Source organism: Hirschia litorea (genome assembly GCF_042665075.1).
Taxonomy (GTDB): domain Bacteria; phylum Pseudomonadota; class Alphaproteobacteria; order Caulobacterales; family Hyphomonadaceae; genus Hirschia; species Hirschia litorea.
The window spans coordinates 58,333-116,003 of sequence record NZ_JBHTBR010000004.1; the positions used below are offsets into that span (position 1 = coordinate 58,333).

The 57,671-nt window shown below is 47.1% G+C and carries 53 protein-coding genes (1 of these 53 running past the window's edge); 29 read left to right on the forward strand and 24 right to left on the reverse strand.

Features of this window, described 5'->3' with window-relative positions:
* Positions 1-266 precede the first annotated feature (266 nt).
* A complete protein-coding gene (locus ACFQS8_RS07495; RefSeq protein ID WP_382166682.1) occupies positions 267-773 on the forward strand; it encodes an Lrp/AsnC family transcriptional regulator in 507 nt (168 codons plus the stop codon).
* A 109-nt stretch (positions 774-882) separates the two neighbouring features.
* On the opposite strand, the gene ACFQS8_RS07500 is transcribed toward ACFQS8_RS07495, so the two are convergent.
* Complete coding sequence (locus ACFQS8_RS07500) at positions 883-2,058, reverse strand: thiolase family protein (protein ID WP_382166683.1); 1,176 nt, start codon at positions 2,056-2,058, stop codon at positions 883-885.
* Positions 2,059-2,270: 212 nt separating this feature from the next.
* On the opposite strand from ACFQS8_RS07500, the gene ACFQS8_RS07505 reads away from it, so the two are divergent.
* Complete coding sequence (locus tag ACFQS8_RS07505; RefSeq protein WP_382166684.1) at positions 2,271-2,912, forward strand: YitT family protein; 642 nt, start codon at positions 2,271-2,273, stop codon at positions 2,910-2,912.
* 54 nt (positions 2,913-2,966) lie between these two features.
* The gene (locus ACFQS8_RS07510) at positions 2,967-3,419 is read left to right on the forward strand and encodes a hypothetical protein (RefSeq protein WP_382166685.1); all 453 of its coding nucleotides are present in this window, start codon (positions 2,967-2,969) and stop codon (positions 3,417-3,419) included.
* On the opposite strand, the gene mnmA is transcribed toward ACFQS8_RS07510, so the two are convergent.
* Positions 3,416-4,630, reverse strand: a complete 1,215-nt coding sequence (gene mnmA / locus ACFQS8_RS07515; RefSeq protein ID WP_382166686.1) for a tRNA 2-thiouridine(34) synthase MnmA — start codon at positions 4,628-4,630, stop codon at positions 3,416-3,418. The genes ACFQS8_RS07510 and mnmA overlap by 4 nt on opposite strands.
* A gap of 216 nt (positions 4,631-4,846) precedes the next feature.
* Between mnmA and ACFQS8_RS07520 the strand changes: the two genes are divergently transcribed.
* Positions 4,847-5,398, forward strand: coding sequence for a hypothetical protein (locus ACFQS8_RS07520; RefSeq protein ID WP_382166687.1), 552 nt, complete (start codon positions 4,847-4,849; stop codon positions 5,396-5,398).
* A 9-nt stretch (positions 5,399-5,407) separates the two neighbouring features.
* Here the strand turns inward: ACFQS8_RS07520 and ACFQS8_RS07525 are convergent, their stop codons facing one another.
* Both ACFQS8_RS07525 and flgK read right to left on the reverse strand, forming a co-directional pair.
* A complete protein-coding gene (locus ACFQS8_RS07525) occupies positions 5,408-6,313 on the reverse strand; it encodes a flagellin (protein WP_382166688.1) in 906 nt (301 codons plus the stop codon).
* A 20-nt stretch (positions 6,314-6,333) separates the two neighbouring features.
* A complete protein-coding gene (flgK, locus tag ACFQS8_RS07530; RefSeq protein ID WP_382166689.1) occupies positions 6,334-8,457 on the reverse strand; it encodes a flagellar hook-associated protein FlgK in 2,124 nt (707 codons plus the stop codon).
* A gap of 499 nt (positions 8,458-8,956) precedes the next feature.
* On the opposite strand from flgK, the gene ACFQS8_RS07535 reads away from it, so the two are divergent.
* From ACFQS8_RS07535 to ACFQS8_RS07595, 13 genes are all read left to right on the forward strand, one after another.
* A complete protein-coding gene (locus ACFQS8_RS07535) occupies positions 8,957-10,528 on the forward strand; it encodes a flagellar hook-length control protein FliK (protein ID WP_382166690.1) in 1,572 nt (523 codons plus the stop codon).
* Positions 10,529-10,546: 18 nt separating this feature from the next.
* Entirely contained in the window at positions 10,547-11,215 is a 669-nt protein-coding gene (locus ACFQS8_RS07540) for a flagellar hook assembly protein FlgD (RefSeq protein ID WP_382166691.1), read from the forward strand.
* Between the two features lie 142 nt (positions 11,216-11,357).
* On the forward strand, positions 11,358-12,734 hold the full coding sequence (locus ACFQS8_RS07545) for a flagellar hook-basal body complex protein (RefSeq protein WP_382166692.1): 1,377 nt from the start codon (positions 11,358-11,360) through the stop codon (positions 12,732-12,734).
* A gap of 200 nt (positions 12,735-12,934) precedes the next feature.
* Positions 12,935-13,207 carry a CtrA inhibitor SciP gene (gene sciP, locus ACFQS8_RS07550; protein ID WP_382166693.1) on the forward strand — a complete coding sequence of 91 codons (273 nt, stop codon included), beginning with the start codon at positions 12,935-12,937 and terminating at the stop codon, positions 13,205-13,207.
* A gap of 250 nt (positions 13,208-13,457) precedes the next feature.
* Entirely contained in the window at positions 13,458-15,179 is a 1,722-nt protein-coding gene (fliF, locus tag ACFQS8_RS07555) for a flagellar basal-body MS-ring/collar protein FliF (RefSeq protein ID WP_382166694.1), read from the forward strand.
* A 38-nt stretch (positions 15,180-15,217) separates the two neighbouring features.
* Positions 15,218-16,252 carry a flagellar motor switch protein FliG gene (gene fliG / locus ACFQS8_RS07560; protein ID WP_382166927.1) on the forward strand — a complete coding sequence of 345 codons (1,035 nt, stop codon included), beginning with the start codon at positions 15,218-15,220 and terminating at the stop codon, positions 16,250-16,252.
* Between the two features lie 2 nt (positions 16,253-16,254).
* On the forward strand, positions 16,255-16,878 hold the full coding sequence (locus ACFQS8_RS07565) for a FliH/SctL family protein (RefSeq protein ID WP_382166695.1): 624 nt from the start codon (positions 16,255-16,257) through the stop codon (positions 16,876-16,878).
* 22 nt (positions 16,879-16,900) lie between these two features.
* Complete coding sequence (gene fliN / locus ACFQS8_RS07570; RefSeq protein WP_382166696.1) at positions 16,901-17,248, forward strand: flagellar motor switch protein FliN; 348 nt, start codon at positions 16,901-16,903, stop codon at positions 17,246-17,248.
* 79 nt (positions 17,249-17,327) lie between these two features.
* A complete protein-coding gene (gene flbD, locus ACFQS8_RS07575; RefSeq protein WP_382166697.1) occupies positions 17,328-18,731 on the forward strand; it encodes a sigma-54-dependent transcriptional regulator FlbD in 1,404 nt (467 codons plus the stop codon).
* A gap of 6 nt (positions 18,732-18,737) precedes the next feature.
* Complete coding sequence (gene flhA, locus ACFQS8_RS07580) at positions 18,738-20,858, forward strand: flagellar biosynthesis protein FlhA (RefSeq protein WP_382166698.1); 2,121 nt, start codon at positions 18,738-18,740, stop codon at positions 20,856-20,858.
* A gap of 75 nt (positions 20,859-20,933) precedes the next feature.
* Entirely contained in the window at positions 20,934-21,926 is a 993-nt protein-coding gene (locus tag ACFQS8_RS07585) for a flagellar biosynthesis protein FlhF (RefSeq protein WP_382166699.1), read from the forward strand.
* On the forward strand, positions 21,926-22,762 hold the full coding sequence (locus ACFQS8_RS07590) for a nucleotide-binding protein (protein WP_382166700.1): 837 nt from the start codon (positions 21,926-21,928) through the stop codon (positions 22,760-22,762). Before ACFQS8_RS07585 ends, ACFQS8_RS07590 begins: the two co-directional genes overlap by 1 nt.
* Before the next feature lie 196 nt (positions 22,763-22,958).
* On the forward strand, positions 22,959-24,938 hold the full coding sequence (locus ACFQS8_RS07595) for a putative bifunctional diguanylate cyclase/phosphodiesterase (protein ID WP_382166701.1): 1,980 nt from the start codon (positions 22,959-22,961) through the stop codon (positions 24,936-24,938).
* 46 nt (positions 24,939-24,984) lie between these two features.
* Here the strand turns inward: ACFQS8_RS07595 and ACFQS8_RS07600 are convergent, their stop codons facing one another.
* Both ACFQS8_RS07600 and fliI read right to left on the reverse strand, forming a co-directional pair.
* Entirely contained in the window at positions 24,985-25,398 is a 414-nt protein-coding gene (locus ACFQS8_RS07600; protein ID WP_382166702.1) for a flagellar FliJ family protein, read from the reverse strand.
* Positions 25,399-25,467: 69 nt separating this feature from the next.
* Positions 25,468-26,913, reverse strand: a complete 1,446-nt coding sequence (gene fliI / locus ACFQS8_RS07605) for a flagellar protein export ATPase FliI (RefSeq protein ID WP_417461787.1) — start codon at positions 26,911-26,913, stop codon at positions 25,468-25,470.
* A gap of 302 nt (positions 26,914-27,215) precedes the next feature.
* On the opposite strand from fliI, the gene ctrA reads away from it, so the two are divergent.
* Positions 27,216-27,920 carry a response regulator transcription factor CtrA gene (ctrA, locus tag ACFQS8_RS07610; RefSeq protein ID WP_382166705.1) on the forward strand — a complete coding sequence of 235 codons (705 nt, stop codon included), beginning with the start codon at positions 27,216-27,218 and terminating at the stop codon, positions 27,918-27,920.
* Positions 27,921-28,053: 133 nt separating this feature from the next.
* Here the strand turns inward: ctrA and ACFQS8_RS07615 are convergent, their stop codons facing one another.
* From ACFQS8_RS07615 to ACFQS8_RS07625, 3 genes are all read right to left on the reverse strand, one after another.
* Complete coding sequence (locus tag ACFQS8_RS07615; RefSeq protein WP_382166706.1) at positions 28,054-28,512, reverse strand: hypothetical protein; 459 nt, start codon at positions 28,510-28,512, stop codon at positions 28,054-28,056.
* A 99-nt stretch (positions 28,513-28,611) separates the two neighbouring features.
* Positions 28,612-29,421 (reverse strand): alpha/beta fold hydrolase, encoded by an 810-nt coding sequence (locus ACFQS8_RS07620; RefSeq protein ID WP_382166708.1) that lies wholly within the window; start codon positions 29,419-29,421, stop codon positions 28,612-28,614.
* Between the two features lie 79 nt (positions 29,422-29,500).
* Complete coding sequence (locus ACFQS8_RS07625) at positions 29,501-31,705, reverse strand: primosomal protein N' (RefSeq protein ID WP_382166928.1); 2,205 nt, start codon at positions 31,703-31,705, stop codon at positions 29,501-29,503.
* A 132-nt stretch (positions 31,706-31,837) separates the two neighbouring features.
* On the opposite strand from ACFQS8_RS07625, the gene ACFQS8_RS07630 reads away from it, so the two are divergent.
* Positions 31,838-32,794 (forward strand): tyrosine recombinase XerC, encoded by a 957-nt coding sequence (locus ACFQS8_RS07630; RefSeq protein WP_382166709.1) that lies wholly within the window; start codon positions 31,838-31,840, stop codon positions 32,792-32,794.
* 87 nt (positions 32,795-32,881) lie between these two features.
* Here the strand turns inward: ACFQS8_RS07630 and ACFQS8_RS07635 are convergent, their stop codons facing one another.
* The 7 genes from ACFQS8_RS07635 to ACFQS8_RS07665 form a co-directional block, all read right to left on the reverse strand.
* The gene (locus tag ACFQS8_RS07635; RefSeq protein ID WP_382166710.1) at positions 32,882-33,715 is read right to left on the reverse strand and encodes a hypothetical protein; all 834 of its coding nucleotides are present in this window, start codon (positions 33,713-33,715) and stop codon (positions 32,882-32,884) included.
* A gap of 190 nt (positions 33,716-33,905) precedes the next feature.
* A complete protein-coding gene (locus ACFQS8_RS07640; protein ID WP_382166711.1) occupies positions 33,906-34,463 on the reverse strand; it encodes a hypothetical protein in 558 nt (185 codons plus the stop codon).
* 262 nt (positions 34,464-34,725) lie between these two features.
* Positions 34,726-35,094 (reverse strand): DUF6768 family protein, encoded by a 369-nt coding sequence (locus tag ACFQS8_RS07645; RefSeq protein WP_382166712.1) that lies wholly within the window; start codon positions 35,092-35,094, stop codon positions 34,726-34,728.
* Positions 35,094-35,660, reverse strand: coding sequence for an RNA polymerase sigma factor (locus ACFQS8_RS07650; RefSeq protein WP_382166713.1), 567 nt, complete (start codon positions 35,658-35,660; stop codon positions 35,094-35,096). Before ACFQS8_RS07650 ends, ACFQS8_RS07645 begins: the two co-directional genes overlap by 1 nt.
* Positions 35,661-35,824: 164 nt before the next feature.
* On the reverse strand, positions 35,825-38,167 hold the full coding sequence (locus tag ACFQS8_RS07655; RefSeq protein WP_382166714.1) for a DEAD/DEAH box helicase: 2,343 nt from the start codon (positions 38,165-38,167) through the stop codon (positions 35,825-35,827).
* Between the two features lie 309 nt (positions 38,168-38,476).
* On the reverse strand, positions 38,477-39,820 hold the full coding sequence (locus ACFQS8_RS07660; protein ID WP_382166716.1) for an alkaline phosphatase family protein: 1,344 nt from the start codon (positions 39,818-39,820) through the stop codon (positions 38,477-38,479).
* A gap of 83 nt (positions 39,821-39,903) precedes the next feature.
* A complete protein-coding gene (locus ACFQS8_RS07665) occupies positions 39,904-40,275 on the reverse strand; it encodes a VOC family protein (RefSeq protein ID WP_382166717.1) in 372 nt (123 codons plus the stop codon).
* A 98-nt stretch (positions 40,276-40,373) separates the two neighbouring features.
* Here ACFQS8_RS07665 and ACFQS8_RS07670 point away from each other — a divergent pair, with 98 nt between their 5' ends.
* From ACFQS8_RS07670 to ACFQS8_RS07690, 5 genes are all read left to right on the forward strand, one after another.
* A complete protein-coding gene (locus ACFQS8_RS07670) occupies positions 40,374-41,480 on the forward strand; it encodes a DMT family transporter (protein WP_382166718.1) in 1,107 nt (368 codons plus the stop codon).
* Between the two features lie 36 nt (positions 41,481-41,516).
* The gene (locus ACFQS8_RS07675) at positions 41,517-41,867 is read left to right on the forward strand and encodes a HopJ type III effector protein (protein ID WP_382166719.1); all 351 of its coding nucleotides are present in this window, start codon (positions 41,517-41,519) and stop codon (positions 41,865-41,867) included.
* Positions 41,868-41,915: 48 nt separating this feature from the next.
* Entirely contained in the window at positions 41,916-42,428 is a 513-nt protein-coding gene (locus ACFQS8_RS07680) for a SixA phosphatase family protein (RefSeq protein WP_382166720.1), read from the forward strand.
* A gap of 111 nt (positions 42,429-42,539) precedes the next feature.
* Positions 42,540-43,160, forward strand: coding sequence for a hypothetical protein (locus tag ACFQS8_RS07685; RefSeq protein WP_382166721.1), 621 nt, complete (start codon positions 42,540-42,542; stop codon positions 43,158-43,160).
* A 6-nt stretch (positions 43,161-43,166) separates the two neighbouring features.
* Positions 43,167-43,475 carry a winged helix-turn-helix domain-containing protein gene (locus ACFQS8_RS07690; protein WP_382166722.1) on the forward strand — a complete coding sequence of 103 codons (309 nt, stop codon included), beginning with the start codon at positions 43,167-43,169 and terminating at the stop codon, positions 43,473-43,475.
* A gap of 61 nt (positions 43,476-43,536) precedes the next feature.
* Here ACFQS8_RS07690 and lpdA read toward each other — a convergent pair whose 3' ends face one another.
* Together lpdA and ACFQS8_RS07700 are read right to left on the reverse strand one after the other, a co-directional pair.
* Entirely contained in the window at positions 43,537-44,934 is a 1,398-nt protein-coding gene (gene lpdA / locus ACFQS8_RS07695) for a dihydrolipoyl dehydrogenase (RefSeq protein WP_382166723.1), read from the reverse strand.
* Between the two features lie 231 nt (positions 44,935-45,165).
* Positions 45,166-45,522, reverse strand: a complete 357-nt coding sequence (locus tag ACFQS8_RS07700; protein WP_382166724.1) for a hypothetical protein — start codon at positions 45,520-45,522, stop codon at positions 45,166-45,168.
* Positions 45,523-45,705: 183 nt separating this feature from the next.
* Here ACFQS8_RS07700 and ACFQS8_RS07705 point away from each other — a divergent pair, with 183 nt between their 5' ends.
* Positions 45,706-46,446, forward strand: a complete 741-nt coding sequence (locus tag ACFQS8_RS07705; protein WP_382166725.1) for a helix-turn-helix domain-containing protein — start codon at positions 45,706-45,708, stop codon at positions 46,444-46,446.
* Between the two features lie 69 nt (positions 46,447-46,515).
* Entirely contained in the window at positions 46,516-46,896 is a 381-nt protein-coding gene (locus ACFQS8_RS07710) for a VOC family protein (protein WP_382166726.1), read from the forward strand.
* 74 nt (positions 46,897-46,970) lie between these two features.
* Here the strand turns inward: ACFQS8_RS07710 and ACFQS8_RS07715 are convergent, their stop codons facing one another.
* Positions 46,971-47,438, reverse strand: a complete 468-nt coding sequence (locus ACFQS8_RS07715) for a DMT family transporter (protein WP_382166727.1) — start codon at positions 47,436-47,438, stop codon at positions 46,971-46,973.
* A 233-nt stretch (positions 47,439-47,671) separates the two neighbouring features.
* Between ACFQS8_RS07715 and ACFQS8_RS07720 the strand changes: the two genes are divergently transcribed.
* The 3 genes from ACFQS8_RS07720 (at position 47,672) to ACFQS8_RS07730 (ending at position 49,933) form a co-directional block, all read left to right on the forward strand.
* Positions 47,672-48,907 (forward strand): acyltransferase family protein, encoded by a 1,236-nt coding sequence (locus ACFQS8_RS07720; RefSeq protein ID WP_382166729.1) that lies wholly within the window; start codon positions 47,672-47,674, stop codon positions 48,905-48,907.
* 112 nt (positions 48,908-49,019) lie between these two features.
* On the forward strand, positions 49,020-49,334 hold the full coding sequence (locus ACFQS8_RS07725; protein ID WP_382166730.1) for an autorepressor SdpR family transcription factor: 315 nt from the start codon (positions 49,020-49,022) through the stop codon (positions 49,332-49,334).
* On the forward strand, positions 49,331-49,933 hold the full coding sequence (locus tag ACFQS8_RS07730) for a hypothetical protein (RefSeq protein ID WP_382166731.1): 603 nt from the start codon (positions 49,331-49,333) through the stop codon (positions 49,931-49,933). Before ACFQS8_RS07725 ends, ACFQS8_RS07730 begins: the two co-directional genes overlap by 4 nt.
* 73 nt (positions 49,934-50,006) lie before the next feature.
* On the opposite strand, the gene odhB is transcribed toward ACFQS8_RS07730, so the two are convergent.
* The 5 genes from odhB to ACFQS8_RS07755 all read right to left on the reverse strand — a co-directional run.
* A complete protein-coding gene (gene odhB / locus ACFQS8_RS07735) occupies positions 50,007-51,491 on the reverse strand; it encodes a 2-oxoglutarate dehydrogenase complex dihydrolipoyllysine-residue succinyltransferase (RefSeq protein ID WP_382166733.1) in 1,485 nt (494 codons plus the stop codon).
* 33 nt (positions 51,492-51,524) lie between these two features.
* A complete protein-coding gene (locus tag ACFQS8_RS07740) occupies positions 51,525-54,536 on the reverse strand; it encodes a 2-oxoglutarate dehydrogenase E1 component (protein WP_382166734.1) in 3,012 nt (1,003 codons plus the stop codon).
* A gap of 78 nt (positions 54,537-54,614) precedes the next feature.
* Positions 54,615-55,517 carry a succinate--CoA ligase subunit alpha gene (gene sucD, locus ACFQS8_RS07745; protein WP_382166735.1) on the reverse strand — a complete coding sequence of 301 codons (903 nt, stop codon included), beginning with the start codon at positions 55,515-55,517 and terminating at the stop codon, positions 54,615-54,617.
* Between the two features lie 5 nt (positions 55,518-55,522).
* A complete protein-coding gene (gene sucC, locus ACFQS8_RS07750) occupies positions 55,523-56,719 on the reverse strand; it encodes an ADP-forming succinate--CoA ligase subunit beta (protein WP_382166736.1) in 1,197 nt (398 codons plus the stop codon).
* Between the two features lie 379 nt (positions 56,720-57,098).
* Positions 57,099-57,671 carry the end of a TAXI family TRAP transporter solute-binding subunit gene (locus ACFQS8_RS07755; protein WP_382166737.1) on the reverse strand. 720 nt of this gene lie beyond the right edge of the window, so 573 of the gene's 1,293 nt are visible here — the last part of the coding sequence; the start codon falls outside the window, past its right edge — the gene reads right to left on this strand; its stop codon occupies positions 57,099-57,101.

The following is a 57,671-nucleotide window of genomic DNA, read 5'->3' on the forward strand; positions in this document are numbered from 1 at the left end:
AATTCACCATAAAACTTCCACACCTAGAAGATGTAATGTATTCCCACTTTGATAAAACAAGACTTGATCTTATCTGAAAAACACATAATTTATGTCTGCACACGGAAGCAAAAAGCAAAACAATTTGCCCTTCCGTCACCTCATTTTCAACCAACCTCAAAACATGACCAATTTGTCATAATGGGCATTTTTGTTTGACTTTACCCTGTTTTTAATGCAGCATTTGGCAAATTAATGCACAATAAATAGGGTTTGTTGGAATACTCATGTCGCTAGAACTAGACTCAATTGATGCCAAAATCCTTGACTTGATCCAAAGAGATGCAGGCATGTCCGTAGCTGATATTGCGGATGCCGTTGGCCTCTCTTCTTCTCCATGTTGGAGGCGCATTAAGCGCATGGAAGAGCAAGGTCTTATAGAACGTCGTGTTACACTTCTTAACCACCAAAAACTTGGTCTTGGCTTTGAAGTCATTGCAAACGTGAAATTAACGCTCCCATCTCGCGAAAATTTAGATCTGTTTGAACGTGCTGTCGCTGACTGGCCTGAAGTTATCGAATGCATGACTGTCACTGGCGCTGTAGATTATTTTATCCGCATCATCACAACCGACATTCACGCCTATGATAATTTCTTGCGTGATAAACTTCTGGGTCTTGGTCTTGTTTCCGACATCCAGTCGCGCATTGTTGTTAATGTAGCAAAACGCACAACTGCTGCGCCGCTGGGCTTGATCTCCCCCTTCATCACAGAACCAACAACTGTCGAATAAAGCCCTGCCGATAACGCGACATCGGGGTTTTCGATTTTATACAAACACAAAAAAAGGGCCGCACCTGATATGGGTGCGGCTCTTTTTTATTCATCTAATTTAGGCCAACCTAGATCCGCTCAACAGCAAGGGCGATCCCCTCACCACCACCAATACAAAGTGACGCAACACCTTTCTTAGCGCCTTTTTGCTCCATCGCATTCAGCAATGTAACAACAACACGTGCACCAGAAGCACCGATTGGGTGACCCATTGCACATGCACCACCATTGACGTTCACTTTATCATGCGAAATGCCAAGCTCTTTCATGGCAATCATCGGCACGACAGCGAATGCTTCATTGATTTCCCAAACATCAACGTCAGCTACATTCCAGCCTGCTTTATCCAAAGCTTTTTGAATCGCCGGCACTGGCGCAGTCGTAAAATATTTTGGCTCGTGAGCATGTGCAGCACTGCTTACGACACGCGCAAGCGGCTTCAAGCCACGCTTCTTAGCTTCTGATTCTAGCATCATCACCAAAGCTGCTGCACCATCAGAAATCGCAGACGCATTCGCAGCTGTCACAGTACCATCTTTTGTAAATGCTGGACGTAAGCTCGGAATTTTTTCCGGACGCGCTTCACGTGGCAATTGGTCTTCATCAACGGTCACTTCACCCTTACGCGTTTTAATCGTAACGGGCACAATCTCGCGCTTAAAGCGACCCTCTTTTGTTGCAGCCTGCGCACGAGACAATGTCTCTAGTGCATAAGCATCTTGTTGCTCTCGTGTGAATTGATACTCAACAGCCACTTGATCAGCGAACACACCCATTGGGTTGCCTTCATACGCATCCTCAAGACCATCTTTCGCCATGTGGTCAATCGTTTGGCCAGCCCCATATTTAAGGCCTGCACGCATATTAATCATGTGCGGTGCATTCGTCATGCTTTCCATACCGCCCACAACAACGATTTGTGCTTCACCTGCCATAAGAGCATTGCGGCCCATAACGGCAGCCTGCATTCCAGATCCACACATTTTGTTGATTGTCGTTGCTTCAACAGACTGAGGCATATCAGCTTTAAGTACGGATTGACGCGCTGGCGCTTGTCCCTGTCCGCCCGGCAAACAGTTTCCCATGATCACTTCTTGAACATCAGAACCTGCCACGCCTGCGTCTTTCAACGCGCCTTTTATAGCAACAGCTCCAAGCTCGTTTGCGGACATTCCAGCAAGATCACCAAGAAGCCCGCCCATTGGGGTGCGTGCCATTCCAACGATTACAACTGAATCACTCATAAAGTCCCTCCACAGCCTTGTACTGCTTTCATTATATTGATGTGCTGCAACGCAACAAACTCTTGAATTGATTTAATGTCAACTAATCCGCTATTCAATACCAAGCAGCCAATAACATTATTTTTCAAACTATAAGCTTATCGTGGTTCAAATTGCTAAGCACTTCTGTTCTAATAGCAAATAACCCCATTTCAACAATTGATGAAACAATTATGACCTCACACAAAAAATCGCCAGAGCAACACAGCTGGTATGAAGACATCTTCGCCATGCTTCTAGGCTTGTCCCTCATCAGTTTTGGGGTGGTCATGTATCTGGAAACGCAAGTTTTCACAGGCGGCATGGCCGGTTTCTCTCTTCTCTTGCAATATGCAACAGGATGGGAGTTCAGCACGATATTCTTTATTGCCAACCTGCCCTTCTATATTCTCGCTTTTTTGCGCATGGGCCTATTATTCACGTTCAAAACATTCCTGATCGTGACCCTTATCTCAGTCTTTTCCAAAATACTGCCAATCTGGGTTCAGTTTTCAGAGCTCGACCCGCTTTTCGCATCCGTCTTTGGCGGATTGCTCATTGGTAGCGGCATACTCTTCCTTTTCCGTCACCGTGCAGGTGTGGGCGGCATGAGTATTTTTGCACAATTTTTACAAGACAAAAACCTCGTCAATGCAGGATATTTCATGTTGGGGTTTGATGTTCTTGTTCTGGTATCTGGCTTTTTCGTCCTGCCGTGGGAAAGCGTGTTGATCTCCATAGCCGGTGCCGTCGCCACCAATCTCGTTATCGCGGTCAATCACAGACCCGGACGTTATACAGGTATGAGCATTGAAAAACACGTTTTAGGGCGATAAATCATCTCCTTTACGTCTATCCCCTCAAGGCGTTCACACATAAAGGTTCAGCCCGTGAAATCTCTACTCTTGTCTACCTGTATCGCCTTATCTGCCCTCGCACCCGCTTATGCAGATACAACGATCCGCAGCAACTGGTCCGCCGCAAACGCGACTGAAACCCATGTCGTCAACGCGGCAGGCACGCCTGATAAGCCGAATAAAAACTATAAGCCCCGCGCTTTCGTAACTGAATTTTGCTATGATCGTGGCAAGCCAGACAGTATCATTGTGCATGTTGACGGCAAATCTGCCACGTCACATTTAACCAAAAATGCGTGTGTTATTTTGCAAGGCCAATACAGCATCACCGTAGAGACAGACCAAAGCTATAGCGATGCTGAAGCACCGGCTGGGCATTTGCAATTCATCTTGCCAACGCAAGTTACCACCCAAAAGACGACGCAAACCATTACGCGCCGCCTTTTGGATGCCACTAAAGTTCCAGAGCTTAATTCTAAAGACTAAGCGTCCACACGTGGGGCTGGATCAGCATCATATGCCGATACAGTCCCCGTAATGAAACCGCCGCCCAATACGCGCGACGCATCGCCCGTGGAATACAAAACACATGCTTGCCCGGGCGCAACACCCTCTTCAGCGTCATCAAAGCGAAAACCAGGCTGACCATTCACAAGCGTCATAACACCTGATTTTGGTGGCCGTGTTGACCGCACACGCGCAAGTGCAGGCGTATTTGATGCACACGCCTCTTCCAAAGATTGTGCGCCAAGCCAATTGCTCTCGCCCATGCTAAGCGCACGTGTCTCCAGCGCCTCACGTGGTCCCACAATCACCTGACGTTTGCCAGCATCAATCTTCACCACATAAATCGGCTCACCTGTCGCCACACCCAATCCACGGCGTTGGCCGACAGTGTATTTAATCACACCATCATGCTCACCCAACACGCGCCCATCCATGTGTACAATCTCGCCTTTACGCCCAGACCCCGGACGTAGTTTCTCAACAATAGCGGTGTATTTTCCATCCGGCACAAAACAAATATCTTGACTGTCAGGCTTTGCCGCAACCTCAAGGCCAAGCGCAGATGCTGCCTTACGCGTACTTTCCTTATTCATACCTCCCAAAGGAAAGCGCAAATAATCCAATTGCTCATGCGTGGTCGCAAACAAGAAGTACGATTGATCCTTGTCAGGATCAGCCGCACGCGCCAACTCTGGTCCGTCCGCCCCCATCACGCGCCGAATATAATGGCCCGTCGCCATACAATCAGCACCAAGGTCTTTGGAAGTTTCTAGTAGGTCTCTAAACTTCACAGTCTGATTGCAGCGCACACATGGAATAGGTGTTGAACCTGCCAAATAAGTGTCTGCAAAATCTTCCATCACTTGCTCTTTAAAGCGGCTCTCATAATCGAGCACATAGTGAGGAATACCCAATGCATCACACGCCCGCCGCGCATCGTGAATATCTTGCCCAGCACAACATGCTCCCTGTTTTTTCAAGGCAGCACCGTGATCATACAGCTGCAAAGTCACCCCCACCACATCATAGCCAGCATGATGCAACAACGCAGCCACTACAGTGGAATCCACGCCGCCAGACATTGCCGCGACAACGCGCGTTTCGCTACGGGGTTTATCAAAGCCAAGATCAAGATCAGCGCCAGCCAGAATCTCTTTCATTCCGGGCGCATTCAAAGCGTCAGTAATCATTTTTTCCTCTCCAATGGCTTCAAGGGCCAGAGCAGCAGCATATTAAAATTCATAACCCTGTTTGGGCAGCCGCCTACATAACGCAAATCACGTAAAAAACATAGCCTCTCCAAAATGCAGGCTGATTTGCTGATATTAACGTTTGAGAAACCATGTTGCACCGTTTTTGCAACGTCCCAATTTGCAAACCTTTAATTTTTCAAATTGGGACACATCATGCTCGACATTATTCTCACCAATGGCCTCAAAGGCGCGCTATTGGGCGGTGGCTTGGGATTAGTCGGATTACCATTGGCATATTTATTTGTGCAATTAGTCGATAATCCCGCTCGGCAAATGGTAAAAACAAACTTCGTCGTCAACACAACCTTTGTATTTGGCGCGGTATTTTTTGGCGTATTGGTTGCAGTTCCCTATGCATTCGATGGCTTAATCGACCTCAACACGCAACATGGTTTTGCAATCGTCTTTTTCACCATCTCTATGGCGTGTCTTCTTTGCTTATACGATGCGAGCAAACGTCAAATTGAATGGATGGATGATGGTATCATGATCCAACGTTGGAATAGTGCGCAAGAATTTTATACTTGGAAACAAATCACTGCGATTGAATGGGACCCAGTCCTGCACATTTGGCGTATGCATCTAAACGATGATAACGCATTTGCAATTCACCCATTAATGACAGGTGCATCTCGTTTTCTAGAAATCGCGATAGACAAATCAAATCTATTTACCCAAGGCAAATACTCCCACCTTCGCGGCTAGAGAATAAACCTAGAGAACATCCAACAAAGTCAGACCGCGTACAGCATTAAACACGCTGGCAGATGCCTGATAGGATGTTTGTGCATTGTTGAGCCTTACCGCAACTTCTGCCAGATCAACATCAACGATCTTGCCGATTGAGCTTGATAATGTGTTCAACTGCATTTGTTGACGCTCAATTGCGCTTTCAACACGCTCTTGTGTGCGCCCATTTTCTGCTTGCAACTGCACCATGCCTTGCGTAGCCGAATCCAAAGCACCCAATTGCGCCTGTAGCGCTGTTTTTTGAGCATCGCTCATTGGACCAGGATATGGCCCACCCGCTGCAATATCGCGCAGCAATGTAAACACTTCCAACCCAGCCTCTGCTGCGACCGGTGCCATCGAGATATTCTGATATCCATCGACGCTCACCGTTTGCTCTTGCGCGCCCTGCTCAAATGCGTCCGCAATCGGGTTTGCAACAAGATCAGCAAGATCAGCAGCTTTCACCGGTGGTTTATCATTGCGCGTCCCACCAAAGACATGACGTCCAGCTATTTCTAGGTTGAACACATCTTTGATAACCAAAAATGCTTCCTCAAGCTTGGAATCAATTGTTGAAGGGCCATTCAAGCTGGTATCTTGCAAAATCGCGTCGCGCAATTGCCCCAAAACCTCATCTGCGCGTCCTAACATGGCATCTTGCATGGATAGTCGCGTATTTAATTCTGCCGCATTATCCACTCGCGATTGGATATTAGCTTGCAATCTAGAGCTAGACACCAATGTATGCGTTTGCGCGCCATAGCCTTTTAGGTCCGTCGCTTTGGTTTGCGAAGCTGTTTGGTTAGATACTTCAAACAATGTCTTTTGTGATTTCTGCAAATCACGCAGCGCATTTTGAGAAATCATGGCAGTCGAAATACGTGTCATATCAGCTTACCTTTTCTTCCCTAAACCATTCTCAAGAGCGTATCGAACATTTCAGTCGCCGCCTGCATCATGCGGGACGCTGAGTTATACGCTTGTTGATATTGCGTCATCTTTACTAATTCTTCGTCGACATTCACGCCTTCAACGCTTTCGCGGCGTGTTGCCACTTCATTTTTCACTGCTTCTGCTGATGCGGCTGCTTGTGCAGTAGATGTCGCCTTCGCGCCCGCTACACCAGCCAAGCGCGCCGCGTAATCATTGATACTTGTTCTTTGCGCATTAATGCCGCCCGCCGCACCAAAGCTGCGAATAGTATCGCCAGACAATGACAAGCCTGTCGCGCCGCGACCATCGCCTTTTTCCAACACGCTGTCACCTACAACCTTACCCGCAAGGTCAGGCTTGGCCGTTGCAACCCGTCCATAGTCATTTAAGATCTCACTACGCACAGAAATATCTTTAGCGCGATCCGCAGACCCTACACTATTTAAGCCAAATAACTGGCTCAATGATATATTCGAGCCAGTACGCTGCGTTGTGTCTTCTATTGTATCAATGCGGCTAGCTTGAGTGTTGTTTGCGCCTTTAAAACTCATGCGCCCATCGCCATCCAGCGACACAGTTCCAAACCCGTTCAAGCTTGTGTTCATTTGCGCGATGACATCATCAATCGTGCCGCCAGCTACTGGAGAAACAGACACCGTACTCAAAATCGCGCCATTATTTGCACGCACTTCAAAGGAGATAGACTGCCCAGCCGCAAATCCATGCGCAGACGTCCCACTCAATCCAGTTGCAAAATTTGTTGGTGTTGGTTTTGAAATGATATTGTTCAAGCCGAAGCGGTGCGCCAACCCGCGGCCAGCCCAGTCAGACGGAGCCGCCTCATCCTGACGCATAGCCACACCATCACCGCCAGCTGCATTCGCCGCTGAAATTTGCAACACGCCATTTGTGAATGTTGCAGAACCCGATGCTCCTAAAGCTGTATTGATCGAGGTTGCCAGCCCCCCGACAGTCGTCCCAATCGCAGTCGTTGCTCCAGCCTCATCCGTGATCGTACCAGCCGTAAAATCAATGGAGAGATTCTTGACGATCTCACCGTTAGCATCGGTAATCGCAAGATGTGACGTGCCTGTAAATCCGTGTGTATCCGTGGAGATCAGTCCGGTATTTTCACCCGTCAACACACCCGGTGCCGGCACAGCACTCGCATCATTGTGCGCTGCATTCAGGCTATCAATTAGACCGCTCGCATATTCTCCAAACGCAACCCCAATAGCTGGAATTTCTACATCTCGCGCCTGTATCAACCCCATGATTTCGCCGCTCTTCACATATTTATCAAGCGACAATTTGGTGCTCGATGTTGAATGGCTCACCTCAACACTCGCATACCCCTGCAATCCTATCGTATCTCCCATAGAGAAAGACGCAGGCTCATGCGACACCAACAAGAAACCGCTCGTTGTGCGCAAATTCACACCACCAAGGTTACGCTCCTCAGTGCGCACATCTACAATCTGAGACAGGCGATCAATCAGCTTGCTTTGCTCATTTTCAGCCTGCGTTGCATCAGAACCAGCAATTTTGGACTGCTGAATTGATGCGTTCAAATCAGCAATTGTTTGCATCAATGTGTTGGCCTCACCAATCACCGATCGCAATTGTGCATTCGCCTCATCGCGCAGCGCCGAAATCTCATCGGCGGTCTGATTCACTTGGCTCAGCATATTTTCAATATCGGAGACAACACTGCCCTGACGTAGCGAAGATGACGGATCTAGCGCCAATCCGCCAAATGATCCCAACACATTATCAAGCGCTGAAAAAACTGTTCCACCATCAGATGGGTTTCCTAATAAACCCTGCAAACGATCCATGAATTGAGCCACAGTAGATGTCGCGCCCACAGTCGCAGATGTACGCATTTCCGATGCTGCTAAAAATTTATCTGCCGCACGCTGTACATTGACCTGAACCCCGAAAGATCCATGCTTTGAACTCAGTGAATCAAAGGTCGTATCAAGGCGCGTATAGCCTTCAGTGTTAACATTCGCGACATTGGTAGAAACCGTGTTGAGCGCGCGCTGATTTGCCTGCAAAGCCGAAAGGCTTGTCGACATCATGCTGCTAATACTCATGTCACATCTCCTACCAGATGGGGCTAATATTTTGCCCCTCGGTCAAGATTGCCCGGCTAGTTTTGCCTAGCTGATCAATACAGACCTTAAATCCCGTTGTGGAAACACCCTAAGCTAATCTATAACAAGCGTTTGTTTTGTTTGCGTTTATTTGCATCATCTCGCTTTAAGCAAGACGGATTCACCCAGAAATGTTTTCCTGCGTATCAGATACCTCGCAAGCTTTGGGCCAGAATTTAAATTTAATGCAAATTTACCATAAATTGGTATTTCAGCTCATTTTTTAGCACATTTTCACGCTCCAAAAGCGATCGGCAAAAAATGCCGCTCCACCTAAATTAGCCCAGAATTTCCTGCCGCCTTAAACGAAAAGGTAAACGGCACCCCCACACTTTCAGGGAAGTTTTCGCCAAATTTATTACTGGCCCGCCAATTGCATATCTATGGTTAACGCAGCGCTGCTTGCGACTAGCGATACAAAAATGAACGGGTAAATAGCGTGATTGACGGGTTTAATTATTCAGAGACGAAAACTGCAAAATCGTCCCTTTCTAAATTAGATGACACTCGCGGTTATAAGGGCGAGAACATTGATAGAGAATATTTCCGCAACTTCCTAAACGAGGAAGAATCCCGCACATCTAAAGCCCGCCCAAACCCAACGCAAAAGCAAACATCCTCGCAGGAAAGCGCATCCACAGATGCCTCTCTTATGACGATCAACTTCTTTACTGCGCAAGATTTCAATTCAAACACCTCCCCCTCTCTTTCCTTAGAGACCCGAGCACTGCAAAACACGCAAATTGCAGCAACCGATACACACACACTACAAAACGCAACAACAGCCACACCGCCCAATGCACAATTGGCAATCGGCCAAACGACCAATTCCAATACACAACAAACATCGCCATTGTCTGCTTCAGCGACACAACCCCAAGCGCAAGCTTTAGCGACTGGCCAATCCAGCACGCCAACAGCTTCGGAAACAGCAACTAGCGCACCTCAAACTCCAACAAATCAAGCAGCACAAACTTCGACACCCCACATAAGTGCGCAAAATTTGGCGGCTATTATAAAGAGTCCAGCCACACCGCTTACAGCCGCCGACCTGAATCTCGTCGCGCAAAACACAGCTAAACAAACTGGCACTGTTGCGACCTCAACAGCTACCAATCCAAATAGTGCGCTTCAAATCCAAACTAACATGACTCAGTCAGGTGTAGGACAACTTCTCTCTCAAGCTAGTGCGCCACAGGGTGCTTCAGCGCAATTTTTGCAATCTACTAAGGGGATAAACACCTCAAATTCTGCAAATTCAGGAACAACGCAAAGCAGCACGCCAGCGCAAAGCGGTCAGACACTAAACACGCAACCTTCACAGCAAACAAACCCTGCCTTCACAGCACAAGCAGGCACACAGAACCCATCAACCACCCAACCAGCAGGCGCACCCCAGCCCGCGCTTTTGCCCAGTGGTGAAGTGGCAAATTTTGCTGATTCCTCTGCCGATGCAGATATTCCAGACCTACCTGAAACCGGTTTTAAAGACACAAATCTGGCCTCAACGACATCTGCTGCACAGGCGAAACCAACACCTGATTTGCCTCCGGGTTTGCGCAATGCAAATCCCGTTACCCAGCAAGCTTGGGCGGGAATTATCCAACGTCTTGACGGTAAAAGTCAGCAATTTCAAATTCGCCTAGATCCTGCTGAACTCGGTCGGATAAATGTCTCCATTGAAATTACCAAAGATAAGAAAGCAACAGTCACCCTCGCCGCAAAATCGGCTGAAGCACTGTCTGAATTATCTCGCGGCTCGAAAGCTCTCCAAGATGCTCTATCAGAAGCAGGCGTTGAGCTAGAAGAAAGTGGTTTAAAATTAGAATTATCGTCAGATGACAGTAGTTCATTCACCTTTAGCGACGATGATGGTTCACAAACGGCAAACAAAAAAGGTGAAGTTTCAAAGGACGCAGACCAATCAGGTGATCAGCACTCTAATGAACCTTACCAAGTCACGCCGGAAATCACAGCTTGGTCGCGCATGCGCGTCGATCTAAAAGCATAAGAATAAGGATAGGTAATTTTGTCAGATCTTATCTCATTTGTGAATCAAAGCGCTTCCACTGGCGCAAACACAGCAGCATCTTCAGCATCGCTTGCTGGAAATTTTGATACGTTTCTGACACTTCTGACAGCTCAAATGCAAAACCAAGATCCCTTGGAGCCATTGGATGCATCTGAATTTACAAACCAGCTTGTCCAATTTTCTGGTGTAGAACAACAAATCCAAACAAACACATCCCTCAACTCCTTGCTCGCGTCCAACAACGCAACGACAGGCGCAGCACTATCGGGCTATTTGGGTCAAAATGTTGAAATCAATAGTGAAGGTGCCGGCTTTCGCGGAGAAGACCTTTCTTGGCGTTATTCAGTTGCCAGCGATGCTGCTGAATCAATTATCGTGGTCAAGGATGAAAGCGGTAAAGTTGTTTATACTGAGAACGCAGCCAAAGGCGCTGGTTCTCATGACTTTACATGGGACGGCACAAAAACTGACGGAACACAGGCTGCACAAGATGCTGTTTATTACACAAGCATCACAGCCAAAAACCATGAAGGTAATTCCATAGAAACATCTTCACGTGTGCTCACACGTGTAACAGGCGTGGATTTATCTTATGGGACACCAGCAATCACAACAAATGCAGGCATATTTAGTTACAGTGATATTTTGCGTCTAACGCCAAATTAATCATGCCCCTCTATTTATGAGGGAAAGACGATCCGGACCGCAAAAGCAGTTCGCAGACACATGGCGCAAAAGCGCTCTTTCAAGGCCACATCTCATAAGAAGATGCGGGTAATAGAGTGGGTTTAGTTTAAGGAATACCGCCATGAGTATAGGTTCAGCACTCCTCGCAGGAACAGCAGGTCTACGCGCAAACGCATCCGCAATGGCTGCGGTCTCAGAAAATATTGCAAACGTAAATACAGTTGGTTTCAAACGTTTACGCAATGACTTTACAGCCATGCTAAACAACCAAGCATATCAAACATCTTATAATGCTGGTGCAGTTAGCTCCAAAGCAACTTCGCTAATGCGTGAGCAAGGTACTCTTCAAACCTCATCCGTTACAACGCACATGGCGATTTCAGGTGAAGGTTATTTCGTAACCAGAGACCGTGCAGGCAATGCGACAGCCGCCGATGAATACACATATACACGTGCAGGTCAGTTCTCTCCTGACGCGAGCGGATATCTTCAAAACAGCGGTGGGCAATACCTATATGGATGGCCAATTGGTGCTGACGAAGTTGTAAACGCCAGCCCCACAGACCTGACAGCATTGCGTCCTGTGCGCGTATCAGGATATGGCGGTATCGCAGAAGCTTCCGCGAATTTATCCATCACTGCAAATTTGAATGCTGACCAGACGGTAAATCCAGCAACCTATACAACAGGTGCTTTAGCCGCTGGCACTATCACGCCTGATTTCACAACACCTTTGGAAGTCTATGACACCAAGGGCGGTCGTCACACTGTAAATTTCTCATTCTTAAAGACTGCAAACCCGAATGAATGGCAAGTGGAAGCATATGTTACGCCAGCTTCAGATATAGAAGGCGTTGCAGACGGGCTTTTAGCCAGCGGTAGAGTTGTATTCACGCAAGCTGGTTTAATCGATCCGGTGGCCACGAACGCACTTCCAGACGGGTTCGATCCTGAAGGCACACTCGACATTGGTGCATCTGACGTTACCGCAGCAGGTACTACGCCGCGTTGGGCTGATGGGTTGGGGATAGATGCACAATCTATCCAACTCGATCTTGGTGACGGAAACAGCACGATCGGTCTTACACAATACTCATCCGACTCAATCCTAGACACATCCGCAGTTGATGGTGTGCCTTTTGGTTCGCTCGCATCTGTCGATGTTGACCAAGATGGTTTTGTGATCGCCCAATACACGAATGGCTTTAGCCGTAAAATCTTCCAAGTTCCCGTCGCAACCTTCGGAAATGAAGGCGGCCTCCTCGCTCAAGCCGGTAGCAGCTACCGAGCAGGCCCAAATGCAGGTGATATGAACCTACGCGCCCCTAAAACGGGTGAAGCCGGTACAATCGTCTCCAGTGCGCTAGAATCTTCTACTGTTGATCTTGCAGAAGAGTTTTCAAACCTAATCACAACACAACGTGCTTATTCTGCATCTTCTAAAATTATTACAACAGCAGATGAAATGCTTGATGAGCTAATTCGTATCAAACGATAAGTAATTAAGACTATTATCGCCTATTTAGCGATTTCTGCTCCATTCTGAAACAAAAACCACCCCAAAGACAAACAAAACGTCTCTGGGGTGTTTTTTTATTCTTGAAATTTTCAATAAAACCCTCGCATTGACTTCAGTCTGAACTTAAAACCATTCGTATATGGTGATCAGCATAGACCAGACCAATGAAAGGGAATTCTATGCTGACCCAGAACGCGAAAAGCGCGGCAGTTATCGGACCCGACGGAAAAACACTAACGCTGGATGATCTCCCCTCTCCAGACATCAAGCGTTGGGTTACCCGTCGTAAAGCAGAAGTCGTTGCAGCAGTACGCGGCGATTTGCTTACTCGCGATGAAGCTTGCGCACGTTACAAAATCTCATCTGAAGAGTTTGAAGGATGGGAAGCACTTTACGACCGTTTCGGCGTAAAAGGACTTCGTACAACCCGCCTACAAAACTACCGCGCCTAGGTCGAATATATAGCTAAGTGAAACAAGACTCTGTTATTGGCTCACTAATGTAGCTATTTTCAACTTAAAGCAAAAATTTATGCCTCGTTCTTCTCAAGAGCGAGGCATATTGCTGTTTGAACACCGTTTTTCTGCAAATTATTAAAACAAATGCCATTGTTTTCGTTCTTGTTAATGAGACGTTTACAGACTGCTGGGAAATTATTGCCTAACGACCTCATTTTGGGGTGCAATAATTACCGGGTAGATAATGGCCGATTCAGACTCATTCATTCAGAAGTTCCTTAAGGGCGGACAGTCACGTATCGTTGCCGCGCTTGTGGTGACTGCATTAGTGGGCGCTGGCTTAGGTTTTATCATGCTGCGCGGTAGTACTGACCAAGCGCTCCTCTATTCTGGGTTGGATCTTACTGAATCTGCAGAGATTTCTGGTCGTCTAGACCAAGCAAACATTAGTTACACCATACGCGGAGATGGTGCCTCTATCTTCGTTGACCGAGATCAAGTGCTTGATGCACGTATGATGTTGTCGGAAGAAGGTTTGCCTACTCGCGGCGCAATGGGATATGAAATTTTCGATAAAACTGAAGCACTTGGCACAACCAGTTTTGTGCAAAATATTAATCGTGTTCGTGCGTTAGAAGGCGAATTAGCTCGTACTGTTAGCTCTCTGGACAATGTGCGCGGTGCCCGTGTTCACCTTGTGCTACCCGAGCGCCGTCTGTTTGAACGTGACGCGCAGACCGCCTCCGCCTCGGTTGTTATGTCAGTGGCTGGCCGCGGCATGACACCTGCTCAAGTGCGCGCAATCAGAAACCTTGTCGCCGGCTCAGTTCCAAACTTAGAAGTAAACCGGATCACACTTTTAGACGATAAAGGTCGTTTACTTGCAGCTGGTGCCGAAAATGGCGAAGGCGGATTTGGTGATGGCAATGTTGATGAACGCCAAACATCTATTGAGCAACAAATCCGTTCTAAAGTTCTGACAGTTGTTGAGAGCGTAACAGGACCAGGCGCTGCTCGTGTAGAAGTCGCCGCAGACATCGACTTTAACCGCATCACACAAAGTTCAGAAATTTTTGATCCAGATGGCCGCGTCATTCGTTCTGCGACAACAACTGAAGATTCAAACCGTGAAACAACGACAGATCCAAACGGCACTGTGACTGCAGCCAATAACATTCCTGAAGGCGGAGATGTTGAAGCGGGTAACTCCCCTACCTCTCAAACGGAATCAAACCACATTCAAGAAACAACAAATTACGAAATTTCTAAAACAACTAAAACCGAGATAACCGAAGGTGGACGCATCCGTAAAATCTCAGTTGCTGTTGCTTTGGATGATGTGCGTATCGCTGGTGCAGATGATGAACCTGCCAGTTTTGCGCCCCGCACGCCTGAAGAAATTGCCAGCATTGCTAAGCTTGTAAAATCTGCTGTGGGATATGACGAAACACGTGGCGACATAGTTGAAGTGGTCAACGTCTCCTTTATGCGTCCTGAAACGTCGCTCGACCTTGCCATTGAAGAGCCCAACATGTTGGGTCTTACCAAAGATGACATTATGAGAATTGCAGAAGTTGCCGCCCTGTTTGTAGGCGCAATTCTTCTCATCCTTTTCGTGCTCCGTCCATTGGTGAAAGGATTGATGAACCCCGCTTCTAATGAAGATTCATTTTATGGCGGCGAAGCTGCGCTTCCTGGCATGGGACGCGGCAACACAAAATCGGTTCAAATGTCAGAAAACCTTGTCCTGCCGGGAGCCGCAGGTGGTAATTCAGCAAATACCGAAAGCGAAGACGAAGACCCAATGAGCGGTCTGGGACTTGATGTTGCGCGCATCACAGGACGCGTGAACGCTTCTTCTGTTAAAAAAATCTCCGAAGTTGTTGAAAGCCACCCTGACGAGTCGATCCAGATTATACGCTCTTGGTTATCTGAAGATGTGAATAAAGGGAGTGATGCAGCATGAGCAATCTAGCCGCTGAAGCAGAAGAAGCTCTCAAAACCATGTCAAAAAGAGAAGCCATCCAGCAAGCTGCTGCTGATGGTAAAAATCTTACAGGTTCAGAAAAAGCGGCCATCTTATTGTTGGCACTAGGTGAAGAGACAGGCCCTATCTGGGCGGCACTTGATGATGAAGAATTACGCGATGTATCCGCCGCAATGTCCAGCCTTGGTGTGGTTCAATCTTCTTTGGTTGAAGATTTGATTATTGAGTTCGTCGGTAAACTCTCCACATCTGGTTCGATCACAGGTAACTTTGAGCAAACCCAACGTCTTCTCTCTCAATTCCTTCCAGGTGAAAAAGTGGATTCACTCATGGAAGAAATTCGCGGACCTGCCGGTCGTACAATGTGGGACAAGCTGGGTAATGTATCCGAAACAGTTCTCGCAAACTATCTAAAGAATGAATACCCACAAACAGTGGCTGTGGTCCTATCCAAAATCAAATCCGACCACGCTGCGCGGGTTCTCGCCTGTTTACCACCAGATTTCGCAATCGAGTGCATGCAGCGCATGTTGCGTATGGAGCCAGTTGCGCGCGACATTATCGAGAAAATCGAAGTCACGCTCCGCACGGAGTTCATGACCAATCTCGCACGTACATCCAAACGCGATAGCCATGAGCAAATGGCCGATATTTTCAATGCGTTTGACCGCCAAACCGAAGGTCGTTTCATGACGGCGCTTGAAGAAAAAAGCAAAGAAGCCGCTGAAAGAATTCGTTCTTTGATGTTTGTGTTCGACGATCTAGCCAAATTAGACCCAGGCGGAATTCAAACACTTCTAAAAGCTGTTCCTAAAGAAAAACTGACCCTCGCCCTAAAAGGCGCAAATGAAGAAATGCAGGACCTGTTCACATCGAACATGTCGGAACGGGCTGCTAAAATTCTAAAAGAAGACATGAACTCAATGGGGCCGGTAAAACTTAAAGACGTCGATGCAGCCCAACAAGACATGGTCTATCAGGCCAAGGAATTAGCCGATCGCGGCGAAATTATGCTTGCAGATGGCGGCGCTGAAGATGAGTTGGTGTATTAATCATGGCTGAAGTAAAACCCTTTGAATTATATACCGAATTCACCCCAACAGGTGAAGTTCTATCCGGCAAAAAGCCGGCATATAAGCGTGTTGAAGAGGTTGAAAAGGAAATCCACCAAGCGCGCGCCCAGACGCAAGATGCCGTCATGGCCAGCGTTGAAGCGCGCATTGCAACTGCTCTTGAAACAATCGCGGCAAACCTCACTCCCAGTGAGCAAGTCGTCAATCAAGTGGCACTGACTTTACGCAACCAAGCAATTGACCTTGCCCTTGCTGCATCCACTGTCATCGCAGGTAAAGCTTTAGATGAAGATGGTCATAAGGCTGCAGAAGAAGCTGTTGCTGAAGCTTGTAAACAACTTCGATCTGAGCCGCGCCTCATTGTGACTGTCGCGCCAGATGCAGAACTACCTATCAAAATGCGCCTGCAAAACATGCCTGACATCGCAGACCGTCTACATTTTGTAGCGGACCCTACTGCACGTCCAGGCGATTGGCGTATCGAATTTAATGGCGGCGCAGCAGAATTTAGCCGCGATGCCATCAGTGAAACAGTTGAAAAATGCCTAAACAATCGCAAAGCCGATCCTATTGAAGATCAGCTCGATTTGTTTGGTGCAGCTTAATTGCAAGTTTTAGGAGAGCAAAATGTCTAATGACGATCTCAATTTCCCAGAACTAGAACCAGGCATCAAGCCGGTTGCAAACCCTATTTCTCCATCCGTTGAAGCAGAACGGCGTGAAAAATTCGCGGCTGACCTAGCTCCCATGTTTGATGTTCCTGTCTCAGTGCAAGCCGTGATTGGACGTACAACAATGGAAGTTTCCGAACTGATGCACCTTGGCGAAGGTTCCGTATTGGAATTGGACCGCCGCGTTGGTGAAGCCATTGATATTTATGTAAACTCTCGCCTCGTTGCTCGTGGTGAGATCGTTGTTGTGGATGATCGCCTCGGTGTGACCATGACAGAGATAATCAAGAATGCTGGCGGTTAACCGTCCCCCTCAAGGCTGAAAATTTCAGCTACACAATTCGATTTTTGCCAGAACAAGATTTTTGGAAAGTGAAGACATTATGCGCGTACTAATTATTGGAGATCTGGGTGGCCAGCTATCAGCAGCAACGAAAATTGCTTTTGAGCGCGGCGCACAAGTATCCCACGCTGCATCCCCCGCTATAGCACTAGATTCACTTCGCGCCGGACATGGCGCAGACCTTGTTATGGTTGATGTGAAAGCTGACATTGCATGGCTTCATGAAGCACTTCAATCTGAGCGTATTGCAGCGCCTATCGTTGCATGTGGCGTTGAAGCAGATGCTGATGCAGCAGCTTCTGCTATTCGCGCAGGTGCGCGTGAATTTATCCCACTTCCACCGGATGCAGAGCTGATTGCTGCGGTATTATCTGCGGTGTCAGATGATGAACGTCCAATGATTGCTGCAGACCCTGCTATGGTTCAAATTGTAGAACTAGCAGAACAGATTGCACCTTCCGACGCTTCCGTACTTATCACAGGTGAAAGCGGTGTTGGTAAAGAAGTCATGGCGCGTTTTGTCCACCGCAAATCTCGCCGCGCAAGCAAACCATTTATTTCTGTAAACTGTGCTGCCATTCCTGAAAACCTACTTGAATCCGAGTTATTCGGACATGAAAAAGGTGCTTTTACAGGCGCAATGGCGCGCCGGATTGGTAAGTTTGAAGAAGCTGATGGCGGCACACTCCTTCTGGATGAGATTTCAGAAATGGATGCACGCTTGCAGGCAAAATTACTACGCGCCATTCAAGAACGTGAAATTGATCGCGTGGGTGGCACAAAGCCAATCAAAGTGGATATCCGTATTCTAGCGACCTCCAACCGTGATTTGGCACAAGCTGTGCGCGAAGGTGATTTCCGTGAAGACCTTCTTTATCGCTTGAACGTCATGAATTTATGTATTCCTGCCCTTCGTGAGCGTCGATCTGACCTTTTAAAACTGTCGGAATTCTTCATCGAAAAATACAGTGCTGCGAATGGGCTTCCAAACAAATCACTTTCAGATGATGCGCGCGCGCAAATAGAAGCTTCTCGCTGGCCGGGGAATGTGCGTGAACTTGAAAACGCAATGCACCGTGCTGTCATTCTATCTCGCGGACCCGTGATTGAGACAGACGCAATACGTACGCCTGATGGTGCACCTCTGGGTGGACGTGGTGGCTATAACCCACATGAATCACAATCAGATATTGCGGTTCAACGCGTCGCTGAAACAGCACACACAGCTATCACAGCAGGATTAGCGAGTATTCAAGTTGGCCGGACAGTGGCTGAAGTTGAGCAAGATCTTATCCTCTCAACATTAGATCACTGCCTAGGAAACCGCACACATGCGGCGAATATTCTTGGGATTTCAATTCGCACGCTGCGCAACAAACTTCGCACCTACACAGATGCTGGAGTTGAAGTTGCAGCTCCCGGCGAAACTAGAGCGGCAGGCTAACCACTTATGGCTGAAGCAACTAAAGGCACTGGCGGTATTTCCATAGGCGGGTTCGATATGAACGCGCTTGCCAAAGGGGCTGCCAAAAGTGAGGTCGCGCTTGGCTTGGGTGTGATGACATTGATCGTCATGCTGATCGTGCCATTGCCGTCTTTCCTGCTGGATTTTATGCTGGCTATCTCCATTACATTCTCAGTGCTTGTTTTGATGACAGCTTTGCTCATTCAAAAGCCATTGGAATTTTCATCCTTCCCTTCTGTCTTGTTGCTAACAACCATGTTGAGGCTCGCACTCAATATGGCGTCTACGCGCTTAATCCTCTCCAAAGGAGATCAAGGACCAGAAGCTGCAGGAAGCATCATCAAGACTTTCGGCTCATTTGTGATGGGCGGAAATTATGTGATCGGTGTGATTGTGTTCATTATCCTCGTGATTGTGAACTTCATGGTCATCACCAAAGGTTCTGGCCGTATTGCGGAAGTTGCAGCTCGTTTCACCTTGGATGCGATGCCTGGTAAGCAAATGGCGATTGATGCTGACCTATCTGCCGGCATGATCAACGAAGATGAAGCGCGCACAAGACGTAAAGAACTTGAAGGCGAGAGCAATTTCTTCGGGGCCATGGATGGTGCGTCCAAATTTGTTCGCGGCGACGCTATGGCGGGTATTATGATTACCGTCATAAACATTATTGGCGGCATTCTAATTGGTGTCGCTCAAAAGGGTCTTCCTTTTGGTGAAGCTGCCCAAACATACACAATGCTAACCATTGGTGACGGGCTCGTATCTCAAATTCCTGCGCTTATTATCTCTGTTGCTGCGGGTATGTTGGTATCTAAAGCGGGTGTTGATGGCTCAACTGATAAAGCACTTGGCACGCAATTAATGGCCTCGCCTCAAGGCTTATCTATGGTGGCGGGTATTGCTGCATTTGCTGGACTTATGCCTGGCATGCCAATGATTCCGTTCTTTCTACTCGCCGGTGGAGCTGGCTATGGTGCATGGCGTGCAGCGACAAACAAAGAAAAAGCTGTTCAAGACGCGATCGTCAAAGAGAATGAGATAAAAACAGACGCCACAAAGAAATCTGCGGAAGCACCTATTTCAGACAGCGTTGCAGTGGATGATCTCAAAATTGAACTTGGCTTTGGCCTCTTGTCACTGATCAATGAATCTGAAGGCCGCAAGCTTACAGACCAAATCAAAGCTGTGCGCCGCCAAATCGCATCTGAATTTGGTTTCATCGCCCCGCAAGTTCGTATCGTAGACAATCTCGAACTAGGTTCAGAAAACTACCGTATCATGATTAAAGAGGTTGAATCTGGTGGCGGCTTGTTACGTCCAATGCTTGATATGGCGATGGATGCATCAGGCGTAGCAACTCCAATCTCAGGTGAACGTGTAAAAGAGCCTGTGTTTGGACTTCCAGCTGTTTGGATTGACAAGTCTATCAAAGAAGAAGCGGCAATGAGTGGGTATACAGTTGTGGACGCTGCAACTGTTTTAACAACGCACTTTACTGAGCTTGTAAAAGAAAATATGTCTGACTTGCTTTCCTTTACAGCTCTAAAGGAACTAACAGACGCCTTGCCATCTGCGCAAAAAGCTCTGCTTGACGATATTGTTCCCAACCAAATTACAATGTCTGGCATTCAGCGCGTCTTGCAAAACTTGCTACGTGAGAAAATCTCTATCCGTGATTTTGCAACGATTTTGGAAGCAATCGCCGAAGCATCTGGCGCTTCTACAGACCTCATGCAGATCACTGAACACGTCCGCACACGTCTTGCCCGTCAGCTATGTAACGCCAACCAAGCACATGATGGCCAGCTATCAGTCGTGACACTATCACCCGTATGGGAGCAAACCTTTGCAGAGGCTCTCATCGGAGATGCAGGCGCACGCCAGCTCGCGCTTGAACCTTCTCGCTTACACGAATTTGTAGGTGAAATGCGCCGCGTATTTGAAGCGGCTGCTCAAACGGGAGATACGCCTGTCCTACTCACATCTGCCCCTATTCGCCCTTATGTCCGCTCACTCGTAGAGCGTTTCCGCGCCCAAACAGTGGTCATGAGCCAAAATGAAATACATCCCAAAGCCCGCTTGCGGTCTGCCGGATCTATCTAAACACATAACAAGAATGACACCCCAAATGACCCACCAGTATATTAATTTCACACTGCCATTCAGGAGGCACCTACCATGAGAATGAAACTATTCTCCGCAGCCACCATGGAAGAAGCCATGGAGCAAATGCGGGCAGAGTTAGGTTCGGACGCGGTTATTCTTTCAACCCGCAATGAACCCGGCAATGTCGAGGTACGCGCTGCAGTAGAGCGCGCACCTAATGCGCGTTTTGCAACTCCCGTTTTTTCAGAAACCCGCCCGAGTTTCGACAACACCACACGCGAGCGCATTAAAGATGTAATGAGCTGGCATGGTGCTCCAACTGGCTTTACTGACATTGTAACCAGCGCTGGTCTGAAATTGATGGGCGCGACAGCAGACCCAGGCCCAGCCCTTGCTGCTGGTCTTGAGGGTGTCTTGTCATTCTCACCCGTTCACTCCGACACACGCAAATCAATCCTATTGGTCGGTGCGCCTGGAGCCGGAAAAACTTCGACAGCTGCTAAACTTGCTGCTGTCACACGCAACTCCCCGCTGGGTCTTAAAGCAGCGTCTGCTGATTTTGATGCTTCCGGCGGACATGCCAGACTAGCTGCCTATGTTGGCCGCCCTGATGTTGGTTTATTTAAATCGCCTGAAGCTTTGCAAAACCACCTTGCTGCACGCACAGCTTCTGAACGCAAACTTGTTATTGATGGCCCTGCTTTTAATCCGGTAAACCCGAATGAAATCGCTCGCCTTCGTAACTTGCTTTATCATGTCGATGTTGAACCAATCTTGGTCATGTCAGCAGAAGGTCATCCTGAAGATCTTGAAGATAATGCACGTGCTTTCGCAAGTGTTGGCGTTAGAAGGGCAATTTTAACTAAATTAGATGTAGTAAGACGTAGAGGAGGTGCTTTTGCTGCACTTTCTTCGTCTCGGTTAAGTATCGCTCAACTAAGTTTGACGCATTCTATATCAAACGGGCTGATTCCCGCGACGCCATTGCGAATAGCAAGATTGTTGTTGGAAACAGCACCAGAGAACGGATCAGGGTCAAGTATGTCTTATAGAGGAGCTGCATAATGTCGTTTCCTGGCAAAAAATCCGGACACATGTCCTCAGGACCGCGCATAGCACCGGCCCAAATTCTCGCAATTGCTTCTGGCAAGGGTGGCGTTGGTAAGACATGGATGTCTACAACCCTCGCAGCTAGTTTTGCTAAAGCAGGTAAACGCACCCTACTCGTGGATGGCGACTTAGGATGTGCGAATGTAGATGTTCAACTAGGTATTGCACCTGATACAGACCTTGCTGCCGTTATGGCCGGTTGGGTTGAGCTTGATGACGCAGTTACGCCCGTAAATGGTGGTGCTGGCGCTCAAGGTGGTTTTGATGTGCTGCCTGGCCGTTCTGGTTCTGGCGCACTTGCTGAACTACCAAAAGATGATGCAGCTCGTTTAGCCGCTGGTCTAACAACTTTAGCGATGCAGTATGATATTGTATTGGTTGACCTAGCAGCTGGTATTGATGCCAACGTTATGCGCCTTGCACGTGCCGCAGACCGCGCACTTGTGGTGGCAAATGACGAGCCAACATCAATGACAGATGCGTATGCCTTTATCAAAGTTCTTCGTGGATATGCACCAAGCGTTGCACCATGGATTGCAGTGAACATGGCAGATACACGTGTTGCAGGTCGGCGCACATATGAAGCCCTTGCGCGTGCAAGCCAAACATTCCTTGGTTTCCGCCCGCCTTTAGCTGGTATCGTTCTTCGCGATTCCAAAGTTCGTGAAGCCATCCGTACACAGAAAACTATCACGACTTTATTTCCTGATGCACAAGCAGCAATTGACGCTGAACAGATTGCTGAAGCAATCTTACGCGGCGGCGCTGACTCAATAGCCGAAGCGAGCTAGTAACTAGCTGATACTAAAAAGAAAAATCCGCCTGCTATGTAGGCGGATTTTTTTATGCTCAATTTTTGTTTAAACCTAAGCGCGAAAAACATTTAAATTAATAGTAAACGAAATTGACCTGATTTTTAAACCCAGTCACATCAAGGTTTTAATCATACTGATATAGCCTCCTAATTATAGCAGGAGGACTACATAAGTGTTTTCGAGATTTCTATCTCTCTTTAAAATACATAAAAACGAGCCGGAACTAAACCGCGCTCGCTATGATGCTATTAAACTACAGCTTCCGGTAAACTATCTATTATTGACGTTCGCAAGTTTGGGTATGTGTATTACGCACATGCACCTACTTCCGGCATATTTACTATTTCCTGTCCCTATATTCTTTTTCGTCGTCAGCGTTATGAGAGCCCCTGCAGCGCTGAACAAAAATACGATTCAATTAACTGACGAGCAAACAGTATTTCGCCTGCAATTATCAGTTAAAATCTCACCGATTATCGGCATTCTGTTATTTGCATGGAATGTTATGCTGTTTGAAGCAGGTGATGGCGCTTTAAGAGGATTGGTTGTTTTCTATTCCGGCATCACCATTATCGGCGGTGCAATGACATTGTTGGCGGTGCCACAAGCCGCTAAAGCAATGTTACTATCCAACATTCCCGCCACAGTTTTATATCTGCTGATCCAATTTGATCCTATTTATGCAGTTTCCGCACTCAACTTATCCATGGTTGCAGGTGTATTATATTTAGCAATTCTCAGCCAAGACAAAGGCATGAGTGACATTGTACGCCACCAAAAGGCTCTTCTTGGACAAAGTAAGAGGCTGGAATTGCTCAATGCCGAGACCTTGCGCTTAGCAAATACTGACCCGCTCACAAAACTGCCCAATAGAAGAAGTTTCTTCCAAACTATCGAAGATACAATTGAAGATTATAGCGACGACAATGCAGAATTTGTATTGGCGCTTCTTGATCTGGATGGTTTCAAGCCTGTGAATGATGTGTTTGGCCACCCTGCAGGAGATCATTTACTCGTATCTACAGCGAAACGTTTATCAGCTCGTCTTGGAAGTGATGTTGTCATAGGGCGTTTGGGCGGTGATGAGTTTGGTATTCTCTTCTTGAAGCCTCATGATGACAAAATGATGCTGAAGCTGTCGGAAGACATATGCAACATGCTGCGTGCGCCCTTCAAGTTGGACGAAGGGACTGCCAATATTGGTGGAACAATTGGTCTTGCACGCTTCCCTCAAGCAGGTAGAAAACGCTCTGTGCTATTTGATCGCGCCGACTACGCACTTTGCTTTGCCAAGCAAAATACAAAGGGTGCTCCTGTATTCTTCTCCGAGAAACACGAAAACAGTATTCGCGATGCCCTCGCTTTAGAGCAGAGATTGACCGAGGCTGACCTTGAGAAAGAATTATACGTCGAATTCCAACCAATCGTGGATACACAACACAACCGCGTAAAAGGGTTTGAAGCGCTTGCACGCTGGTACAATCCGGTATTGGGGCAAGTGCCGCCAGATGAATTCATCAAAACCGCAGAACAGGCAGGCAGTATTCGCGTTCTCACAACCCTCCTTCTTCAATGCGCCTTGAAAAGCATGAAGAACTGGCCGGAAGATATCTATCTGTCGTTCAACCTGTCAGCGATCTTACTCTCCTCCACGTCATGTATGCAGCGCCTCATTACTATTATCGAAGAAGCTGGTATTGCGCCAAACCGTATCGTGTTCGAGATCACCGAAACCATGATCATGCAGGATTTCGATCGGGTGATTGAATCTCTACACTACATTCGTAGTCACGGTTTTGCACTTGCATTGGATGACTTTGGAACTGGGTATTCAAGTCTTAGCTATGTTCAAAAGTTACCAATTGACCGCTTGAAAATTGACCGTTCTTTCATCAAGGACATGGCCAAGAACACAGCTGATCGTAACATTGTGCGTACAATAGCTGACCTGTGCCGCAACCTTGACCTGGATTGTGTGGTTGAAGGTGTTGAAACCGAGCGCCAATTGCAGCTCGTCACAGATTTAGACCTGCACTATATCCAAGGCTATTATTTCAGTCGCCCACTTGCGCCGGCCGCTGCACTGGCTTTTGCACAAGTCATGAATGAAAAGCCGCCAGAAAAGAAAGTCAGCAATCAAAATCGGTGGTGAAGGTCATTCGCTGATTAAATAGCTCGTCAATCAACAGAAATAGAAATCAGGCGCGACGCGTTAAAGCCGCCTCGTCGAGTTGAGCTTGCTCTCGGGTTGCCAGCTCTTTATCTGCTCTAAGTTTATACTGAGTTTGCAAGCTCTCCAGCTTTGATTTTTCCTGATAAGCTACAACTAATCTGGCGCGCACATGCTCAATGCCCGCTTCAAGTTCCGCAATTTCCATATCAAGTCTATTTTGTTCGCCTTTCAAGCGATACATATAGGCAGGAACGCTCGCTAATAATTGCAGATCCAGATTATCATCTCCCACCATTGCTTGTTCAGCTTCACCCTTTGCTTGCGCCGTGGCTTTAGCCATACGAAGCCCTTCAATACGCGCTTGAGCTTTCGCAATCTCAACAGCAATAGCATCAATATTGCGTTGGGCGAGTTTTATAAGTGTAGGTAGTGATTTCATAATTTACATTCTGAAGGAGTGAAGCAAAGAACTCGTAAAGGAAATGCATTTCCTAACAAAAGATGGCGCTTAATTACCGCCTAATTGTTTTGCTAATGAAGACCGGTTGGCACTTCTACGGTCCCCACCTTGTGCTGCCATGGTTGCCTCCCCCGCATGCACATGCGGATTTGGTGCAGCTGGACTTTCCACGCCTATACCGAGCACATTCGCCAACATCGCAAACGTTTCCTCAGGCGGCGTAGCCTCATCAACGTGCTGCGTCAGAATTTTCTCAATTTCTGGAGATAATTGTACTGCCCGATCAACTTCCGGATCTGCCCCGCGTGCATAAGCGCCAATACGGACCAACTCTTCCATATCTGAATAAAGCGACATCAAACGTCTAGCCTGTCGAGCAATTTCAGCGGTCTCTGGTGTATATAAATGGCTTGCTATACGAGAGAGCGATTTTAGAACATCAATAGCAGGATAGCGCCCGCGCTCAGCTATTTTACGGTCCATAACAATATGACCATCCAAAATACCACGCACCGCATCAGCTACTGGTTCATTGTGATCATCACCATCAACCAGCACTGTGAACAATCCCGTAATATGCCCCTGAGGGTGACCATTGGGAACGATTTGCCCCGGCCCAGCTCGTTCTAACAGTTTAGGAAGTTCAGCAAAAACTGACGGGGTATACCCTTTAGTTGTTGGTGGCTCGCCAGCTGCCAAACCGATTTCACGTTGCGCCATCGCAAAACGCGTCACAGAGTCCAATAGACATAAAACTTTACAGCCTTGATCGCGGAAATGTTCTGCAACTGCCATTGTCATCCAAGCAGCTCGGCGGCGACGAGGCGCAGATTCATCAGATGTTGCTGACACAACAACCGACCGGGCTAAACCATCAGGTCCAAGCGTATCCTCAACAAACTCACGTACCTCGCGGCCACGTTCCCCAATCAAGCCAATAACAACAACATCTGCTTGCGCGTTTCGAGCGAGCATAGACATAAGTGTCGACTTACCCACGCCTGAACCAGCGAAAAGTCCCATTCTCTGTCCAACAGCACATGGCGCAAAGCCATCAAGCGCGCGAACACCCAATGACATAGGCTCTGAAACACGTGCACGCGAATGCGCTGCTGGTGGAAGAGTCTTTATTTGACGCGAAATTGTACCTTGAGAAAGTGGCCCTTCACCATCAACTGGCGCTCCAAATGCATCCACAACACGGCCAAGCCAAGAATTTGACACACGAACAAGTGCATCTTCTGAAGAAAAACACACCGCAGCACCCGGACGTAAACCTTCCACATCATCACATGCAAGAAATACGGCTCTATCCCCTTCAAACCCAACAAGCTCCCCACGGGGGCCGTCTTTGTCTCCAAAGCGTGCATAAGCGCCCAATCGCAGAGCTTCGGCTGGACCTGTCGCCTCTATTCGCAATCCTTCAACGGCGACAATTCGGCCTTCAAACAATTGTTTTTCAATGTTTTTTATATCTTTTATCGCTTGTTGCAGCACGTAAGCACACCTTCACCGAGTCGCTTTGAGTCAATAGAGTAAAGCCGAAATATTCTTGCTTTTCTGACTCGGCAGAATGTGCCCATTGCCCTAAGCTAGCGTTAACGCAGGTGATTCTTCACTCAAAATTTTGAGAAAATATTTCGCATATTTTTTTCAATATTTATGCAACTTTAGGCACCTAAATTAATATTCCGCCAATAGGTGTGAAGGCGCGTTAACACTTCTTAAAGAGTTAATATGCTTGATTGTTAATGGTTAATACGTTGATATGGACGTAAGTGATTCGGGAGAGCCTTATGCGGGTCTTGTTGATTGAAGACGATGATGCGGTTGCACGCAGTATCGACCTAATGTTGAAAGCCGCCGGCTTTAACATCTACATCACGGATTTGGGGGAAGAAGGCGTGGACCTGGGTAAGGTTTACGAGTACGACCTCATTATCCTTGATTTATCATTGCCAGATATTTCTGGTTACGAAGTTTTGAAACAGTTACGCATGTCGCGTATCAATACACCTGTGTTGATCTTGTCTGGTAACCCAGACATTGAAGCCAAGGTCAAAACTCTTGGTTATGGGGCAGATGACTACCTCACAAAACCATTTAACAAAGATGAGTTGATCGCACGTATTACTGCGATTGTACGCCGCTCTAAAGGTCACGCTGAAAGCGTAATCCGTACAGGCGACATCCTTGTGAACCTTGATGCGAAAACAGTTGAAGTTAAGAACCAACGCGTTCACTTAACTGGTAAAGAATATCAAATGTTCGAGCTTCTTTCTCTACGTAAGGGCACGACCCTCACAAAAGAGATGTTCCTAAACCACCTTTATGGCGGCATGGACGAGCCTGAACTAAAAATCATCGACGTGTTCATCTGTAAACTTCGTAAGAAGCTACAGAAAGCAACAGGTGGTGACCACTTTATCGAAACAGTTTGGGGCCGTGGTTACGTTCTTCGTGACCCTTCACCACACGCAATGACTGTCGACGCGGCTTAATCTCCCCGTCGATAGACACTTAGAATTCTCCTCATTTCACTTTGAGGAATGGCTAAACTAAACCCGCAAAGCAACAGCTATGCGGGTTTTTTGTGCCTGCGAAACGAAATACTATTAATTCAATTTGTTAAGTTTAGGCCTTCACGCGCATCGCTAGTAACTTCATCAATTTTTCATTCAAAACACGCTGCTCAGCACGCGCTTTGAGCTTTGATCCATCGACAAATTGCGCATGAAATCGTACACGCCTTGAGTTTTTAATGGCAGCAGCTGCTGCAACGCCTCCAATGACTGAATTGGCCCAAGTGACAATTGCCTTTTGTCCCCACACAAACTCAGGCAACATGAAGTTGGCTCCTGCGCCCGGCAAACCAGCCAGCCCTGACGCCAATACTGCTTTTGTCCAATCGCTTGATTTATCCCACCAGCGTATCCACCAATTATCTCGAATTTGTACGGACACTATATCTTCAGAACGATAACTAACAGCACGGTATTTCCCACCCTCGCCGATATAAAGCTGAATACCAGTACGTACGAACCGCGCTTTGGGATGAGGCAGGAAATCACCACCTGTCACTTCTATTTTCATACGCGCCTCCTACAAACTGGCACGAAGAATACACAAAGATTTTGGCGAAGCTATGATTGATTTAAAACGTGCTTATGAAAGCCACAACTAAGCCAATAATTAACTAGCATCCAAAGCTGTTTTAATTACGCTTATCGCCTGTTCACGGTGAGCATCTAGAAAGCCGTGCCCCCAGTTAGGGCAATCGACAACTTCACCATTTTGAAGCAATGGAATAATTCTTGGCGTATAGAAAGCCAGATCATCATCGGGCATTAAAACTGTGATTCTGTGAGGCAATTTTTTCACCGTCTCAGGATAAGTCGTCGCATATTCAATCGCGGCGCGATGGCCCCAATCATAGTTTTCACCCGCACGCAAATTTTCAGAAAATGTCACCGCCATCATTTCCAATGTCATCCCCGGTCCTCGATGCGCTTTCACGGCGGCCCACATCTTTTTGAAACGCGTTCCTTCTGCATCTAGAGGTGTGAAGGAATAAGTTTGCTTCATTTCCGCGATATCTTCTGCAGTGAATATTGGCGCTGAAACCATAACAATACCACCAACGCTTTCAGGGCGCTGCCTTGCAGCCTCAGCAACAACTTCAGACCCTGTATGATACCCTAAAAGGTCAACCTTCCCTAAATCCAACGCATCCACAACATCCCAAACACTCTGCGCATAATCCTCGATCGTCACATGCGGATCTGAAGGGGGTGGATCTGATTCGCCAAATCCAGGATAATCGTGCGCAATGATTATCCGATCGGTCGATGCATCCTCAACGAAACCAGCAAATAGCCGACCTGATTTCGGGCTCATATGCATCATGAGCAAGGGCCGCTTGCTCATGATTTTAGGCACTGCCATCCGCAAATGGATTTGACCAAACGCCCCATCCACAAACATTCGTTTCGTTCTCGCCATACCAACCTCATACAAATGATATATCATTTATAAGTGCGTGTATTGATATCTGTCAAACGCCCCAATCTATGGATTGAAATTACATGAAACTATAAGGCTCTATATCCAGCGACACACGCACAGAACTAGACAGCTTTATACGCTCTCGCCAAGACGACACATAAGCTGACAAATCTACATTTCGGTTTGAACGTATTAATAAACGACGACGATGACGCCCTCTAAGCACCGCTATCGGCGCTGGTGCTGGCCCCCAAATATCCACACCATCCACATTCGGCGCGCCCTGTACAAAGGCAGATGCAGCATCATCAGCGGCAAGAGAATTTTCAGCCGAAATAACAACAGCCGCCAAACGGCCAAAGGGTGGAAATCCCAAATCTTCGCGTGATTTCATTTCCAACTCCATGAACCAATCACGATCATTGGCTAGAAGCGCCTGAATACTAGGAGAATCTGGTGCATACGTTTGAATAATGGCACGCCCCGGTTTGTCAGCACGTCCTGCACGACCAGAGACCTGAGAGAGCAATTGAAATGTACGTTCACCTGCGCGCAAATCTGAGCCTTGGCCGCCCTTTAAGCCAGAGTCAGCATCTACTGCGCCAACCAAGGTAAGGTTCGGAAAGTTATGGCCTTTTGCTGCAATTTGAGTTCCGATGAGGATATCTACCTGTCCTTGCTCCATGCGGTGAATAATGCCATTGAGTTCTTCTGGACTTTTAGCGGTGTCTGATGAGAAAACCTCAACTCTTGCGCCTTGAAAAAGCCCGCGCACCTCTTCTGCCAAACGTTCCACACCAGGCCCAACACCCATTAGGGAATCTGCCGCGCCGCAATGTGGACAATTGACTGGCTTTTTCATCATAAAACCAGTGAGGTGACACACGAGCATTCCCGTATAGCGATGTTCGGTAAGCCAGCTTTCAGTATCTGGAGCCTTCAATCTTTCGCCGCACCCCTTACAAATCACCAATGGCGCATAGCCGCGACGATTGAGATATAAAAGCGACTGCTCCCCCGCGTCTAAGTTTTGCTCTAACGCGTCGATAAGCAAGGGCGACAGCCAGCAATCTTTTGCTGGAGGGTTTTGCTTCATATCTGCGAGTAGAATGTCTGGAAGCACCGCAGCGCCCGGTCTCGCAAGGAGTTTTATGTGTTGATACCTGCCTTGATATGCATTTGCCAGCGTTTCAAGGGATGGTGTCGCAGAGGCTAAAACAACCGTTGCAGCGCCTATATGTGCGCGCATGACAGATAAATCACGCCCTTGATACACAGCGCCTTCATCCTGTTTGTAGGAACCGTCATGCTCTTCATCGACAATGATTAGGCGCAAGTTTTGAAAAGGCAAAAACAGGGCTGATCGGGCCCCCACAACAATTTGCGCACGACCAGCGCCCACTTCACGCCACACGCGGCGGCGCTCTTTTTGAGTCGCGTTAGAATGCCATTCAGCTGGTGCAGCGCCGAACCGGTTTTCAAATCGCTCCCTTACAGCCTGTGTCAATGCGATTTCAGGAAGCAGAACAAGAATCTGCGCTGTTTGGTCTATTCGCAATGCTTCTGCGATTGCCTCAAAATAGACTTCCGTCTTACCTGACCCCGTGACACCGTCGAGCAATATTGGCTTAAATGTCTGGCTGCGCACAGCCTCACACAAAGCGTCAGCGCCTGCTTGCTGCTCGTCAGTTAGGTCAAACCCTTTTAATTCAGAGTTAGGCTTTCTAAACGGTTTATCTATCGGAAATTCTTCCTGACCAAGCGCATCAGCCTCGATTAAACCCTTTATTACCCCTGCCGAGACCCCTGCCTGCCTCGCTAGTTCTGCTGCTGTGATACCTGCCTGCGCAGTGTCTGGTGCGATAGAGAGCACCTTCTGGCGGGCAGGTGTTAGTCGCGAGGGTGCGCCCTGCTTTTTAAACACGTAATTTTCAACTGGAGACGGCAATAAAGCATCGCGAGAACGCATACACATAGCCAACATATTGCCCAAAGGCGTACATGTATATTTTGCTGACCTATCAACAAAATCGCGGATAACTTGCGGCAACAAAGGCGCGCTTTCCAATACGCTTTCCACATATTTAAGAGGACGCTTAGAAGGCCCATCTTTTAGAGACCACACAACCCCCGTCACTGAACGCGCACCAAGTGGTACAGTAACGAATTGGCCAAGTTCTACTTTCATATCTTCATGCAAGCGATAGTCGAATGCTTCAGGAAGAGGCATTGGCAGCAAGACACTTGCAATTTGATAATCTGGCTCGGGAAAAAGACTCATGCGCCAATTCTCGCTTGTTGCACACGCCTCGACAACAGGCATTCGCACAAACACCACAGATTTCTCACAAGAAACACATCCCCATTTGCGCGCGTCCATTTTGAGTTAACATCTAAGCGGCATGATTAAGTTATGGCCAACCTTGCATCCACCCCCGAACACACACATTCACATGCGCCGCGCACAGCATCGCAAGCCCTTTACGCATTCGTGCAGCACTTAACGCACGAACGCCGCATGTCAGAACATACGATTGACGGATATCAACGGGACGTCGCCAGTTTTTTAGGATTTTTAACCAACCACCTCGGCGGCGAGGCCCATGTGGATGATCTGACTAAACTTACACCGAGCGATGTGCGCGCATGGCTGGCCCATCGCCGTGCCAATGATGAGTTGCAAGCCACATCCCTTAGTCGCGCTTTATCGGCTGTGAGGGCATTTTTCAAATTTATGGATCGCCAGCTCGATAAACCGAATGCGCGTATTCAAATGGTGAAAGCTCCCAAGCGCGCGCAAAGATTACCCCGCCCGCTTGCGATGGATGCAGCAAAAAATTTGCTTGAAGAAGTCCAAAACCAAGATATCGAACCTTGGGTGGCCGCACGCGATGCCGCAATGATCGCCCTGATGTATGGTGCGGGACTTCGTATTTCCGAAGCATTGTCACTTACGGATGCAGATATTCCTGCGCGAGACGTGCTTCGTATTCGCGGGAAAGGCGATAAGGTACGACTCGTACCGCTTATTCCTGTCGTGCGGGATGCGCTTAACTCATATTTTGAGAAGCGCCCTTTTCTGCGTGATGATGACGGACCATTATTTCGCGGCGTTAAGGGCAATAAGCTAAATGCGCGGATAATCCAAAAGCTTGTTGAGCAGATGCGCTATGCGTTGGATTTACCAGCCACAGCCACACCGCATGCTTTAAGACACTCATTCGCAACACACCTATTGGCCAATGGCGCAGACCTTCGCTCGATCCAAACATTGCTAGGCCATGCAAGTCTTTCATCCACGCAAATTTATACAGGCGTAGAAAGCGATAGATTGAAAGCCATCCACAAAGCTGCTCACCCAAGGGGGTAGCAATGGCGGGTTTTGGCATAAATGGTCGTTCAGTACCTCTCCAGATAGTCTTAGAAACAATACGAAGACGATTTTAAAACCTTTGTGTCATCTTTCAAGTAGCGGAGGAAGTACTTCGCCTTCAAAGTAAGATGGACTGTATCTTATTTCGCTGACGTGCAATTTTTGGAGCTCAATAAAACGATTTTTTTTGTTGTCATAGACAGTAAAATAGCCATTGGAACGCAGGAACAATCCAACGTTTGAGTATGTTTCGCCATTGTCCATTTTTATAGAAATAATGCGCCCACCACCGTATCCAATAGATTTAAGGTTTGTTTCAAAAGACCTTATAGCCACAACGTATATACTTGCCACCACGATAATTAGGGCGACAAAACTAGCGTAATATTCGGGCCATTTCGACGCTTCGCCGAAGAAAGGGGAACTAGGGATTGCGAAAAAAATTGCCACACCACCAGCAAATAGAAAGGTCAACTTGAAATACTGAAACGTGCTAAACACCCCATCAATCAGTGAGAACAAATTAATGAATAAAAATAGAATTAGGAAAGACAAAAATAGAGCAGAAAATTGAAATAAAATCATTCGAATCTTTAAAGGTAAGCTTGATGAATCAAATTTCTGGTAATTAAAGTGGTTCCTAATTACTTCGACAAAAGGAGGAAGAGTTGAAACAAACGTAAAACTCAAAAACGCTGTAAAAAAAGCTACGGTAAAACTAAAATAGGCAGCAAAAGCAATACCTTCAAAATGGAGTCTGGCACCATAATTCAGTGCGTATAAATGCAACCTTAAATTTATTAAAATTGACATCGAAAGTGCAAAAATCAACGAAATAACCGCTCTTCTCAAAATTGGTCGGCTATCCAATGGAAAAATGCCAAATGAGTCATGAACAAACTTGAGAACGCCAAGCATATAGTTTCCCCTCCCAACGAAATATCGATATTAAACTACTCATTAAAATAAGTAATCCGTCGCGATAAAGTCTACTTAATCTTAACTACTTCCTTTAGAACGTAACTGTCACCTTTTGGCGAAACTCTTCCTGTTCATCAGGGTAAAAGTGGCCCAAAGACTACTGATGATCTCTAAGCTATGATATGTGTTAGTGTGTTGAAGAAAACATCAGCCCATAACTAACAGCGATAGTCAGAGCCGCGTATATAAAGGTTTCAAAAAACAAGAGACCTAGGCTTTTTACCTGCCCTTTATAATGCGTGTAGTAGAAATCGTATGACATATCCTCTTCACTAACGTTCATAACTAGATCGGGAATCTCTCTTAAAAAGGGATTGTAACCGTCTGTGTCTCGTTTAAACCAGAACTCCCACACGAGCACATATATAAACATCGGCCAACAAACGAATGCGAGCACACACATTAAAATTAGCATATCTTTACCGAACTTAGAAAAGGTACGATAAGCTGCACTACTTACTATCACCCCAGCAGTCATGTAGTCTTTTGCCCATTTAGTGAGCTCCCATCCAGTAAATTTAGGAACCCATCCAAGTAAAAAATCCCACAATGCATGGCTGATGGTCTGATAAATTGTCACCCAATCCACAATACTCTGATGCAGGTCAATAAAGCTAGATGACAGAGTAACTAGGCCAATTGCGCCGAGAACAACAAAGGGCGCTCGAGAAATGAAATTTATCAACGCTTTACACTTCCATCACTTTCTATGTTCGTAAATGTCTTACCATTCTGCGTTCTACTTTGGCTCTACAGCGTGACCATTTTGGGGCGCTTTTTGTTTAAAGGGTAATGTCCACTTCTGGCGAATAGCGGACGCTTTCCATTTTGTAGACTCGAGGGCGAAAGACAGATTTAGGCCTTGCATCGTGGTGGCCCATTTCTGATAACGCCGCAGACACAGAGAAGCCCATCCTCGGGATTAGCGAGAATGGGCTGACTTTAATCTAGATTGAGCTAGACCGTGCAATTTCTAGCTGGAGGCGCTTGATTTCACGCACAATGGCAAACCGATTCAAACGATTGTGAAACCAGAGCTTCATCGCGATTTGCGCTGTATTTCCCATAATCGCTAATGCTGCCCACATAATCTGATCTTTCACCGTATCTGCCTGAAAGAATGCAAAAATTGAGTACAGTATCACCCCTGAAAAAATGAAAACACCAATCCAAGCCATAATATTCATTCCTCTGCCTGGCCCACTCAAGCTTGCAAAAGCTTCTTTATAGTAGCTATCCTCATTCAGACTCTCATCAATAAAAGCCTCATCTTCAGCACTTAGAAGGCCTTTCAAACGGTCATCAAATCCACTCATTACAACGTTCCTTCTTCTGTTAATTCATAAACTGCTTTTAGTTTTTCGCGTGCCGCATACAGACGTGACTTAACCGTACCAATGGGAATGCTCATTCCTGCTGCAATCTCCCTCAGGCGCATCCCATCAACATAAAAAAGCAAAAGCAATTTTCGGTCAGCTTCGGGCAAGGCACCCAAAGTCTGCTTTAATGCGAATGATTCATGGTCCTGATCTGGAGCTGCGGGTGTGGGCTGGCGCTCTAATTCGGCCTGAACATCTCGAGCGCGTATTTTGGATTGAACATAATCCGCTGCACGACGACGCACTATCGTATAGGCCCACGGACCAAACGCTGCAGGATCGCTCAATCGATGAATATCTTTTGCGATTGTGAGCGCAGCATTCTGAACAACATCCAATGCTGCTTCACGCTCCCCGGTTCGCCGAAAAGCAAACCGCAACAATTTGGGATACCAACGTTTATACAGCAGCTCGAAAGCCCGTCGATCACCGCCAATTGCAAGTATCGCCTGATATTCATCAAGCGCTTCAAGCGTACGTATGTCTGTAAGATTGCGTGACACGGTGACGATTTCCTTCCTGTTTGACAGTATAGTCATGCCCAAGAAGCAAAAGGTTCATTTTTATTGATTTGATACGGAAGTAAAATGAAGGCCAGACACAAAGAAGCCCACTCTCGGGTTAGCGAGAATGGGCTGACTTTAATCTAAATTGCTATCGCTAAAATTTAGCGTGCAAAGCTTGGCTTGCGACCACTGAATGGGCCTTTGCTCTTTGGTCCTGGAGCTGGTCCACGACGCGGCTTACCGCCACTTGGCTTTTTAGGTGCACCAAAACCCGCTTTATCACCGCGTGCATCAGACTTACCTTCGCCGCGTGGTCCACGTTTTTCAAAACGATCACCGCCGCCACGTTTTTCAAATCCGCGACCTTCAGAATTTCCGCCACGTGTACCCGGATATGTAGGACGCTCAGAGCGTCCACGAGTTGGACGGCTTGCGCCCTCTTCATAACCATCTTGGCGCGGTCCATCAGAACGACCACCTTCTGGACGTTTCCATGTACGCTCGCCGCCACGTTTATTGTCTGGACGACCGCCTTCTTTGCGATCTTGACCCCATGAGCGACCATCAGCTGCGCGTTTCTTGTCGTACTCTGTACGTGGGCGCGGATTGCTTCCCTCATACCCACGACTTGGAGGACGCTCACCTGCTAAACGTTCTGCACGGTTAGGACCCTCACGGCGCGGCGCGCCTTCACGTCCTTGATATCCACCGCGATTTTCGTCACGTCCACCATCACGGCCACCTTCACGACGCCCTTGATAGCCGCGACCTTCACCGCGTCCACCTTCTGAACGACCACCTTCACGGCGTCCTTGGTAGCCACGGCCTTCACCGCGTCCGCCTTCTGAACGACCGCCTTCACGATTGCCTTGATAGCCTCGGCCTTCACCACGTCCGCCCTCTGAGCGACCGCCTTCGCGATTGCCTTGATAGCCTCGGCCTTCACCGCGTCCGCCCTCTGAACGACCGCCTTCACGATTGCCTTGATAGCCTCGACCTTCACCGCGCCCACCTTCTGGACGTTCACGGCGCGCAAAACGGTCATCACGATTGGGACGTTCAGAACGCTCTGCACGTGGCTCATAAGCTGGTTCAGTACGCGCGTCTGCACGGAATGGGCGATCTTCACGCTGTGGACGGTCACCGCGATCACCACGATCGTCACGACCTTTATATCCACCACGGCCACCATCACGGCTGCCACGCGCACCATCGCGTCCGCCACGACCGCCATCACGACCTCCACGTCCACCATCACGACCACCGCGACCGCCATCACGTCCGCCACGACCACCGTCACGGCCACCGCGACCACGTGGGCGTTCTTCTTCAATTGGCGTTGCATTTGCTGTAATTTCTTCAGCCAAATCAACGAAACCATCCGGCAGATCAACAATTGGGATTTTCATCCGGATCTGACGTTGAATGTCGAGAAGGTATTTCTTTTCATCACGTGCCACAAATGAGATGGCTTGCCCTTCACGTCCGGCACGCGCTGTACGACCAATGCGGTGTACATATTGTTCTGGTACGTTTGGAATCTCATAGTTGAAGACGTGTGATACACCTGGCACATCGATACCACGCGCAGCAATATCCGTAGCAACGAGCACTTTCGTGTCACCATTACGGAAAGCATTCAATGCACGCTCACGCTGACCTTGAGATTTGTTTCCGTGGATCGCGCTACAACGTATTCCTGCTGCAAGTAGTCTGTTTACGACCTTGTCCGCACCATGTTTTGTGCGTGTAAACACAAGAGCGCGGTCAATGGACTCATCTTGCAATTTCACCAAAAGCAAAGGTGCTTTTTGAGCTGCATTCACGTGTGTCATGGATTGATCAACACGTTCAGCTGTTGTTGATTCTTGCGCAATGGATACTTTTTTCGGGTTCTTCAAGAACTGCTTAGAAAGCCCAGAGACATTGTCTGGCATTGTTGCAGAGAAGAACAATGTTTGACGGTCTTCAGGAACAGCTCCCGCAATGCGACGCAATGGGTGGATGAACCCAAGGTCAAGCATTTGGTCAGCTTCATCAAGAACAAGTTTCTCAACATAAGAAAGATCAACTGCGTTCTGCTCCATCAAGTCGATCAAACGACCTGGTGTTGCAACAAGTACATCTGCCCCGCGGTGCAAGTCACGCATTTGCTTACGGATAGGCACACCACCAAATACTTTTACAACGCGCAATGAGAGGCATTGGCCGTATTTGCTGAAAGCTTCAGCGATCTGGCTTGCAAGTTCACGTGTCGGTGCGATTACAAGACAACGCACAGCACCGGGTGCTGGCATGTCAGGATATTTACATAAGTGGTGCAGAAGCGGCAAAGCAAATGCAGCTGTCTTACCTGTACCTGTTTGAGCGATACCAAGGATATCGCCGCCTTCCATCACAAGCGGAATAGCTTGGGCTTGGATTGGAGTTGGAGTTTCGTAGCCTTCTTTAGTCAAGGCTTTAAGGACTGGACCAGCCAGATCAAAATCAGAGAATGTTGTCACGATTTACTTTCGCATACAGATGAACGCAAAATATCACAGGCCCCTTTCTCATCAGAAAGGCGCACGGGCGCTCGTTAAAGAGACGACCCGCGTGAATCAGGGCGTTTGTGAGATGTGCGTCTCAGGGGGCCGGCTCAAGTGCGGATGTCTCCCGCGCGTGCTTCACGCCGCCAGTCTTACCCATGCGTTTTGTGGAAACGCATCGCAGCGGGCCTTATGTTTTACTTCTGAGAACATGTCAAGCGGGATGCAGGCATGCATAATTGCACCCAACTGCAAACTCGTGCCCCGTTTAGCCATTAGTCTAGACTAATTATCTGCATCCGCATCTAATCTTGATCGAAATTTATCAGTGAATGGCTTACGCCAAACTTCTGGTGATCCATCCGTTTGCGCAGGCTCAACATTTAATATCTCAGCAATCATGCCGTGCACATTCACATTTTCAAAAACATCGATCATTTCACCTTGCTTAAAGGCTGGCCCTGCCGCGATGAACGTCGCATGCATATCTCTTAGCGTGTTGAGATAACCATGATTGCCTATAGGACTAACTGACCACCCCGTCTTCTCGGCTGCTATTTCGGCGTTGCGCGTTGTCACATACCAGTCAGGGTCAATCGTCACCATTATAGGCGGCGTTCTATCATGCGGCGGCGCACCTAACGGTCGATGCGTAAAAACATCCGTTCCAAGCTTGGCGCTCATATGAGGGTGAGCATTTTGCAAGTTCGCAAGCAATTGCGGCGTATCTGCGGGATCCAATGGCCAAACCGCTGCAAACGGCCCTAAATCGAGATTGCGCTCTCTAACTAAGGACATATCAATATAGTCATCAAGATAGATCTTTTTCTCTAAATCAACATTCAGCATGCCGTGGTCTGACACGATTATTATATTGGTATTCTCTAACAGCTCGCGCTTGCGCAAGCCATCTAGCAGCTTTCCAACCATTCCATCCATTCTAGAAATAGCGGCTTTTTCTTCGGGGGAATCTACCCCAAAGCGGTGTGCGTTCTGATCAATATCATCATGATAAAGCGTAAGAAAATGAGGACGCGCATCGCCTGCACGGTCTAAATGACCCAACACCATATCAACACGTTCGTGCGGAAATTTCGTCATTAAGCTCGAATAGGCAATCGAATAGGTGGGACCAATCTCATTGATACTAGCTTCAGACCCAACCCAACCAGCGGTGGCTGTACGCACACCTTGAGATTCAAGTACATTCCATATGGGAATACCGTCATCCCACCATTTTTCAACGGATGAACTATCATTGGTAAAGGTCTCGTCAAAAACTGGATCATAAGGACGGTTGACTAAAAAGCCGTGATTTTCAGGATGCAATCCAGTCGCCAATGCGTAAAAATTTGGAAATGTCTTGGAAGGAAAAACAGGTTGCATCCCCTTTGCCCGCACACCCCGCTGGACAAGACTATCAATGTTTGGGGTATCTGCTCGATCGACACCATCCCACCGCAAACCATCTAACCCGATTAATATTACAGTCGATCGCTCAGATGCTGGCAATTCATCTTCCGCACTCACCTGCGATGATTGCGGAACGCTTTTAGGCGGGGTCGCACATGAAGCCACTCCCAAAAGGAGAAGAGCAAACAGACTTGCCCATTTAAACTGTAGTTTCATGAATCACCTAATGCAGCAGAATTGGAGCCAGACTTAATTCCACCTTATGACATAGGCATGACATAAAAAATCCAAATCTGGATTTAGACGTGCTGATCAATCAATATTGGATTTCCATCAGGGTCGATGACAATAAAGCTGGCCGGACCAATTGAATCTTCATTGACTTCTTTTTCGATCTCTATGCCGTCTGCTTTTAGGGATTTCTGAATATCGCGTACATCCGTAAAGTCTTTTAGGCGATTGGTATTCTCATCCCAACCGGGATTAAAGGTGAGCATATTTTTCTCAATCATGCCCTCAAACAATCCGATAATTGTGTCGCCATTTTTCATGATTAGCCAACCCTGCTCCTCATGACCCGCATATGCACTAAAGCCCAGTTTTTCGTAAAATACCTTAGAAATTGCAAGTTCCTTGACTGCTAGACTAAGTGAAAACAACCCTAATTTCATAACCTGCCCTCCTTATTCAAAGCGCAAGCTTACTACAAATTTAAAGAGAAACACATCTTCCCCTTTGGTTCGCTTGACTGCATGCCAGCCGCAGGATAATGCCAGCGCATGATGTATCGCCCAGCCTCCACGCAAATTTGGCACCTGCTCCTGATATAGGAGCAGTCGATAAGATCATGTCTGTATCGGCTGTGGAGCATCCACGACCAAGCCTGATACCAGTCAAAATGTTTCGCAGTCGGTTTAATTTATTCAACATAGTGCGGAATTGTCCTATGCCTTTTAAACCTTCAAACCGAGTAATCGGTTTTTCACTAGCTGCGATAGGATCATCCCTATTCTCCATGAAAGCACTCGCAATCAAATTTGCGTTTCTGGAAGGCGCGAGTGTAGAACTGATGATGGTGTTGAGAATGGGATTTTCTCTGCCAATATTTCTTGTTGTAGGTTTTATGGCGTGGCGCAAAAATCGTCGCAAAGGCGTTGCGCTTACACCCCGCCGCATCATGCAGACATCAGCTCTTGGTGTGTTGAGCTATTATGTGTGCACATGGCTGGACTTTGAAAGCCTGCACTATATTTCTGCGCAATTGGAGCGGTTGATCCTGTTTTTATACCCCACTTTCACCGCTATTTTCGCTTGGATATTCTTGAAAGACAAACTCACATTTCGCCACGCAATCGCGCTAACGCTTTCCTATGTGGGCGTGGCGATATTGATTGGGCCAGAGCGAGCGCACTTTGGTGATCAAGCTTTATGGGGTGCAGGATTAGTGTTTCTAGCGGCAATATTGTTTGCAGCCTATGTGACCATGTCAAAAGGTGTCATCACTTCATTGGGATCCCCCTTATTTACATCTATCGCGATGTCCGCTGCCGCTATTGCGATATTAGCGCACTTTTCAGTGGAAGCGGCTATTGGCATTGAGCAGGTGACGATTAATGCGAACCTGATTGGCTATGGATTGTTTTTGGCTATTTTCTGCACAGCGCTCCCCGCATTTGCGATGACAGAAGCGATATCACGCATCGGTCCGGGGCTAACGAGCGCACTTGGAGGGCTTGGCCCCGCCGTGACCGCATTACTTGCCGTGTGGATATTGCATGAGCCCTTTGGTTGGCCTCATTTTTTCGCGCTCGTATTTGCAATTACAGGCGCATTGATATTGGTCATGATGCCGAAAGAAAAACAATCAACACCTTAATCGACAACCGACCTAGCAATTATAGAGTGACAGAATATGACGAACTTTTCCTCGGCGCAAAAGGAATTCTTAGCCGACCTTACAAAGCCAGACTTTATGTTTGAAACGACATTGAGCTTTATTGAAACTTGGTATGATTTCACGCCAACAGCCTTTAAAAACGGGCGAGTTGAAAATAGCGCTTCTGAAAACCAAGGGAGCTGTAAAGTTTTCGCACTCCAACACCTGCTTAACCTCACCACAGAGCAAACACTTCTAGCCTTTGGCCAGCACTATAGAGATGTGCTAACTACGCCTAATGCAGAAAACCATTTCAATTTGAGAACCGTTGTAAAAAGCAATTCAGTCGATGTTGAGTTTGAAAACTGTCCTTTGAAACGCAAATAACATCACAGCAAATTCGCACTAGACATTTGAGCATTGGGGAACGGGCCGTTGAAGAAATTTTTGTTTGGAATAGCGATAGCCTTGTTTCTCAATGCCTGCGCAACAAACACGCCTGCAGACAATATCACGACCGTGTATTTAGTTCGCCATGCTGAAAAAGAAAATGACGGCACTAAGGACCCAAGCCTCAGTCAACAAGGTCAGGTCCGCGCAACTTACCTTGCTCAGCTGCTAAATGACGTGAAACTTGACGCAATATATTCAACACCCTATCGACGCACGACAGAAACAGCAGCGCCGGTTTTAACTCAATCAGGATTAGATAGCCTCACATCCTATGCAGGCAATGATCTTGAAGACGTCGCGCAGAAGATACACGCCAAACAAGGCACATATCTCATTGTTGGGCATAGCAATACGACACCTCAATTGGTCAGCATTCTCATACAACGCGATGTCGCGCCACTTGAAGAAAGTGATTTTGACCGCCTCTACAAAGTAACTCTGCATTCTGACGGTGACACTCACTTGGAAATGCTGCCCTACACGCCCCCTTCCTAACACCCTATTTCACGACATTTCTTCTCTTCCAACGGCACTGGCTAAAAATTGCTTGACGTTTATCGACAAACATGTACTTTATATTTTAAAGTTCTTTACTGGAGAGAAATCATGTCAACATCAAATGCAATAGACGACCTTGGATATTTACGCTCACTTGCAGAAGAAGGTGCCACTGCGCCAAATGTGAATGGGCGCTACTACATTACTTTTGGCTGCCTTGGTGCGATTGCTCTAACAGCACATTGGTCCATAGCAAGCGGAGTGATTGGACTTCCATTATCAACACTTGCATTCGTCTGGTTAGGGTTTGCGTTGCTCTCACCCATTGCTATTTTCCTGCTCTCTCGATCATCCCATTCCAAACCGGGACAGGGTTCAGCAAGCAACCGAGTGACACGCCTGTTTTGGACAACGGCCTCTCCCGCCATGTTCTCAATCTGGATTGCCCTTTCCGTTGCCGCATACTTTAGAAACGTATCCCCCATTGTTTTTGATATGCTGCCTATTATCGCCTTCTTCTCATATGGCGTCGTGTACATGATTGAAGCAGGCATGGAAAAAGCAAGTTGGAAACGGTTTGCAGGTCTTGGTGGAATTGCTGGGGCTGTAACAATGGCCGCACTTATTGGAACTGCCGAAGCTTATTTGGGCGGTGCTATCGCCACACTTCTCATAGGTGTCATCCCCGGCTCCATTATGATGAAGCGCGAACCAAAGAATGTGGTTTAAGCTAAAATGAGCGAGAACCCGTTTGACCATGGCGAGATAAATGATCTCATTCACTCTCGCCTTCGCTTAGGCGTCATGGCCTATCTATCCACAGCCCATTCCGCCATATTTGGAGAATTAAAAGCCAAGGTGAATGCAAGCGACGGTAATCTATCTGTGCAACTCAAAAAATTGGATGAGGCTGGATATATCACTATCGAAAAAAAATTCGTCGGTAAGAAGCCCCAAACCACTGCCATCCTGACAGATAAGGGACGTCAAGCTTGGCTAGCCTATCTTGCGCATATGAGGTCCATGCTCGATGCGGCAGAATAACAAAAAAAGCCCGCGATGATAAAATCGCGGGCTTCCTTTTTTAGCTTTATAAAAAGCTAAATTACATTTGCATTGTCCAACCTTCAACGCCCATAGCAGCCTGACGAACTGCTTCTGACTGCGTTGGGTGTGCGTGACATGTGCGTGCGATGTCTTCAGAAGATGCTTTAAATTCCATAGCAACACAGATTTCAGCGATCATTTCGCCGACGCCAACACCAATCATGTGCGCACCAAGCACTTCATCGGTTGATGCATCTGCAATGATCTTCACGAAACCATCCGTAGTGTGATTACAACGCGCACGGGAGTTCGCCATGAATGGGAATTTACCCACTTTGTATTTCACGCCAGCGGCTTTTAGGTCTTCTTCTGTTTTACCAACCCAAGCCATTTCAGGGCTTGTGTAAACAACACCCGGCACGAGATCATAATTCACGTGACCAGCTTTACCCGCGATAAGTTCAGCAACGGCCGCACCATCATCTTCAGCTTTGTGCGCGAGCATTGGACCTGTTGTTGTATCACCAATAACCCAAACGCCAGCAGCGCCTGTTTGGAAATGGTTATTCTCAATGACGCCGCGTTGATTAGGCGTAATACCCACAGTCTCAAGCCCGAGGCCATCTGTGTATGGCTTACGGCCAATCGCAACGAGCACAACATCTGCATCAATTGTTTCTGACGCGCCGCCCTTAGCAGGCTCCATTGTCAATTTCAGTTTCGACTTTAGCTTTTCAACGCCAGTTACTTTCTGACCGAGTTTGAACGTCATGCCCTGCTTGGTCAAAATTTTCTGAGCTGCTTTAGCAACTTCCAAATCAGAACCAGGAATGATGCGGTCCAAATACTCAACAACAGTAACTTCTGCGCCAAGACGTGACCAAACAGACCCAAGCTCAAGACCGATCACACCAGCACCGATGACGATCATTTTCTTCGGCACACTCGAAAGGCTCAACGCACCTGTAGATGTAACGACGCGCTCTTCATCAATCTCAATGTTTGGAAGGTTTGTTGGTACTGAACCTGTCGCAATCACAATGTTTTTTGCTGAAAGCTCTGCTGCGTCTTTGCCTTCAACAACCACTTTGCCAGCACCAGCAATACGGCCCTTACCACTAAAGACTTTGACTTTGTTCTTCTTCATCAAGAAAGCAACACCGTCAGTTAGACCTTTAACAGCATCTTCTTTTTGCTTCAGCATTTGAGGAAGGTTAAGCTTTACGCTGCCTGTCTCAATACCGAGGCTTGCGAAATTGTTCTTTGCTTCATCAAAAAGCTCAGACGCGTGCAGCATGGCTTTAGATGGAATACATCCAACATTCAGACATGTTCCGCCAAGCGTGGCTTCTTTTTCAATGATAGCTGTTTTCAAGCCCAACTGGCCACAACGAATAGCACAGTTATAGCCACCAGGGCCGGCTCCGATAATTACGACGTCAAAAGTCTCAGACATTGTATTTCCTGTTTCCCCGAGTGGGTCGCCCGAGAGGGGCAGTAAGGGTGATTTGCCGCGAAACTATACTTGCTTTCGCAGAGGTCAACACGTCCAAAGGCTGCAAAAGTTTTGTTAGCGCTACAAACATGCATTCCGGCAAAAAAAACCGCAATGAGGCACATTTAATGACGCAGAATTAGTAAACCCTGCCCTAATTTTATGCGAAATCCTGAATGATAATTGCGCTCTTTATACGGAAGGTCTCTTTGAGACGCGTGGCGCTAACCAGATCAAGAACATGCTACCTGCTGACATCGCCATCGCAATGGGAAACTGGAACCATAGCGGCAAAACAGCAAACACAGCCCCATACACAAATGCCCCAATGGTAATTATCACTACGACCACAATCCAAGCAGGCAAATGGCTACGAAACCAAGTTGCATTTTTTTTTGGGCATAAGAAAGCTGTCGCAAAGACACCGCACCATAGCGCGATAACCCAAAAGCCAATCCCCACCAATGAGCCAGCCCCCACGCCTCGCGCTATCAATAATAGCGTCATAGAAACGATTAGGCCTAAAAATGTGGCGATAATAGATTGCATGCTAATCCCTCAATAGATTCGTTACCGCATACCATCAACCAAGTGACGACTAAAGCCCCAAGAAAGAAAGTGAGCTAATGGGGTCGTTTAATATCATTCTCTTGTTTAAGCTGAAGTGAGTCAGAGAGCGACCAAGTTTTGGTGTTTTAATACCCGCAATTGAACAATAAAAGTGACCATCCAATGTATAGCCCGAAAGGAAACGGAAAAGATAAGTCCTTTCCTACTGTCCAGTTTTCAGAAGCCGAACCTCCTCAACATTTACGCGGTGTCGTTCATCGCTTCTTGGACCTCAAAACGGATGGAGAGCTACACAAAGATTATGAATTTCACGCCTTGCCTGATGCGTGCACCTATCTTGTGTTTGATCAGCATAATGTAGATGTAACTGGCGTTTCAAAACTGCGGGCAGAATCGCAAGAATTCAATCTTGGAAGAACATTTCACTTTGTGAATATCCGCTTTTTGCCCGGCGTATGGTTGGGCGACCTTGAGCAAATAGCCTATGGTCTAGTAGATACACCCTATGCCGGAGACCTCCCCCTTAAAGATTTAAACGCTCAAATTACCGGATTGGAATTTGAGAACCAACAAGAGCTGCTATGTCAGTTTGTTGAAACCCTTATCGAGCAAGGCTTACTTGCGCCTAATCCTGCGATTGAAAACATACTCAACAATCTGGACAATATTCATAATGTGGCAGATATGGCTGAGATATCGAAGCTATCCACGCGCCAACTTCAACGCACGCTCAAACGCACCACAGGCTTTCCACCGCATGACTTTCTAAAAATCTTGCGCTTGCAACAATCTATAAATGGCCAAGATATCTGGTCCTATGCCGACCAATCGCATTTCATCAACTCCTTTAGAAAAGCGACCGGTTACTCTCCGGGTAAATATTCAAAAAAATACGATGTCTGAAATCTACAATACGACTGAACGCCGCTTTGTTAGGTCTTGGATAAGCCAAATAACAAATAGGAGTTGAACATGACGAAAATGAACGCTGTTGGATGGTTTGACATATATGTAGCTGAATTAGATCGCGCCGTATTATTTTATGAAACCGTTTTTGCTTGCAAGCTAGAGCCAATTGGCGACCCTACGGGTGAAACACAAATGATGAGTTTCCCAACCGACATGGGCTTGTATGGTGCCGGTGGCGCATTATCAAAATCAGAGTTTGGTCGGCCCGGTGCTGGTGGAACTGTTGTTTATTTTTCGGTTGAAGATTGCGCTATAGAAGAAGCACGCATTGCCAAAGCTGGTGGAAAGGTCATCCGGCCTAAGTTTTCAATCGGTGAATTTGGTTGGGTCACGCTATGCCAAGACAGTGAAGGCAATATTATCGGCCTCAGCTCGATGAAATAAGTTATTCAATCCTAATACAGACGGTAAAATGTTTGTATTAGGATTTTCTCGCTAGCCCTAGAGCGCGCGAAAAACTACACGTCTTTTTGAGCCAAATATAAGCCTACAGCCATAACAAATAGGCCCAAAGCACGTTTAGGCGTGATTGTGGACTTAATCGCTCCAAATAAACCAAAATGGTCGATCACTACAGCGCTGGATAATTGTCCCAGCAGCACAATGAATATCGCATTCCCCAAACCAATTTTTGGAGCGGCCCATGTGATGGAAGAGATATAAAAGACAAACAGCACACCCCCCAGAAAATACTGTTTAGGGATTGCCTTAAATTGCGCAATATTTGGAAAGTCTCCTACTCCACCAGAAGCGATTAACACGAGGCTACTGGTTAAAAACGTAACCCCCGTTAAAACCACAACAGCTGAGAGCGGGTTCCCCAATTTTGTTCCAAGTCCCGCATTCAAATTGGCCATCATGGGGATACCAAACCCTGCCGCGAGCATTAAAAGCCCCGACCCAATGATGAAATTTGAATATGTCATTTCTGCCCACTCTTTATTGGCTTATTCCAACTGAGCTTTTGTCATGCATGAGAACATCTCCAAAGTCATCTTCTCTGGGACAGGCATGTTTGCAATTTTCGTGTAAAATGTAAAATGTCGCAACTTCCTCTGGTGTTTATTCCTTAAAACTATGTTAACGTTAAAAATCCTGTATTTGTGAGCGCTTAACGCCCTTATCAGGATTTTACAATTATGTTTTTTGGGGGAGAGTTTTGAAGTTATTCAATGCTAATGCGCACTCAATTCCAACCAATTTATCAGCACGTCGATATGATTTAGATCACCTTCGCGTTGTTGGATTAGGTCTTATTTTTATTTATCATCTCTGCGTTTTTTACGGCCCCACTAATTGGGTCATCAAAAGCACGCATTCAGGGCATTTTGTAGATGGCCTCTTATTATCATTGACCAACCCTAGCCCATGGGCGCTCATCCTTTTATTCTTTATTTCTGGCGTATCTCTGCGATTTGCAACAGACAAAGCCCCCCCCTTAAAACTCGCTAAAAAACAATTCCTAAGACTCGGCGTACCGCTGATTTTCGGAATATTGGTTATCTGCCCTCCACAAGCCTATTACCAATTCCTGCAAGATGGGATGGCATTACCAAATTTCCTGAAGTTTAGTGCAACCTATCTCCTACCAGGACACGCCTATCCGGACGAACCCGTGAAATGGGAGCATTTATGGTATTTAGCATACCTTTTGGCATACACGCTTTGCCTCTTGCCGTTCATCCCCATTATCAAACGCTTCATGGAGTCACATGGCGATGACATGCTAAGGCACGCATTTGACCACCCCTTCAGTACCCTTTGGCTTATACCTCTTCCCTTTATACTTTACCGATTTACTTTAGACCCGCACTTTCAAACAACACTTAGGATTTTTCACGATTGGGCACACCACTTCCATCGTTTTTCAATTTTCTTTTTGGGATTTCTTCTTGCAAAAAATCCGGCCTTCTGGAGCGCTATAGCCCGCTACTATACCAAAATGATTTGGGCAGCCGCAGCGATGAGCATCATTCTAGCGATATGCGTATTTGGGCATATTGGAGCCAATATCACTTTAAACTCCGTGCCTGTTCTACAAGCGCTCAACATTCTATATGAATTTGCAATCATCGGCGGATTGCTTGGACTAGCGCAACATTATCTGAACCGCCCGAGTCCAGCGTTAAGTTATTTTCTGGACGCAGGTTTACCAGTTTACATTCTTCATCAAACCATCATCGTCATAGCTGGGTATTACTTGACCCGTTTACCCATACACACATTTTTTGAAGTAACCCTGCTTTTAATTGCAACATTTGGTGGCTCGTTCGGGATATACCACTTCTGCATCCGACCTTTTAATCTACTTCGCTTTTTATTTGGTCTCCCCGCCAAACAAACGTCCTCTGAAACACGAAAGATGATTTCACAGCCCACCAAGCATCATAAGTAACAATCATCAAAGTAAATATCGTCATTTATTCCACATGCTTTAATACACGAACATATAGCTGAATAGCTATGCGTATTGACTAATATATAGTTTATTAGCTATATGTCTATTCATGAGCAACATCTTTAAAGCCCTTTCCGACCCTACCCGCCAGCAAGTGCTGGAGCTCTTGCGGCAAAAGCCCATGAGCGCTGGGGAAATTGGAGAGCATTTCACATTTTCTCAGCCGACCATGTCGGCTCACTTATCGGTGCTGAAACAAGCTGATCTCGTTCAAACAGAAAAGATCGGTAAACAAGTTTTCTACCGACTAAAACTGACTGTGTTGGAAGACGCTATTCTCAGCCTCTCCAAAACATTCGGACTATCACAAAGCCAAACCAGCACAACTTCATCATCAACGTCAGCCAAGGAGGCCGACCAATGAGTTTTCGTACCTACATTTCCATCTTTCTGCTTCTTACGCTTTCAGTGGTAGCCGTCGTCATCTTGGACTGGCGCACTTATGATACCATTCCTATTGGCGAGTTTGGTCTTCCCAAACCTGCACTTGTCTTGGGATTTTTCGCAATCTTGTGGATTGGTAGTTTTGTCATCCACTTCATGCCCAGAGATAAACTCAAAGACCCTGGAAGTGGGCAGTTTTTAATGTGGTGTGTCCTACTCACATCCGCATTTATACTGCTCGATAAGTCAGTACTATACGCCTATAATATGGGTTGGACAGACGCTACTTTATTCAAACGCATGGACATGGCATTCTATGGTTTTTTCATCATGCTAATGGCGAATTTTCAAACGAAAACACTGCCTCCCATGGGTAAAACGCCTGAAGAAACTCACCTCATCGACACACGCTTTCGTGCTTCCAGCCGGGCTGTCCTTTTATTTGGATTATCATTTGTTATCATATGGTTGGCGACACCGGTCAAAGAAATCGCGATAGGCCTAACCATCTCTGCAATGGCGATTACGGCCAGCTATATCTTATGGCGATTTTTTAAGGACAAGAATGCAGTTGTCTAACAAGCTCAATTCATCCCACAAAAAAGCCCGCCAATCTCTGGCGGGCTTTTCTATTATTCGGATTTTAAAAACCTTAAAGGTCGAGCAATAGACGCTCTGGATCTTCTAGGTTTTCCTTCACGCGGACCAAGAAGGTCACAGCCTCTTTACCATCCACAATTCTGTGATCGTATGAGAGAGCAAGATACATCATTGGGCGGATTTTAACTTCGCCTTTGATAGCAACTGGACGCTGCTCAATACGGTGCATACCAAGCACACCAGACTGAGGCGGGTTCAAGATAGGTGTCGACATCATAGAACCGTAGACACCACCGTTTGTAATGGTGAATGTACCGCCTTGGAGGTCAGACAATGCCAATTTACCGTCACGCGCTAATTTACCCAAACGGCCAATTTCAGCTTCGATTTGCGCAAGGCTCATTGTATCCGCATCGCGTACAACTGGCGTGACAAGACCTTTGTCTGTCCCGACAGCCATAGAGATGTCGTAATAGTTTTTATAGATCAGGTCTGTGCCATCAATTTCAGCGTTCACAGCTGGAATTTCTTTAAGTGCGTGCACAACAGCCTTCGTGAAGAAAGACATAAAGCCCAATTTCACGCCGTGCTTCTCAAGGAACAAGTCCTTGTATTTACTGCGCATCGCCATGACTTCTGTCAAATCAACATCGTTAAATGTTGTCAGCATGGCTGCAGTGTTTTGTGCTTCTTTCAAACGCTTCGCGATTGTCTGACGCAGACGTGTCATTTTCACACGCTCTTCGCGAGGACCAATGTCACGAGCGACAGCTGCAGGCGCTGCACTTGCTGATTTTGTACCTTGTGCAACGTAGCTCAAAGCGTCACCTTTAGTTGCGCGACCATCTCGGCCAGTTCCCGGAATGTCAGCTGGGTTTACGTCATTTTCAGCAGAAATACGGCGCACAGACGGTGCAACTGCAGCACTTGAACTTGCCGGAGCTGCTGGCGCTGTTGTGGGTGCAGCAGCAGCTGGTGCAGCACTCGCACTTGCACCGGCAGTAATCATCGCGATTTCTGTACCGATACCAACTGTTGTGCCTTCAGCAATCAAAGTTTCAGACAACACACCCGCAACAGGTGAAGGCACCTCAATCGCGACTTTATCTGTTTCGATTTCTGCAATCGGGTCATCAACCTCAACCGCTTCACCGGGCTTTTTCAACCATTGGGACAATGTCCCCTCTGTCACGCTTTCGCCCATTGCTGGCACGACAACTTTAACAGAGTCTCCGCCACCAGATGGGGCCGCTGCAGGCGTTGCAGCAGCAGCTGGTGCGGATGGGGCCGGCGCAGCGCCGCTTCCCGAACCGATGCGACCGAGCAAAGCACCAATCTCTACAGTATCGCCTTCTTTAGCAGCAATCTCAGAGAGAACACCGTCTTCAGCAGCAGATACTTCAATCGAGACTTTATCTGTTTCAAGTTCAACTAGAACTTCATCTTTAGCAACAGCATCACCCGGAGCTTTCATCCAAGTTCCGACAGTAGCCTCGGTAACACTTTCGCCCAATACTGGGACCGTAATATCGGCCATTTTGACCTCCTTCAATCGTCCTTACCGGACGTGTTACTCTTCAAATGCTGCATCTAGGAATGCAGCTAATTCTTTCTTGTGTAGCCCCATATTACCAGCCGCTGTTGAAGCGGAGGCAGCACGACCTACATAACGCGCACGTGTCGCTTTGCTTTCAAGACGCTCAAGCACACGTTCAATGTTTGGATCAACAAATGTCCAAGCACCCATGTTTTTTGGCTCTTCTTGACACCAAACCATGTCCGCATTCTTAAAGCGTTTCAACTCTTCCATCAGTGGTTTCACTGGGAATGGGTAAAGTTGCTCAAGACGTAGCAGATACACATCTTTAATGCCGCGTGCTTCACGTTCCTCGAACAGGTCGTAATAGACTTTACCAGAACACATAATCACACGACGAATTTTGTCATCCTTGACCAATTCCACCTTACCTTGACGTCCATCCGTCTCAGCATCATCCCACAAGACACGGTGGAAAGAAGAACCTTCCGCCATATCCGAGAGTGCGGATGTAGCCAATTTATGACGTAGCAATGATTTCGGAGTCATCAAAATAAGTGGCTTACGGAAGTCACGGTGAATCTGACGACGCAAAATGTGGAAATAGTTTGCAGGTGTCGTACAGTTCGCAACTTGCATATTATCTTGCGCACATAGCTGCAAGAAACGCTCAAGACGCGCAGAAGAGTGCTCAGGACCTTGCCCCTCATATCCGTGAGGTAGCAAACACACCAAACCAGACATGCGAAGCCATTTACGCTCACCACATGATAGGAATTGGTCAAACACAACTTGTGCACCATTTGCGAAGTCACCAAACTGAGCTTCCCAAAGGGTCAGCGTGTTTGGAGCTGCAAGTGAATACCCATACTCATAACCAAGTACAGCTTCTTCAGATAGCAGCGAGTCGATAACTTCATAATCAGCCTGCTCATGACGCAAAGACCGCAGCGGCGTGTAACGCGCTTCAGTGTTTTGATCGACAATGTGCGAGTGACGCTGAGAGAAAGTACCGCGACCAGAATCTTGACCAGACAAACGAACTGGGAAACCTTCAGATACAAGTGATCCAAATGCCAGCATCTCTGCAGTTGCCCAGTCAATTCCCTCACCTGTGGTAATCATTTTCGCGCGTTGGTCATAAACCTTTTTCACAGTCTTATGCGCAACAACCGAGTTTGGAATTGTAGTCAGATTGGCTCCAAGTGCTTTAAGGCGGTCCATCTCAAGAGATGTACGGCCACGACGGTCATCTTTCGCAGGTAGACCAAAGCCAGACCACGCACCGTCCAACCAGTCAGCAGAAGCAGCTTTATAGGTCTTTCCTTTTTCAAATTCTTGGTCGAGGAAAGTTTCAAGCTCTTTAACGATCTGATCCACGCCCTGCTCTGTAATAACGCCAGCTTGCACAAGCTTGTCAGAGTAGATTTCACGTGTAGATTTTTGTCCTGAAATCTTTTTGTACATCAATGGCTGCGTGAACATAGGTTCATCACCTTCATTGTGTCCAAAACGACGGTAACAGAACATGTCAATCACAACGTCTTTACCAAATTTTTGACGATACTCAGTCGCTACTTTCGCTGCATGCACCACAGCTTCTGGGTCATCCCCATTCACGTGGAAAATCGGTGCTTGCACCTGCAGAGCAACATCTGTCGGATATGGCGACGAACGCGAATATTTCGGGCTCGTTGTAAAACCAATCTGGTTATTGACGATAAAGTGGATTGTTCCGCCTGTGCGATATCCGGCAAGACCAGAAAGCGCAAAACACTCAGAAACAACACCCTGCCCAGCAAAGGCCGCATCTCCGTGAAGCAACAAAGGCATAACCTTCACACGCTCAGCTTGGCGATCTTCTTGAAGGTCAAAGCTTTGTTTTGCACGTGCTTTACCAAGAACAACTGGGTTCACAGCTTCAAGGTGCGATGGGTTCGCTGTCAAAGACAAGTGAACTTTATTGCCATCGAACTCGCGGTCAGATGAGGCACCAAGGTGATATTTCACATCACCAGAACCAAAATCATCTGCCCCTTGCGTGTTTCCACCTTGGAACTCGTTGAAAATAATGTGGTAAGGTTTGCCCATCACAGCCGCAAGAACATTCAAGCGTCCACGGTGTGGCATACCTAGAATAATTTCATCCACACCCAGCGCACCACCACGTTTGATGATTTGCTCAAGTGCAGGCACAGCTGCTTCACCACCATCTAGGCCGAAACGCTTCGTACCCGGATAACGCTTGTGGAGGAAACGCTCAAAAGTTTCAGCTTCCAAAAGCTTGGTAAGGATTGCGATACGACCTTCAGCCGTAAATTCAATTTCTTTGTCTTCACCTTCTATACGTTGCTGAATCCAGCTTTTTTCTTCTGGGTCAGCAATGTGCATAAACTGCACACCGAAGGTTGAACAATAAGTCCGTTTCAAAATCTCAAGGATTTTACGTGGAGACGCATATTCAAGGCCCAACACGTGATCAATATAGATCTCGCGGTCCATGTCAGCTTCTTCAAACCCATAAGTTTTTGGTGACAATTCAGGGTGTTCGGAAGGAACTTCAATTCCCAGCGGATCAAGATTAGCAGCTAGATGACCACGAATACGGTAGGCCCGTATCATCATCAATGCGCGGATAGAATCTTGTACTTGTTGGTGAATATTTGCCGAAGACGCAGGCGCACTTGACGCCGTTGACGCAGCAGCCCCTGCCGGCTGTTTCTTCTCGATTTTAGATTTAAGAACGGGTTCAATCTTAGCCCAATCACCATCAAGCGCTGAAATCAACTCGTCTGATTGCGCTTTTGGCCAGCTTTTGTTTGACCAAGCCGGACCTGCCGCTGCTTGTTTTGCAGCAATTGCTGGATCACCAACTTTATCAAAGAAATCCCGCCAGTCCGCGGAAATGGATGTAGGATCTTCTACGTATTGAGCATAAAGCTGCTCGATATAAACGGCGTTGCCTCCATAGAGAAACGCTGTGTCCAACATGTCAGCGTTCTCTTTTGAACGCTCGTTATTGCCCGATGCCGACTGGCTCGTCATGGTTAACCGTCCTTATATAAGGACGATCGGATTGGAACCTGAATTGGCCCAATCCGGCCGCCTTAGTCGCTTGTTATATTAGCCTTTAAGCACTTCTGTCATAGTCACACCCAGACGCGCCGGGCTTGGAGAAACAGTAATACCTGCTGCTTCCATCGCCGCGATTTTGTCTTCAGCGCCACCTTTACCACCGGATACAATCGCACCAGCGTGACCCATTGTACGTCCTGGAGGAGCTGTACGACCCGCAATGAAACCAACCATTGGTTTCTTACGGCCTTTTTTAGCTTCATCCTTCAAGAATTGAGCGGCTTCTTCTTCAGCAGAACCACCGATTTCACCAATCATGATGATGGATTCTGTTTCATCGTCTGCCAAGAACATTTCCAAAACGTCAATGAACTCAGTTCCCTTAACAGGGTCACCACCGATACCAACAGCAGAAGTCTGACCAAGGCCAGCAACAGTTGTTTGGTAAACAGCTTCGTATGTGAGCGTACCTGAGCGGGACACAACACCCACGCTACCTTTTTTGAAGATAGAACCAGGCATGATACCGATTTTACACTGATCAGGTGTCATAAGACCCGGACAGTTAGGTCCGATAAGGCGGGATTTGGATTTGTCCAATTTCGCCTTCACCTTCACCATGTCCATCACAGGAACACCTTCAGTGATACAAACGATCAATGGAATTTCAGCGTCAATCGCTTCCATGATAGCTGCACCCGCACCTGCTGGTGGCACATAGATTACAGACGCATCTGCGCCAGTTTTCTCTTTACCTTCAGCAACAGACGCAAAGATTGGCAGCTCTTGGCCGTTATCAGCAGTCCAGTTTGTTCCACCTTTTTTCGGGTGAATACCACCCACCATTTGCGTACCAAAGTATGCAAGCGCTTGGTTTGTGTGGAATGAACCGGTTTTACCCGTCATACCTTGTGTCAGGATCTTCGTATTTTTGTCGATAAGAATAGACATGTGACTTAAGCTCCCTTCACTGCAGCAACAATTTTTTGTGCAGCGTCATCAAGGTCATTCGCTGGGATCACGTTCAAACCAGAGTTAGCGATGATCTCTTTACCTTTTTCAACGTTAGTTCCTTCAAGGCGTACAACCAAAGGAACAGCAAGGTTTGTTTCTTTAACAGCTTGAAGCACACCTTCAGCGATCACATCACACTTCATGATACCACCGAAAATGTTGACCAAAATACCTTTAACAGCTGGGTCTTTCATGATGATTTTGAATGCTGCCGCAACTTTAGCTGCATCTGCACCACCACCAACATCACAGAAGTTAGCAGGCTCTTCGCCGTAAAGCTTGATGATGTCCATAGTGGCCATAGCAAGACCAGCACCGTTCACCATACAACCGATTGTTCCCTCAAGCGCGATATACGCAAGGTCCCACTCAGAAGCTTCGATTTCTTTTTCGTCTTCTTCAGTCTTGTCGCGAAGCTCCATAATGTCTGGGTGACGGAACAATGCGTTTCCATCAAAAGACACTTTCGCATCCAACACGCGCAGACGTTCATTTTTCATAACGATTAGCGGGTTGATCTCTAGCATCGCCATGTCTTTTTCAACAAAAGCTTTGTAGAGGATTTTCGCAAGTGACATACCATCTTCACGTGCAGCGCCAGTTAGCTTAAGTGCATCACAAAGCTTTGTTGCATCTGCATCTGTCACACCATCTTCAGGCTCAATTGTAAGCGTGATGATTTTTTCAGGTGTGCTGTGCGCAACTTCCTCGATATCCATTCCACCTTCTGTTGACACCACAAAAGCTGGCTTACCAGATGCGCGGTCTACAAGAAGAGAAAGATAAAGCTCTGTTTCGATGTCAGCACCGTCTTCCACATAAATGCGGTTAACTTGCTTACCAGCAGGTCCAGTTTGGTTTGTAACCAAAGTGCTGCCGAGCATCTCACCAACGTTTTTAATCACGTCTTCTTTAGAGAAAGCGAGGCGAACACCACCCTTTTCTCCAGCTGATGCTTCTTTAAACTTACCTTTACCGCGTCCACCTGCGTGGATCTGGCTTTTTACAACCCATAAAGGTCCTGGAAGTTTGTCAGCTGCTGCTGCTGCTTCATCCGCAGAAAAGACTGCAACACCGTCAGCGACAGGTGCGCCAAACTCTTTGAGAACGGCCTTGGCCTGATGCTCGTGAATATTCATAGAAAACCGCCTAAGCAAAGCGAGGAATTAGCCCCTAATAGTTCGCGGTTTATAGCATTCAGGACGCTTGTGACAACCGGACTTTACCTAGCTAAAAGGAGATTATTAAGACCTGATTAACTTGTCGGTAATTCGTTAGCGCTAACAGGCCTATTCTGTCGCAATTCACTTTTTCAAACCCACTAAAAAAAAATTCAAAAAAAATCAGTAAGCGGACTGCAAAACCCGGAAAATGCGCCTATTCAGTGACAAATTGAACAAAACAACGCCCGTGCGAAGCTGTCCAAAATTCAATTTTAGACTCATCTCCCCTCACCCAAAACCAGACATGCGCTTAACATTCCTCAAGGCAAAAATGTTAAGCTAACATTGAGCGAATTTACGCCCATTGCGTATTGGGATCTGCGTTCTGTTTATCGAGCAATTCAGTGACAAAACGAATATGCGCGCGCAAGCGATAGAGGTCATCAGTATAACTATCTGGCACCTCAACCTTACTTGTCTCCGCTTGCAGCTCAGACAATTTACGACGCACCTCAAACCGCTCTTCTTCGGTGCTTGCAACGCGCCCCTCAGCTTCCACCAAACGCAGATCGCGATACCAAACATAAATTTTACGACGAATGCGCCAACGATATATAGGCGGGCCTGCTCGCATGATGGGCACCATCAAAGTTATCATAGGAATGAGTAACACCCATGCACGGTCTAAAAAGTTTGCAAATGCAAACGGGAAATAGCGCCGCAAAAAAGACGGCCCTCTCTCATAATATCGGTTCGCTTCTTTAGAGATTGGCAAATCCGCCAGATAAGGCGTTGGGAATGTCTCAGGAGCATTCAACAATGTACCCCCCTTATGCGTATTCGTCATCGCCTCTAAAATTACAGCTTGAATTGCAGGATGAAGATCTTTTCTGATGACCACTTGCGCAACAGGCGATATCAGCTTCAC

Bases quoted from the DNA above. Each gene is read 5' to 3' on its own strand.
- ACFQS8_RS07635 (WP_382166710.1), bottom strand. From the start codon at position 33,715: ATGCTTGGCGTTCTCAAGTTTGTTCATGACTCATTTGGCATTTTTCCA.
- ACFQS8_RS07700 (WP_382166724.1), bottom strand. From the start codon at position 45,522: ATGCAATCTATTATCGCCACATTTTTAGGCCTAATCGTTTCTATGACG.
- ACFQS8_RS07645 (WP_382166712.1), bottom strand. From the start codon at position 35,094: ATGAGTGGATTTGATGACCGTTTGAAAGGCCTTCTAAGTGCTGAAGAT.
- ACFQS8_RS07495 (WP_382166682.1), top strand. From the start codon at position 267: ATGTCGCTAGAACTAGACTCAATTGATGCCAAAATCCTTGACTTGATC.
- flhA (WP_382166698.1), top strand. From the start codon at position 18,738: ATGGCTGAAGCAACTAAAGGCACTGGCGGTATTTCCATAGGCGGGTTC.
- sucD (WP_382166735.1), bottom strand. From the start codon at position 55,517: ATGTCTATTCTTATCGACAAAAATACGAAGATCCTGACACAAGGTATG.
- ACFQS8_RS07600 (WP_382166702.1), bottom strand. From the start codon at position 25,398: ATGAAATCACTACCTACACTTATAAAACTCGCCCAACGCAATATTGAT.
- ACFQS8_RS07505 (WP_382166684.1), top strand. From the start codon at position 2,271: ATGACCTCACACAAAAAATCGCCAGAGCAACACAGCTGGTATGAAGAC.
- ACFQS8_RS07730 (WP_382166731.1), top strand. From the start codon at position 49,331: ATGAGTTTTCGTACCTACATTTCCATCTTTCTGCTTCTTACGCTTTCA.
- ACFQS8_RS07710 (WP_382166726.1), top strand. From the start codon at position 46,516: ATGACGAAAATGAACGCTGTTGGATGGTTTGACATATATGTAGCTGAA.
- ACFQS8_RS07670 (WP_382166718.1), top strand. From the start codon at position 40,374: ATGCCAGCGCATGATGTATCGCCCAGCCTCCACGCAAATTTGGCACCT.
- ACFQS8_RS07585 (WP_382166699.1), top strand. From the start codon at position 20,934: ATGAGAATGAAACTATTCTCCGCAGCCACCATGGAAGAAGCCATGGAG.
- ACFQS8_RS07690 (WP_382166722.1), top strand. From the start codon at position 43,167: ATGAGCGAGAACCCGTTTGACCATGGCGAGATAAATGATCTCATTCAC.
- fliN (WP_382166696.1), top strand. From the start codon at position 16,901: ATGTCTAATGACGATCTCAATTTCCCAGAACTAGAACCAGGCATCAAG.
- fliG (WP_382166927.1), top strand. From the start codon at position 15,218: ATGTCAAAAAGAGAAGCCATCCAGCAAGCTGCTGCTGATGGTAAAAAT.
- ACFQS8_RS07675 (WP_382166719.1), top strand. From the start codon at position 41,517: ATGACGAACTTTTCCTCGGCGCAAAAGGAATTCTTAGCCGACCTTACA.
- ACFQS8_RS07500 (WP_382166683.1), bottom strand. From the start codon at position 2,058: ATGAGTGATTCAGTTGTAATCGTTGGAATGGCACGCACCCCAATGGGC.
- ACFQS8_RS07740 (WP_382166734.1), bottom strand. From the start codon at position 54,536: ATGACGAGCCAGTCGGCATCGGGCAATAACGAGCGTTCAAAAGAGAAC.
- ACFQS8_RS07545 (WP_382166692.1), top strand. From the start codon at position 11,358: ATGAGTATAGGTTCAGCACTCCTCGCAGGAACAGCAGGTCTACGCGCA.
- lpdA (WP_382166723.1), bottom strand. From the start codon at position 44,934: ATGTCTGAGACTTTTGACGTCGTAATTATCGGAGCCGGCCCTGGTGGC.
- ACFQS8_RS07715 (WP_382166727.1), bottom strand. From the start codon at position 47,438: ATGACATATTCAAATTTCATCATTGGGTCGGGGCTTTTAATGCTCGCG.
- mnmA (WP_382166686.1), bottom strand. From the start codon at position 4,630: ATGATTACTGACGCTTTGAATGCGCCCGGAATGAAAGAGATTCTGGCT.
- flgK (WP_382166689.1), bottom strand. From the start codon at position 8,457: ATGAGTATTAGCAGCATGATGTCGACAAGCCTTTCGGCTTTGCAGGCA.
- ACFQS8_RS07705 (WP_382166725.1), top strand. From the start codon at position 45,706: ATGTATAGCCCGAAAGGAAACGGAAAAGATAAGTCCTTTCCTACTGTC.
- ACFQS8_RS07615 (WP_382166706.1), bottom strand. From the start codon at position 28,512: ATGAAAATAGAAGTGACAGGTGGTGATTTCCTGCCTCATCCCAAAGCG.
- ctrA (WP_382166705.1), top strand. From the start codon at position 27,216: ATGCGGGTCTTGTTGATTGAAGACGATGATGCGGTTGCACGCAGTATC.
- ACFQS8_RS07685 (WP_382166721.1), top strand. From the start codon at position 42,540: ATGTCAACATCAAATGCAATAGACGACCTTGGATATTTACGCTCACTT.
- odhB (WP_382166733.1), bottom strand. From the start codon at position 51,491: ATGGCCGATATTACGGTCCCAGTATTGGGCGAAAGTGTTACCGAGGCT.
- ACFQS8_RS07525 (WP_382166688.1), bottom strand. From the start codon at position 6,313: ATGACACGTATTTCGACTGCCATGATTTCTCAAAATGCGCTGCGTGAT.
- ACFQS8_RS07630 (WP_382166709.1), top strand. From the start codon at position 31,838: ATGGCCAACCTTGCATCCACCCCCGAACACACACATTCACATGCGCCG.
- ACFQS8_RS07725 (WP_382166730.1), top strand. From the start codon at position 49,020: ATGAGCAACATCTTTAAAGCCCTTTCCGACCCTACCCGCCAGCAAGTG.
- ACFQS8_RS07625 (WP_382166928.1), bottom strand. From the start codon at position 31,705: ATGAGTCTTTTTCCCGAGCCAGATTATCAAATTGCAAGTGTCTTGCTG.
- fliF (WP_382166694.1), top strand. From the start codon at position 13,458: ATGGCCGATTCAGACTCATTCATTCAGAAGTTCCTTAAGGGCGGACAG.
- ACFQS8_RS07520 (WP_382166687.1), top strand. From the start codon at position 4,847: ATGCTCGACATTATTCTCACCAATGGCCTCAAAGGCGCGCTATTGGGC.
- ACFQS8_RS07565 (WP_382166695.1), top strand. From the start codon at position 16,255: ATGGCTGAAGTAAAACCCTTTGAATTATATACCGAATTCACCCCAACA.
- ACFQS8_RS07590 (WP_382166700.1), top strand. From the start codon at position 21,926: ATGTCGTTTCCTGGCAAAAAATCCGGACACATGTCCTCAGGACCGCGC.
- sucC (WP_382166736.1), bottom strand. From the start codon at position 56,719: ATGAATATTCACGAGCATCAGGCCAAGGCCGTTCTCAAAGAGTTTGGC.
- sciP (WP_382166693.1), top strand. From the start codon at position 12,935: ATGCTGACCCAGAACGCGAAAAGCGCGGCAGTTATCGGACCCGACGGA.
- ACFQS8_RS07665 (WP_382166717.1), bottom strand. From the start codon at position 40,275: ATGAAATTAGGGTTGTTTTCACTTAGTCTAGCAGTCAAGGAACTTGCA.
- ACFQS8_RS07620 (WP_382166708.1), bottom strand. From the start codon at position 29,421: ATGGCGAGAACGAAACGAATGTTTGTGGATGGGGCGTTTGGTCAAATC.
- ACFQS8_RS07660 (WP_382166716.1), bottom strand. From the start codon at position 39,820: ATGAAACTACAGTTTAAATGGGCAAGTCTGTTTGCTCTTCTCCTTTTG.
- flbD (WP_382166697.1), top strand. From the start codon at position 17,328: ATGCGCGTACTAATTATTGGAGATCTGGGTGGCCAGCTATCAGCAGCA.